Consider the following 57,671-nt stretch of genomic DNA (forward strand, 5'->3'; position numbering starts at 1 on the left):
TCAATAAGTAATGAATCAATAATCAATGTAAATGTTTTCTTTACTCTTATGTTATTACAATAATTTACATAATACCAAACACTATTACTTATCTGTTTTGTAAAAAAACATTCACAATAACTTATCACCCAAGTTAATCTTTCACTTTATAAAGTAATTTTACAGAAAAATGGAGTGGATATATTTGGTATGCCTATACTAATAGCTATAATTGTTGCATTTAAATATAGGTATAATAGTTAGAATGTTTTGATAAAATTTAGTTTGAATTATGTATATTGAAATAATAAGCGCTTTCATAGATATTATACAACAATATAACGGAATATAGTATAAAAAATAAAAAATTATGAATTTATCGTAAACTTTATTTCGATAGTGTTAAATATCGAAAGGAAAATGAAGGATTTCTACAAAAAAAGTTGCTAAACATAAAAAATGGTTCATAACCCGTTAGTTTCTATAAATATGCCAAAAAACACCGTAAAACCAATAACACATTTCATCTAATAAAGAAGAGAATGAAATATTTTAAAAGGATAAAACAAATATGAAGATATTAAATTTTAAAAAAGGTGAGGAGGAAATATAGTAACGATTACATACAGTGTTCCATGTTTTATTACAAAATAGACGTGCTCAAATCGAACAAGTTTCTTCTATATAAATAGAGTGAAAAATGATTGAAATAAATGTAAAGGAACCTTGACGTAAAGTTTACTTTACATATATACTCGATATATGGAAGGAGGGAGAAATTTCCTTGGAAAATAAAATGGTCGAATACCGAAAAAAATTTGGACTATCTCAAGAAAAGTTGGCTGAGAAACTTGGAGTTTCCAGACAAACCATCATTTCAATTGAAAAGGGGAAATACGATCCATCACTTCCGCTAGCATTTGAAATAGCGAAAACATTTCAGACAACGATAGAACATGTATTTATTTATGAAGGAAAAGAAGAGGGGGAATAGGGATGAATTATTCACAAAAGTACTTTGTAATTATGGGGATTATTTTTCTATTTATGAGTGGATTTATGATATTAACAGGTATAATGACGCATTCTGCACCGCCAGCTATAACGTATCCATTGCTTGGGATGATGATTATGAGTTTCTGTCTAAGCTACTTGCACCCGCAATTTAAAGAAAAAGACGAGCGAATGAAACTTATTCGTTATAAAGGAATGTTTGTAACCTTTTTTGCATTAACAGCATATTATCTTCTTTTCTCTATCGGCTTAAACTTAAAAATACTTACACTATCTGCTACTGAATTATTGAATATACTTATGGCACTTACGATGAGTACCGTTTTTATCTCATTTGTTGTTTTGGCAAAAAGATATTAAGATGGAAGAGAGAGAGGAAGATTAACATATGCAAATGATGTATGCTTTTGGCATTGGGCTTGTATTATTTTTAGCAGTATTCTTATTTATTCGTAAAGACGTTCAAGGCGGGACGTTAACGAAAAGAGGCTTTTATAAAATGATCGGCTGTTTAGTTGTTATGTTTATTGCGATTATTGTAATGATTGTTTTAATAAGTCGGTCACTATAGAATGTAAAAACGGAACCTTACTGCGGTAAGGTTTTTTTATTGTTAAACCTAAAAATTACCACTAAATCCATTTACTATAAATAACTTATATTATATAATCCAATGAAATGATAGATAAGGAGTGTAGTATATGAATAAAAAAACTATCTTCTATTTATTAACTTGTCTACTACTTGTAGCTAGTACTGCTTATTATAATATGTAACAAACGAGAACAAGTGCCACCTATATTAGTATGGGACGAACAAGAATACTATGTTACGAATGAACCTGCCAAAGTAGAAGAAGTTGGGCAAAAACTTGGCGAAGTAACAAAGAAAATTAAAACAAGTAAAAAACCTACTAAAAATAAAGAATCTAATACATTACAAGAGAAAACAGAAGTATTCACAATGATTGAGGAAGAAAAAAGTGATTACCCGCCTTTAATCATAAAGGAAGCTTATAGTGATAAATATAGGGTAGTGAGGCCGATGTTGAAGCAAGTATTATGATGAAAAGGAGATTCATATGCAGACAGTAATTTCGTATCCGTGGGTGTTAAGAAAAATATTTGTCTTTTTCCTCCTATCGGTGCTGTTTACATTTTGATGAATAGAGGAGCGATACAAAAGAGAGATTTTATATTTATTATTTGCTGCTATGAATATATCACTTTGGTTATTGCTTATGATTTTTGATTGGAGTATGTGGATGGTAGTAGGGCATTATTTGTTTGGAGCAGTTGTTATTGTTTTTTCGAATATGAATAAGAGCTAAGCCAGCAACCTTAAAGTTGCTGGTTTTTATTTTGCTATTTATAATGAAGAAACAAATTTTTAATAGAGAGTAGTGGGCGTTATGAGATGGAAAGAGGGAACGTTTGAAAAAATAGACACGATTGACTCATCTGTTGAGCAACTTATAAACACGTTTAAGGAACAAAACTTAATTGGTGGAGCAATAATAAGCTGTTTTAAAGTGCATAACGAAAATTTTTTTAAAGAAATACCACATTCGAAAGATGGACATGAGCACTTCTTTAGAAGAATCTTCAACTCTTTAGATATAATTAATAACTTAGAAGAGTTAAAAATACATACATCAGACAAATATAAGTTTCGTTTTAAAGAGCAGCTGGCAGTTATGCTTGATGGTAGCATTGCTGCGCAAATTTTGTGGGGCGGAGCATATGAAGGGTTTAAGGAACGACCAGTTATCGCAAAACAATTAGCAGTCAATGTATGTCAATATATGTTCCAAGATCGATACGAAGATATTAAAGTGTTCGAAAGCTATCGCCCTTGGACAGATTGGTTTTACGATGTTGCGTGGGATGTTACTTGGATGGTGTTAGATAGTAGGGAACAGAAAATGTGGTTCATTTGTGCTACGGATACAGATTGATAGAAGAGGGACCTTGTAGGAATGCTGCAAGGTCCTTTATCTTTTGGGAATTAATAGAAAACGAATCATATAAATGCTATACTAAAAATGTTTGTAATGTCAGTTTCATAATATTGTATGATGCTGACTTACTAGAAAAGATAAGAGGAGAATGAACGTGCAAAAGATAAAGAAATTATTGCTATTAATGATGGTAGTAGGATTAACAGCAGGTGTTTTAGCAGGGTGTGCAAATCCGAAAGATACTACAGAAGAATTTTTAACAGCGATACAAAAAGGTGATGTAGAAAAGGCTCGTACATTTGTTGAGAGTGACAAGGAATTTAATAAACTAAATGAAAAAACAGATGATGCTGAGGCAAAAGCAATGCTAAGTGCAATTACAAAGAACTTTAAATTTGAAAAGATAGAAGAAGTATCGAAAAAGGAGGACAAAGCAGAAGTGAAAGTGAAAATTACATCTGCTGATCTATCCGTTGCTGTAACAAAAGCAGTGGGAGAAGTTATGCCAATGGCTTTCGCTAGCGCATTTAGCGAAGACAAAGAACAATCTGAAAAAGCGATCGAAAAAACAATGACCTCAACTATCATCAAAAACTTAACGGATAAAGATGCAGCAATGGCAACTCGCGAAGTTACCTTGAACTTAAAGAAAAACAAAGATGGCGATTATAAAATCGTTGCAGATGATAACTTGAAAGAAGTATTGTTTGCTAATGCGAAGTCGTTGGAGAAGATGTTTGGTGGAAAGTGATTGAATTAGATAAAAAGAGACACCATATCACGTAGAAGGTTGATATGGTGTCTCTTTTTTATGAACCTGGAGAGGTTTGAACGCACGAAGTTAATTATATAAATTAGATATTATGTTTTTTGAATTCAAGACATAAAGCTAGTTGTAACAGAGGAGGTACTGTATTCTATGTTTTCTTATGCGGATCCTGTAACGTAGAAAGGTAAAATTTCTGGACCAGATTTTAATTAGTGTTCCTTCAGCTTTAATGAGGAGGTGTACGAAGATGTTGTGACTATGCCTGCTGGATACTATTAATTGTGAAGTTAAATAAGACAACAATTTATTAGAGGAAGATTAGTTAGTTTAAGTATCAGATTTAGGTGTTTAACAGGGGTACTAATTAATTTCAGTTCTTCCATGAAAAATTATAGAAAAAGTATGGATAAACAAATTCTTGTTTTAAGTGAATTTTGTAAATGTGGGGGCTGCTTTAAATAAAGATGGTCAAACACTATGTAAATAATTGAGAGTATTAAAATATGCAGAATTGCATATTAAATATTTAAAATCTTATGCTAACCTTATAATGCGAAATATAACATTTGTTGGTAATGATTCATTTTTGAAAGATAAAAAATGAATCATTACAGTGGTATACAATTCACTGTCCTATAGCATAAACGATAATAACGAAAGCTATTTGAAGTCCATTGAAGGAAATAAGTTATTAAAAAAGATTCCTATAGGGAATTTGTTGAAAATTCAGATTCTACAAATGTCATCTTATTTTTAATGTCTTATAAGAGTGACGCCATTAAAGGGCAAAATATTGTAGTTGACTATGGATATACAATTGTATAAATAAATCATCTTGAGAATTAAGGGTGTGGATAATGAGTTTACTAATTAAAGATTTAACAAAGAAATTTGACGAGCATGTTGCAGTGAATAATTTGAATATCGAGATACCAAAAGGTGAAATATTTGGATTCTTGGGCGGGAATGGAGCAGGTAAAACGACTACATTTCGAATGATACTTGGCCTTTTATCGAAATCAAGCGGAACCATTTCATGGAATGGTAAGCCTATAAATTATGATGTAACGGATAAGATTGGGTATTTACCCGAAGAACGTGGGCTTTATGCGAAAATGACTGTCAAAGAACAAGTTAATTTTTTTGCAAAATTAAAGAACATGAAAAGTAAAGATGCAGAAAAAGAACTTCACTATTGGCTGGAGCGTTTTAATATTACTGAGCATCTGAACAAAAAGGTAGGAGAACTTTCTAAAGGGAATCAGCAAAAAATTCAGCTGATAACAGCGATTATACATAAGCCTGAACTTTTAATTTTAGATGAACCATTTAGTGGTTTAGACCCAGTAAATGTTGAAATGTTAAAAGACGCTGTTCTTGATATGCAAAAACAAGGGTCGTCAATTCTTTTTAGTTCACATCGTATGGAACATGTGGAAGAGTTATGCCAACACATTTGTATTATGCACAAAGGTGTACCTGTTGTTCAGGGTGACATTGCCAAAATTAAAAGTGATTTTGGTAAAAAGAACGTTGTAATCATTGGCGATCATGACTTTGACCATTTGAAAGAAATAAAAGGTGTAGAAAGTATGAAGAAACGTAAAAATGCAGTTACTCTTAAAATTTCATATGAAGAAGTTTCACATGTTTTATTTAAAGAGATAACAAAATTAGGATATGTTAAAAAGTTTGCAGTAGAAGAGCCTACATTAAATGATATCTTTATTGCGAAAGTAGGTGCACAAAATGAGTAGTTTCTGGACAATTTTTTTACAAAACTATAAATCTAAAGTGAAATCAAAATCATATTTTGCTATTACAATAATAGTTTCTCTGTTAATTATAGGATTGATGAATTTTGACAAGATTTATAACTTGTTTGCAGGTAACGAGGACGATCAAGTTGTTGTTGTTACAGAAAAAGAAGAATTATATTCAACCATTCATCAAGTGTTTAAAAATGTCGATAGTAAGATACAAGTTAAACGTAGCACGGATAAACAAAAAGCAGAATCAGGTGTTAAAAATGGTGATTATACATATGCAATCGTTGTAGAGGAATTGAATAATAAACAATTAAAGGCTACGTATATAACTGAGACGGATGTAAATCAGCAAGATGTTAGCAAGGTTCAAACGATTTTATCTCAAATACAATCTTCTAACTTCGCCCAGCAATTGAATCTATCGCAAGATGAATTAAAGGTGTTAACAACGCCAGTAGAAATTCATACCAAAACGGTTTCAGATAAGGTTAAAGATGGAGAACATACTGAGGGTGTAGGGATTTTAATTAATGTCTTTATCATGCTAAATTATTTAATGATATTATTGTATGCTGCACAATTAGCTACAGATGTTGCAACAGAGAAATCTTCTCGTGTCATGGAGTTAGTTGTTTCAAGTATTTCGCCTACCAAACATTTATATGCGAAGCTATTTTCAACATTATCAGCAGGTATTACGCAAATCATAATTTGGTGTTCGGTCGCAACTGTTGGGTATAAAACATCAGTTAATGATTCGGAAAATGATATTTTAAACAGTATTGATTTTAATTCTATTGCTCCTACTTTAGTGGTGTATGGGATTCTATTCTTCACATTAGGATTCTTATTATATGGCTCATTATCTTGTCTACTCGGCTCTATTATTAGTCGTATAGAGGAATCTTCTCAAGCTGTTATGCCGTTAACATTTATGTTAATTGCTGCTTTATATATCGCACTTTATGGAATGTCAAATCCAAGTAGCACGGTTGTTACCATTACTAGTTATATACCTTTCTTTACTCCTATTGTTATGCTCGTTCGAATTGGATTCCTCAATATCCCAGTATGGGAGATTGCGCTTGCATTAGCGATTCTAATCGCAACAATATGTATGATGATTGGTTTAACGAGTCGTGTTTACCGCGGTGGCGTATTATTATATGGTAAAGGCGCATTTAGTAATATCAAAAGGGCAATCAAGTTAGGGGAAAAATAAGATTGGTTTATTCATATTTAAAAAGACTACATAGTTAATCTATGTAGTTTTTTGTTGTTACGATAATTTTTATATATAAATTATCGTATTAAGCTATTTTTCAAAGAGAACTTTAAAAAGATCCCAAAAGAGAGTAAAGAATCGAGTTCTGGCGAACAACGCAGAGCGATGATTGATATAATTTATGTTTTTCTCCAAAATGAAGACAAGAAGTAGGGGGAATTTAGTTATTAATAATAATCATTTATTTGCTACATAAAGAAAACCCCTTGAATATCAAGGGGTTTTTCCTATGATCCCGACTGGCCTCGAACCAGCGACCTCCACCCTGTCAAGGTGGGGAAGTGAATGTGGGATATTACTATATGTATAATTGTTGATAATTCAACTTTTCCGATAACTCTATTAACACAATTATACATATTTGATTGAAACCCTACAAGGGATTTTAACAACAATATTTAAATTGATAACCAGTAGGATGTCGCTTATGGGTTTTTAAATAACATTGGATCGTATTCCGTGGAATGCTCAAGTGTCGACTTGCCTCGGAGATGGATTGGAACATGATTTCTTTATGTTCATTCATTGCAACAATCCGTTTTTGTTGTTTTCGATATGCCATTTTCCAATTTTCATCTTTGGAAATAACAACACAATTTTCGAGCGAATATATTTTTCCGCCGTTTAAATCTTTGTCCAATTGATAATCATGGTTATATAATAAATGTCCATTTGGCATGTGATTGTTGATGTCATACACGAAATTATCAAAATTATACCATCTTTCAGCGACTGTAACGCCTTTGGCACCGTAATATTTGTAGTTACCATTTGTTTTACAATAACATCTATCTTTCATATTTTTCCATGTTTGATATAGTGGGTGTTTCTTTTTGTTTGTCATGTCCATTCCTCCAATACTAATGTAATAGTATTGTATTGAAAGGAATTAATTTGTAAGGCTCGCTGAAACATCAACTTTGTTATCTACTTATGAATCCCTAACTTGTTCTATACGGAATACAAACAAACCACCAAGCTCAGTGAACTGGTGACGTTCAGGAAACAACTTGATAGTAAATATCATAAAAATACATAACTTGTGAAGCCGATGTTTGCATTGAAATATAGTTAATAACTATATTAATTGTTATAATAAGTTAATTGATAATAGTGAGAGAAAGGGAGAAGATACTTGGCTAACAAAGATAACGACAAAAAAGAAAATACAGAGCGATGGGCGAAAATTTTTACGTGGATTGGTTTTGCTTTAGTACCTATTGCGGTAGCGATGCCATTTATAGTTTATTACTTTGATTTTAGTTATTTAAAAGAACTTGGAGCAGTAGGGGATTTTATCGGAGGAACAACTGTCACTTTTTTAACAGGAGCTAGCGTGTTTTTACTAATCGCTACAAATATCATGCAACGAAAAGAATTGCAAATTAGTAGAGAAAGTATTGACCAATTAGTAGAGCAGACAGCTGCTTCAATACAGCAAGCTGAAGAAGCGAAAGTGGAAACTCAAATTACCAATGAAACAATGAAAAAACAACAGTTTGAAACAACATTTTTTAATATGGTTTCTTTGCATCAAAATAAGGTGGATAGGATGAACTTTGAAGGAGAAGTTGGAATCCAAATTATTGAATCATGCTTGAAATATATGAAACAAGAATATTCTAACGCCGTAAGTGATAGATTTAAGAAAAGATATATTGATGATGATTATAATGAAATTGTGGGATTGTTTAAATTCTTACGTACAAAAGGGATTACGAAATATAGACATTTTAAGTTGGAGGATAAGGAAGAGGTATTAAAAGCATATGATAAGTTGGAATTTGAATCCATATTAAAATATAAAAAGGAAAACGTCATGATTAGAGAATATTCTAAAGAATTGATGGAATCCGAGGATGAATATAAAATAGGCATGGCATATTACAATATGAAGATGCGCTATAGTAGTATTTTAAAAAGCTATATTAATAGCTTATCTGTAATAATACAATTTCTTCGTGATAGTGAATATGAAAAGGAAGATATAAGAAATAATACCCAAAAGTATAAAATATATCGGGAAATCTTATTTTCACAGTTTGCTCCTAGTGAAATGTTGTTATTATATTATCATGTTCAATATGCTTTGGTGAGTCCTTGGCAAACAGATTCTTCAGAGTCAGAGTCGACGGAAAGTATATGGTTAAAAGAAGAATTAAAGGTCTATGATTTATTTTATACTGATTTACCTATGGATAGATTCTTGTTTAGAGCTACAGATGTGAAGAATATGGTGGAATTGTTAAAATAATGGGGAGATTCGCATAATCATATGTACGTTAGTAAAAAATTTTATTAAATTCAATAGATATATATCCGAATAAAATAAAAACCACCAGTTTCTTACTGGTGGTTCGTAATCATTTAATTTCAATAAAACTAGCTGGTGCGCAAATCCCATTTCGAATTTCGTTAAATTTATAACTTGTGAAATCATTGTTTCTCTCGGCTTTCAGGATTTTCATGATCTCATAAAACGGTTTGTGAGCTATTGAGGCAACATCAAGAGCATAATATATATTGTAATCACTCGTGGTATCTTCGCATTTGTACCATTCAACAATAATACCTGTTTCTGTGTTTAATTTTTCCATAACAAAATCATATGGTTTTTCTGTTGTATATCCCAAAACTTCATCTACATTTGAACCTCTGTGTGGGTCAAATACCATTAAATTATTCATTTCTTTGTTGTGAAAAATTTTTTTCACTTTCCCTGAGCCAAGTTTTACATACGGTTTTTCCAATTTTGTAAATGTGAATGTTTTCATAATAAAAATTCCTCCATTGTATTTATATAGTTATATTTCCGTATATTAGGAGCTCATTCAAGAGCCCCATTGATAATTTATTACTTAGTTGTTGTTATTTGCTTCTAAATATGCTTTACCAATTTCATCATTATATTTTGTTGCAAGATGGCTTGCTAACATCAGGATAATCAAATTAGAGTTGTGAATGATGATTTTTTGAGCTTCAATTGATTCGTCTTGATTTTTGATAATTTTATCTTGTCGCTCAAGGTTGAACTTGCTACTAAGAATATCGTCTTCAAGACAAGTAGCAACTTCTTCAATGAAATATTCATCAAATTCCCCATCGAAATCTCGTTGGATATCAACATTAGCATATGTTCCCATTTCAATTATCCATTCTGATAAATTTTTAAGTTCCGCTTTCAGCTCATCATTTTCCGCTTTCAGTGATACTGCCATTTCTTTTGTTGTTTTTGTTTTTTTAATTTCTGTTGTCATAATAATTAATTCTCCATTTCATTTTTCGTTTTATTTTTTTGTAATTTCGTCTATCACACAACTATTATATTGATGTAGTAAAAAATGTAAGGCAGCCAAATAGACTTTTCTCATTTTTATTTTTTCTTCATATAATGTATCGTTTAGATGTTCATTTTTCATTACACCGCTATTGTAGTGTGAATTTTTCAATTGTAAACTTTTTTTCAAAACTTTTTCTGAGACGAGTTTCTTCATATACATAAGAAAAGTAAGTAATATTTTTTATCTAATATGGTAATAATTAGCTATAACTTATTAGGAGTGATATGTATGTTATCTGAGGTAAATTATGAATGTATGACTACCTCCGAAAGATTGGAACATTTCAGCCGTTTAATGAAAGCTTTTAAGAATAAAAATGATATAAGGACGAAAAACTTTGTCGGTGATATTGGGGAAACGGTGGCAATTGATTTTTATAACAAATCATCATCTTTGCCCAATTTACGTTTGGTCGAAATAGGGGCGAAAGATATTGATGCCATCAGTGATACCAACGAGCGATATAGTATAAAAGCGTCAAGTGGAAGTGCTACAGGAATATTTAAAGGATTGAATCCACCAAATTCCAATTTGCCTGAAGAGAAGAAATTTGATTATGCAATTGTTGTGCTTTTCAATGATGATATGAAGCTAAGAGGCATGTACGAATTTGATTGGCAATCGTTTTTAGAAGTTAAATTGTGGAGTAATACTCATACGGCGTGGTATATAAATATAAGCGAAAAATCGAAACGCAAATCCAAAATAATATACGAGCGATAACATACATAAGAAATAACAAAAGGTAGCTCTAAGCGGAGCTACCTTCATTTCATATCCTTAATCATTTCCATGCGTTCTAACCGTCGAGCTTCCCGTTCTTGTTCTTGCCTTATAGTTTCACTATCTTTATGAAATAAATCGCCCCACACGGTAATAGTAAACATTATCATCATTACTATTACCGGCACGAATAATAGGATCGTTTTTATTCGTTCAAAATCTACTGGTTTTTTCGCCATGAATATATCTTTCATTCGGATATTTGTCTAAAGCTTGGTCTAACCTTTCATCGTGTAGGAACATGTAACATTGCCATTCTGGTTTACTTCGATTGCGTGTGGAATATAGGAACTGGCAATCATTTTTCACAAGATATTGAAACAACGAGTATTTGTATACAACCTTTACAGATTCTTTTCTCTTCATTTGTATTTCCCCTCTCATTGGTAAAACCAACTCCGACAATTTGTCCGAGTTGGAATTTTGTATTTGCGAAATTTTGTCGCAGTTGAAATCTAACATCGCCAGTAACGATGTTGAAGGTCATCTGGAATGACCTTGGGATTCGAGGTAATTTCAAATTACCTCAGGATTTAACACCTTTCAAAACATCTTCGATTTGTTCTGCAACCATCATGTCGAATAGCTTTATGACATGAAGTAAGTCGCAACATCTTGTTTCTTCGAATATTTCCGCTAGTAATCTAGCATCATTTAACAATCCCTTTTCTACATAAAACTCCATTGTTGTCATTCCAAGGAATGTGTCCTTGTGTACATAAAATAAAGTCGTCAGTGCTCCTATTGCTGAATGGACATTTTGTCTTTTCATTTTTAACTAACCTCCTAATTTATTACATTTTATATATTATAATACATTTAGAGTGATTCTTAAATAAGAATTGAAAAAATTTCGTGGCTAAGTTTACATCGCAAAACTTCTCAATATAATAGCGGTGTTATGTAAAAACGACACGAAAAAATTTTAAACCACACGGACAATAAACGCCCAAGAGTTTGAGAAACTATTAATAGAAATCTCGACTTTGTCCGTTTACTGTCCCATAGACGGAGGATATATATAATGAAAAAGAATTACATTACAGATGTTATCACCAAAAAAAATGTGGAAGATATTTTGAAACCAGGATTCAGCCTAATCGCCTCCCCCACAGGGACGGGCACATCAACATTCATCATCGAAGATTTAATCAAACCGATGTTTAGAAATAAAACGTACGGATTCGGTAGTGGAAAGTATCATGATTTCGCTAGTGCAAATTCATTATTACTTTCTAACAGAACAGCGGTACGGATTAAGACCGAAGAAGATGTAACGAATTTATATGAAAAAATGGGCATTTTCTCATCGTCTAGTGTCGATGTAAACAGTTATCAAAAGGTATCAACAACAAAGAAAACAATTAACGATATTGACGAAGCAGACGTTATTATATGCGATGAATCGCATTACTTCATTGCAGACGCTTGGAATTTAACAACTGTTCGTATCATGTTAAAACTTATTGAAGTAGCCAAAACAAAACCTGTTATCCTGTTTACCGCAACACCACAATTGATCCTCGAATATTTGAAGTTCAGAAGTATCCAATTGAACACATTCTTGGATTACCGCAAAGAACTTGGTTGGGAAAACAGAATGGACTTCATTTGCTCCAACAAACCATTAAAGGAAATCCTGAAGGACATTCCTAAAGGTGAAAAATGGCTGGTATTTGTGGAAGATGGCAAATCACGAAAAATGATAAAAAGATTGTGCGAGAAATTAAACGAAGAAGGATATGATGTAGAATATTACCATTCTATGTGGATCCAAACACGAGACGGCAAATTTACTGGTTTGAAAGATGAAGCCATGCAAGCAAAAATCGGATTGTTAGTACAAGACAAAAAATTTACAACTCAAGGAGCCCTTGCAAATAAAGCGATTGATAATGGCATTGACCTAAAGGACAAGAACTTGAAGCATATCATCCTTCTAAATCAATTCGACCATGTGCAAATACAACAGATGATTGGGCGCAAGCGCTTTGACGTAGACGATGAGAGCGACAGATTAACAGTTTGGTTCACAACTGAAAAGAAGCCAGTTTTAAGCAACACTTACAAAAGGCTGACTGATGCAATCGAAGTCTGTTTCAAATACAACAATTATCACGACGATATGATTGATAAATTCCGCTATTCAACTAAGGTGGAATTTGAAATGAATGAAGTAGAGTTCACCGACGAGAAATTGGAAAAAGCAACTTTAGAAAAAGTGTACAAGATGTTTTTGGAGAAATATGAAGACGAAGAAATAGAAGAAAGAATCGTAGCATTAAAATTGAATCGTCACCACTTACAAAATGAACATTACGTGGGATTACTAACATTCCAGAAAAAATATATTATTCCACTATTAATGGAAGACCAAGTGGAAGAAACAGATGCAACGGGATCTTCAAAATCTGTTATGAAAAAGTCCATTGTACGCAATTATCAAAATCTAGTAAAAGAATTGTTCGGGCGCTTATCTAAGTTGTTATGGTCAAGCACGTATGATGCAAAGCAACAAGAATTTAACAATCGTGTAGCAAATGAATTAGCACCGTACTTGGAATCCCTCGAAAGCATCCAACTGATGAATAAAACCAAGCGAGATTTTGAAGCACAAATCAGTTATTACTATGGAGCTTCAAAGAAAAATGACAGATTAGCAAGCTTTACAAATATCAACAAATTTATACGTGAGCATGATTTCGTGGTTAACAAAACACGTAAAACGATTGCAGGAGAAAAAACAACAATCTGGACGATTGAAAAAATATAAATCACATGGGACACAAGACGGACATTTTTTGAATTTGTATTAATATTTTTTCAAAAGCACGTCCGTTTACTGTCCGTAATAAAAAGGAGAGTAAATCATGGAAGAAAACGTTAAACTAGCAATGAGTGAAGCAATGATGGCAAATAAAATTACAGAAGTGTTTGCGATACTAGATAAATATAATATCAACTCTGGAGAAGATTATATGATTATACGATTGTTTGAAGAGTCCGAGGAAGCAAGCAGAGAAGCACGTGAACGTACCAAGCGTATTGAACAAGGTAGAAAAATTGACCGATTAAAAAAGAAATATGGTTATTTACAGGATCTGTCGGATAATCAAGTAGATGTGTTCTATGCACATTTGTTATATGAAAAGAATCCGAATGATATATTCAACACTCGTTACGAGCATCTTGTATTTGAGTGTTCGCATAAACGACGTATCAAACGACAACAAGTAAAACAGGAGCAACTATTTTCTCAAGGTTTGATTAAAAAGAAATACGATGACCGAACACTGGAAGAAGTGTATTCAACATATGCAGGTAACTATGGCTTCGGTTCATATACAGATGAAACATATTATATATTAAGCATATATGAAGCAAAGCATTGTAAAGCATGCGAACATTTAATTGAGTGCAAATGCAAATAGCATAGTAAACAACTATGTATTTGTGTACTCGAGAAACGTATATATATATTATAAATCAAAAATACGGAAAATATGAAAGATACAAGAAATGCAAGAATAGCAAGAAATAATATTTCAAGCCCCCGTCCAAAAAAGAAAAAAGTAAGGAGGGTCAAAGGACAGGGAGGTGGTCCAAAACTAAAAAATTTTTCCCCAACTTTTAGAATTTCAGAAAATGACGTTTTTTAGACGTGGAAAATTGCGTAGAACCGCACCACTGATGGGTTTCCATCCCCAACTTTGATAAAAAACATGCATTTTTTATGTCATTTTTGTGCGTTTTTTACGCAAAAATCTATAGAAAATTGCGTGTTTTATAGGTATATATTAATTCTTAAAAATTATTATCCTGATAAATAAGAGCTCAAAATATAATCAAATTTATTATATATAAACTAAAAAATGGATTTATATAACAATAAAACTTTATAATTTATGGCATAATAGGAATAAATTAATCTTTTATGATGGATAGTGATTGTATAAATATATTCAATAAAATCATGGAATTATATCTTTAATTAAACTGGGATGGAGTGATTGTGATGAATGAAATAGAAATAAAAATGTTTCCTGCTTCATATGGAGATAGTTTTTTAGTGACCTGTAAAGGTGAGAAACATACTCATATTTTAATAGATATGGGTTTTAAGAGTACATATGATAAAACAATAAAAAAAGAGCTTAAAGAGATTAGTAAAGAAGGTGGGAAACTATCTTTATTGGTTTTTACGCATGTTGATGCAGATCATATCTTAGGTGGAATTAAGTTTTTGGAAGAAAACGGTGATGTGGTGAGTCCAAAGATAATTGAAGTTGATGAGATTTGGCATAATAACTATAAGCACTTGCAATTTGAGAAAAAACAGAAACTTAAAGAGAAAAAAGAGATGGAAGATAGTTCGAAAGAAATTTTGACTAGAATAGTTAATAAAGGTCATGGTAAAGAAATAGGTGTAAAAGAATTATCAAACATAAGCTTTGAACAAGCTTGGACTTTGGTAGGAGCACTTTGTAAAAATGGATACACGGATAGGTGGAATAAAACCTTCCAGCATCAAGCAGTTTCAGTATTGAAAGAGGGTAATACTTTAAGGACACTCAGTATTAATGATGAAGTTAAAATTACTATTCTTTCACCTGATGAAAAAAATTAAATGAACTAGATGAAGCTTGGGAATCAAGATTGATTGAACTGGGCTTTAAAGATAAGGTAGAGAGTAATGAATTAATGGAAGATGCTTTTGAAATTCACATGGCAAATATTATTGAAAATAAAAGGAAGTCACGTAAAGTAAGACCCGTCTCTGGAGAGGAAATAGATATTGATGCTATTGCTAATCAAGAATTTGAAACTGACCGTAAACCAGTGAATGGCAGCTCAATAGCATTTATACTGGAATTAGGTAAGAAGAAGGTACTTTTTTTAGGAGATTCTCATTCAGAAACAATTGAACAATACTTAAAAGAAATATTAGCAAATAGTAATCAAGAAAAAATATATTTTGACGCAGTTAAGATATCTCATCACGGTAGTAAACATAATACTAGTAAAGCATTACTAGATTTAATTGATACTGATACTTATATTATTTCTACTAATGGGAAAAGTTTTAACCATCCAGATATAGAAACACTGTATAGAATTATTACAAGTAATAAAGAAAAAAAGAAAAAAATTATTTTCAACTATAAACCAGTACGATTATTTAATAAAATCAATAATCAGGAATTAAAAAATAAATATAAATTTGAGATAGAATATACAAATGATTTAGCGGAAGATATTATAAATGAAATTACCAAGATTAGCATTAAGTAATTTTATTTATGCTAATAAATAGCTATTGGAGGAATAGTATAGGCATGAGTGAAATCTTTTATCAAATAACTGCAAAGTTATCGTGCAGTAATCAAGCTACTGCATTTTTAATTAATGAGAAAATTGCTTTGACTGCTAGACATGCAGTTAAAGCGCATATATCGGACAGTGTAGATATTTCTTTAGAATTCTATACGGACAGTGGAAGTAGTAATATGATATCTGCAAAAGTAATTGGTGAGAGTGAAATATATGATGTTGCCATCTTAGAGTTAGAAGAAAAAATAGTACATGCTAAAAATTGGATTACACTAAGCAGCCAACAGATATCATCAGAAGATAAATGGGAAACAGTTGGATTTCCTAGGGATTGGGATAGTTCAGCAGAAGGAAGTAAATTTTGTTATTTAAAAGGCGATGTATTTCAAGTAAGTGGCTTTGATAATACAGCTATCTATGACATACATTTGAGCAGTAAGCATCTTAATGAAGGATTCGATTATGACCTTAAAGGTTTGTCAGGCTCGCCGATACTGATTGATGGAGAAATTAAAGGGATTGTTATAGCGCAAGAATATAGCATGGTTAACGCACCTATTAAAGTTATAAGTATAAATAAAATAGTAAGGTTTCTTGAAGAATACAATGTGAAAATTAATACATCGTTTGGTTCTAAATCTAATCTTGTTAATATTAGGCTCGATTGTCAAAAAGCTAAATGTGAAGAATTGTTTGGGAAAATAGAATATAAAAGTGAAAATCCACTAGCTAACTTAAAAGTTAATTCATTTCATCTGAAATATAATGATGATGGAACACCTAAGACTGATGAATTATCTCAATACCTGTCAAATGTAATTAATCAGTACGCATGTACCTTAGCGGAAGTTGAAGAAGGACATAAAAATCTGATATATAATTTTTCGAATATAATAATGAAAACAAATGTTGCTATTGCACAGTTACAAAAGGATGATAAATTAGGCTCCTTAATACTTTGGATGCTTGTAGAAGGTGTATTAGGTGCCCCGAAAGGATGTCTTAGGGCAAGCATATATGAAAACCCCGAAGTTTCTACGAAAGTACATATAGGAATGAACTATGACAATCAACTTTTATTATATTTAGGGGATGGTAACCTAAATACAGATTTAAAATCAGCAGTCTCAAATTCAATTGAATCTTTACAATATGTAAACAATATAGAAGAAGATATTTTTATAATGGACGATTACATACATAAACAAGTGGAGGAAAGTAAATTAAAGGATTTATTATCTGAATTTCAAAATCCAATCAGCAGAAATTGGGAGAATGTCTCTTTAGAAATAACTGTATTTACGGGGCATGATTGGGAAGTATTAAAAGGTATTGAAAAGCTGAGATTATCTAAAGATCAAGTTGAAAAAGTTATAATTGAAAAATATATAAAAGAGTGTATTGGAAATGAAGAATATATTTGTAATTTATTAAAAGAAAAAACTCATTTTCACAATTTAAAAATTAATTGGTTCATCCTTCCATTTAAGAATGTTGGTGAGTTTGAGCAATTACTCTTAAATAAACTGTCAAAAATAGGGGGAGCGAGATGAGCTTTAATGATATTGTAAGTGAACTAGATAAGGAGATTTTATTAAACTTATTAAAGAAACTAAAGAAGATAGAAGTACAAAGAGATTTATTTTCTACAGTTACTGAAACTATTAGTTTAACTGAAATTAAGATATTAGCTGAATGTGCTAATATCTTGGCTATGTCTTCAACCCCCGAGAATAAGAGACAAGCTTTAGAAATTGCAATCTCTTTACCCAAATTAAATAGTAGTAAAGGGGTATATTTAAGCTCATTTTTAGCATTAAGAAAACTGGGGAATTTCCCAGCAATTCAATTGCTAGAAAGTAAGAGTGGAATAAGTGAATATAAAGATTTATTGGATGGAGTTACTGCACTCGAAGAATATATTATAGAAAGTTTTAATGAAAAAAGCTTTATTGATAAACAGTATCTTTTAACTAACTTTCAAAAAAAGGTATTCGAGATTGTAAATGGCCATCAAGGAATAAGTATATCCGCCCCAACTTCCGCTGGTAAATCATTTATTGTCTTGAACTATATTTTAGATTTAATTTATCAGGAGCGCAAAAATATTACAGTTATTTATATTGTTCCAACACGAGCACTTATTAAACAAGTGATGAATGATTTTATTGAGTATATTAATGAATTAGGTTTGAAAAATATTTATGTAGGGTGTTCATCGGAAATTGAAAATATTACAGGTAGCGTAGGTAAATCAAATATTTTAGTTTTAACTCAAGAAAGATTGTATCAACTTTGTACAAAGGCTGATGTAATTAAATTAAATATATCTATGATTGTTGTTGATGAGGCACATAATATTCAAAGTGGTGGGAGAGGTGTTTTATTAGAAGGTGCTTTGAAGTTTGTACAAGCACTGTTTCCTAATGCAAAAACATTGTTTGCTAGTCCTTTAGTTAGTAATCCCGAAAAGCTACTTACTACATTTAATATTATGGATGGAGAAAAAGAAAAGGATTACTTCCCATTAGTAATCCAAAATATAATCACGGTAAAAAACATTAAGCAGAATCTTAAGGTAAGTGTTATGTACGAAGATGAAGAAATAGAAGTTAGTAGAATACCATATGAAGACGAAGGAAAATCAAAAGCGAGAATTCTTGCAAATGTTGCAATAAAACTATGGAATAACCAAACTTCCATAGTTTATTCAAATGAACCATTGTTATCTACTGATGTTGCAAGAATCTTATTTGAAAGTGGACACTTCCCTGTGTTAAGTGATGAACGATTGGAAGATTTTGCGGAGTTTATTGAAGAGTATATTTCAACTGAATATGAGTTAGCAAAATTTATAAGATGTGGAATCGCATTTCATTTCGGTTCTTTACCAGCAATTATTAGGGCAGGCATAGAAGAATTATTTAAAGTTGGTGCATTGAAAATTGTGAGCTGCACTTCTACCTTATTAGAAGGGTTAAATATGCCGGCTAAAAATATTTTTATATATAAACCAGAAAAAGGTAGACATAATCCTATGGATAAACTTAATTTTTGGAATTTAGCTGGTAGGGCAGGGAGAATGGGGAATGATTTTTCAGGAAATATAATTTGTATAGATCCAGAAAAATGGCGGGAAAACCCTTTGTTGGGTGAAAGGTCATTTCCTATAGTTCCATCTTCTGAATATAAATTAAAAAATCAAGTTAATGAATTTAAAGATTATATTTCGGATAGAAAAAAACCATCCGGTATGGATGATTACAGTGAACAATTAGTTTCGATGGTAGTTCGAGATAGATTAGAAGGTAAAAGATTAATTGATTCCTCTTATATGGATGAAAATAACGAAGAAGATTTAATGGAAATTGATGAAGTTGCTGATATGATTATTAATGAATTTAAGCCACCTTTAAGTTTATTAAGTAATACTCCAGGGATAATGCCGGACAGAATTAATGATCTATGGGAGTATTTTAAAGAAAATGAGTGGAATTATAAAGAATTGATGCCAGTATTTCCTGTGTATTTATTTGATAAAGGATATTTTAGATTTAAAACCATTGTAGAATTAATTAATAAATTCTTTATGAATGATAAAGAGTGGGGGGAAAGATATGTAAATAAACTATCCATAACTAGTTATGAATGGATGACTGGAAAATCTCTCTCTCAGATTATTTTTTATGACAAGAAGACTAGTAAGTATACTCATAAAGAATTAACTAGACATGTTAAAGCTGAAATAGAGTTTTTAAATAAACAAATTCGTTATCAAATGGTAAAATATACACAAGTGTATTTAGAAGTTCTAAAGGTGTTTTTAGAATCCATAAATAAAAAAGATGAAGCAGAAAGATTAATTAAAATATCTTCATTTTTAGAATTTGGAGCTTGTTCAACTCCTGCACTTGAATTTATGGCAATAGGACTTCCAAGAGAGGCAGCAATAAGGTTAGATATAGAATTTGGCAAAAATCATAAGGTAGAAGATCCAAACTATTATTTAGAGTGGTTAAAAACTTTAGATGTTAATACTCTAGAAATGCCAAATTATTTAAAACAACAAATAGTTCAGGTGCAAAAGATTTTTTAATAATATAAAAATAGGTGATTTATATAAAAGACAGAGAACTGATACATTGTGCTCTGTCTTTTTATTTTAGGTTGTGATATTAATCTTCATAAGTAACCATTATGTAGGAAGGGAGGTTTTTCCTATCATATTCTTCTAAAGTGTCTTTGGTATTGTTAATTAAGGATTCAACATAGGAAGGGAGTTTAGTAAAATTATAAGTAGAGTCCTTGAAGAAAAAATCCCACCCATTGTTTCTACTTTTGAAAAACGTAGAATGATAATGATGATAAGTGTCGTATAAACTACGGGCTAAGGATTTATTGCAATCGTTTGAGCAAAAAAGGGTGTAGATTGGAATACCTTTCAATTCGTTGAAAGAAAAGGTATTTTTGGTTGTCCCACGCTTTTTAGAATGTGGCTGGTTTAATAAGGATTGGACATGGTATGCACATGTATAGGTAAAGCTTAAAGCTTTTTTGTTTAATGGAATATGTGGGAACTGATTTAAATATGTTACTTTGCTTAAAGTCTCATCATTTAAGCAATTATAAAAACAGTAGATTGGAATCGCTCTAATACTTCTTGTATCTCCTAAATTATTTTTCTCTGAATTTTCTATTAATTTATCGACTTGTCTAGTAATAGATCCACTTCCTGTGGCATTTTTATAATTGTGTTTTAGGAAATACTTTTGGTTCTCTCTGAGTTTTTTTGCTTGTATACGAAAGGCAACCCAACTTTTTTTCTTATTAGAGCCTACAAACCATAGAAAATCTGTACCTAACTCAAATTCCTCCGATTTATTGCAATGTTTTATAATAGTATTCAAACCCATCTTCTCAATGTGAAATTTTAAGTCAATAAGCATAAGTTCTGTTAGGGTTTCTTCTTGAATTTTGATACCAAGTTCTTGTGCTATTTTCATGGTAGCATATAATTTGTTTGTTTCTCTTATGGATAAATGGCATAAGTTCATTTGATTGTCACCGTCCTAATATAAATATGTATAATATACTATATGAATTTTGTGTATTTTGGTATAAAAATAGTAATGCTATTGAATATTTCAAAGAAGATAAGGAATTATAAAAAAATTAGTAAAATAGAAATTTTATCATATAAAGCTCATTGTATTTATTGATTAATGAGCTTTATTTTTTTTGATTTCTTTCCTTACACTGAAAATAAACACAATATAATAGTATTATGAAAGGTAGGTGAAAACACGATTTCATTTTTCACATTCTCTTATAATTTTTAAATTACATTGCTCATTATAACCACGTATCGTTCATTTGGTACGTGGCTTCTTGCTGTATATACATATCTTTTCACGGACAGCAAACGGCAATTATTTATAAAAGTATTAATAGAAATTCAAAATTTATACCGTTTCGTGTCCGTCATCATTCAACCAAGCATAAAACAATTGATTCATGGGATTTTTATATTTACGTGTTCCATTACGGAATGATATGTGATTGATTATGTTGTTAATTGCTCCACGGATATACGCTTTTAAATTGCTGATGTTATTTTTATTTTTGATTTCATCAATGACCTTGAAGAACATCTTTTTGCTGATTCCATTTTCACTTGCAAATACATATTCCTCGTGAATAATATCGTTTTGTATAACATCTTCTTTGTTAACAGTACTAGTATTTATAACTTTATTTTGATTAGAAATATATACTTCGGAATGATTAGAAAAACTTCTAGAAGGCGATTCAGCAATATCATGGCATACCGTATCATCATTGACTTCCTCCGTTTGACATATCCGTTTGACATTCATCATTTAACTGTAAATTTTCTTTACAGTTGGCTTGTGGAATGAACGTAAATACTAATGAAGCGAATTGTTCCGATACATTACGATTTTGTTCAATTTGAATTAAATCAGCGCATTTGTCTTTAATTTTCTTTAGGTTGCGTGAAATTGTAGAAGCGGTAACATCACATTTAATTGCTAATGTAGAATTCTTTTGTGATACTACAAACAAAGCTTTTGCGTACGCTTGTTGAGAAATTGCTTCGATAATAGTAAATAAAGTGGATCCAGTTTTAACGTTCAGTCGTTCAAGCAAACGTTTCTGAATGTAATTAATGTCGCTTTTAATACACATAAGTATTCTCCTTTTCATGGAGAAGAAACTTTGCTACAATTAAAATACATAGCAAGTCCTTCACGGATTTGTGGTGAACCGTTTATTCCCAAACTTTGGTCGGTGGGGGAGTAGACGGTTTTATTTTTATTTCCTTTTATTATTTCGCTTACGATTGATTACATTTTCACTTCCAAAGAATCCATAAGTCGCATGTTTCTCTTGAACAGTACTATCTGCCAAATGACTGTATATAAGAACCGTTCGTAAATCAGCATGTCCAAGGATTTTTCGTAAGGATTCAACATCACCAGAAGATGATAAATAATGAGTAGCAGCTGAATGACGTATTAAATGTAAATAGAATCGCTTTTTAATTTTGGCTTCAATTGCATATTTTCGCATATCACGTAACACATTGTTTTTGCTTAACATACGCCCGCTCAATGATAGGAAGATTAAATCATCAACATCGCCTTCAAATGCTTCATTTTCTTCTAGCAATTGCATAAGCAAACGATAGGTTTTATTCGATAATGGGACGGTACGAGATTTTCGTGATTTGGCGTTATTTGATTGTATAATTACCGCTCGGTTTGTATGGTCAATATTTGATGGTGATAACAACAATGCTTCGGTTATACGAAACATTCCATCAATGAGAAGGTGTAATAATACATAGTCACGAAAATGCTTGAAACTCTTATTGGAATATGATTTCGCCACTTTCAATAAGTTGTTTAATTCATCAACTGAGAGAATATCAATTCGTGTGTTATCTTTACGAAATCCCTCGAATTTATTAAATGGATTTTTACTGATGATTTCTTGGCGTAAACACCAATTGATGAATGTTTTCAAACGTTTAATCCTACTGGAGATAGTTTCATCAGCTAATCCAACAGTTTGAGCACTTTCAGGCACGTAAGCATGACCATCAAAGCGTACATATTCATTTTTTAACCAGTAGACCCAGTCGGAAATGAAGTTTGTTGTAATGTCGGTCATATAGAATGTTTGAGCATTTTGTGTTTCATGAAATGCTTTTATACTATTAAACATAAGAAGGAATTGATTCAATGATTTGGGGCGTAGGTTTTGTTTCACTTTTGCATCAATGAAACGGTTAAATACACGCTCAACAGAATCTTCTTTTGAAATTTTGCTAGTTTTTCGTTTGTGAGGTTGTCGTTTTTTTACGATTTCTTTTTCAGTGAAGTATGTTAAAGACATAAAAAACCCTCCTTCATTCTCATTTAGAGTTAAAGGAGGAGTTTCAATCAAAACTTGAGCGGTACTCACCGTTAGTTTTGGTCAAAATATGAAATTATCAACAGTTGATACAAAAGGATATGACCCCGGAGAGGCTCGAACTCACGACCTCCACCCTGTCAAGGTGGCGCTCTCCCTGCTGAGCTACGGGATCCCAACTATAAATGTTACCATCAGCAATGTGTTTTCATTTCATTCGTGTAATTGGAGGATTTGTATAATTTATTGAATATTGTAACATTTGATGTATTCCTATAATAGCAACAAACTTTAATAGTGTAAAGATGTAATTTTCTGAATGTTATCATTCCAATTTGTATATAAAAAATAAGCCCCGAAGAGCTTATTTCAATAATAATAATATCACTGCAATTATCAATGATATCATCAAAAATACAAGTATAAATAATGGAGCTCGTTCATGAGCTATCTTCCTGTAAGTGTCATTGAAGCTGTATAAATTGTATCTACAGAACCGTCAGCATTTGTAATTTTAACTTTGTAACGATATTCCCCGTTTTCTGGAAGTTGTCCACCCCAACCAGTTGTATTGTAAAATTCTTCGTTTGTTCCAGCTGGTAATTCGGAGCCGAAATTGAAGTCAGTTTCATAGTAACCCCAGCCACTTGCCCATTTCTTTTCAATAGTTACACGATAGCGCACATCTTCAGCTCTATCATTTGTGATTTTTGCAATCATATTTTGGCCGTAGCTGTACTCTGTAGCGTGTAATTGAATTGTGAAACCATTCAACGTTTCGCTAGGACCACAAATATAACGACAGAACTCGCTTGCTCCGTCAGCATTTGCCTTCGGTGTATCAATGTTCATAGCTGTTAAACCGCCTAAAGTTAAAGCTCCTGTTAATAATACTTTACCAAATGCTTTCACTTAAAATTCCCCCTAAGTATATTTTCAATTCGTTCGATAGATATCACATTAAGTAGTTTTATAACATTAATCTAATCGAACACTTTTTTCCTCGAGTGCATTCGCTATGAATCTTTCATCTTGTAGTAATCTAATCTCTACATAAAATTTCATAGTTTTGATTCCATATATGTATCATGATTTACATAGAACAAATCTGTTAATACGTTTGGTTAATTGCTTATCCCACTACTTTTTATTACCTTTTATTGGTAAAACATTGGTTTTATTATATACCATTATTATCTATTTACAAGAGAAAATAATCCTGTATGCAAAAATGCATAATAAAAACCACTACTTGTATTCTGAATTACAGAATACAAGTAGTGTTGGGTTTCAATTAATATTTAATTGGAACCTAATGCTAATTTTTTATGTTTAACAGTATACATATATCACTGTTTTTTTTAGTCATAATTGATAAAATTTGTTCAGGGGACGCTCTTCCTGTTGAGCTATGGGATCTTTAAAAGGGAAAGTATAAGCGATTATGAGAGTAATGTATGAAGGGATAATGATGAGAAGCGAATTTAGTAGAAAGTAGTCTTTGGATGTAGAGGTTATATTATTTCCGATACCAATCGAAAGGACCTTCATCACTCAAATCAACAAGAAAAGGTAACAAGAAGTGTAAAGGTAAGCTTATAAGTTCTGGCATAGCGTTCACTGTTTTCTTTGATAGATATTGCCTCCCAAAACAATACGGACAATCTTTTTCAAATGCCAAGAGTATCGACCATACGTCTTTTACTTTCCATTTCGTTTTACAATACGTACAACGCGCCATTGAGTTCCTCCTCAGTTTAAGGTGTTTTCTAATATATTCTACTTTATTGTACGAAAGTCATTTGAATTTGATGTGGTAAAATGCAAAACAAGCCTAACCTCGTTCTACATTCAGGAAGGGGCTAGGCTTGTTTTAATTCCGTTCAAAGTCTCTTTGTATCAGGCTGTTTATACATTGCCTAGATAGCTTCGTGTTAAATTCGGGAGAATAATTTTTCCGTTTTTACTGTATTTTTCGAATAGCTCTGATAGGAGAAAAATAAAATTTTTATACTGTTCGTCATTTTCTTTCGGAGCATAAGATGCTGATAAATTCCTTCCCAAAAACCCTTCATAATCAAAAAGTAAATCATTTTGATATTCTTTAAAATCATACTTTCCATCTTTAAAAAAGTTGTTAAATACTTCTGGAGTTTCATCTATTCCACCGCTAAAGCCTTTAAAGTTTGGACAGGTTTTCTGGCAAATTTCTGCATTCTCTTTAATAAGTGGACTAGTTAAACCTCTACTATTCCAAACAAGTGCAACATTTGCTTTTTGTTTTAAAATTCGTTGGCATTCGATTTTGAAAGCCTCTTTATCAAACCAATGAAATGCTTGGGCAACAGTTACTAAATCTACACTATTTTCTTTTAAAGTGGTATTTTCAGCAGTTGCTTTTATGGATTGAAAACGAGAATATAGTTTTAACGATTGCTCAGCCATCTTTCTCATATCATCATTTGGCTCAACTCCAATAACATGTAAACCACTTTCAAGCAGCTGGTGGCTAAATATCCCCGTACCTGAACCAATATCAGCCACAATCCGATTTCCTTTCAGTTGGTTAGCTGAAAGCAAGTAATCAATATATTCATTAGGATAACTAGGGCGATATTTTGCATATATATCGGCCCTGTCAGTAAAATTTTCTGTTGTTTTCACAGTACTACCTTCTTTCTTACGATATTATGTACAGAAATAGAAATTAAATATGAATTCCGGCATCAGTCTCTAAGTCTACAACTTAAGAGTCCAGCTAAATAGAAAGCCTCAGTTTCTTTATTCAAATATCCTTTATCCGTTTAGTATACTATTTTAGATAATATCTTCCAAAAGACTAGAATGGCTTACTCAATTATGTTTTAAAGTGTATATTTTTATGGATTTATTTAATAATTTATGAGCGATTGTATGTCGTATTACGTTTACGTAGGTAAGAGATTTTCATTTTTGCTATTTAAATTGGCCAATATATCCTTTTTACAATTTACTGAAAATCATGTATAACAGAGATACATGATTATTTTATCTCGCTATTTGCGGGCAGTAAGATCCCTTACCTCGAAATTTAGCAAAAGTAAAGAAGTTAGGTTGGGGTCGGGATGGCCGTAAAAGTCCGATTGGTGAGGGTTGATGAAAGTTTCACTTTATAAATATTCAGAAGTAGAGGGAGAAAAGTTGTAATGGTAAGAAAAACGTTCAAGATGCGCGTGTCTAAAAATAGAACGATTTCGATTAATGGCTCGATTCTTGATGTGGATGTTACACATGATGAATTTTTACAAGAGTTTGTTGAGTGGGTTGATTCTAAAGGTTGGTCGTTTATGGGGATAACCGATGAGATTACGCCCGAGGAAGCTAGTCAAAAGTTAATAGATTCGTTGATAGATGAGAAGGATAAGAAAGAGTAATTCCTTCTTATTTTTATTGTATATTTATGTTCTTTATCGTAAAAATATGATATAGTAAAAAATAGTGAAAATTCTTCCAGTTTAATACAAATTACATATGATTGGTAGATTTCTTATTTTGTTAGAGGAGTAAATGGAAAAGGGAGAGTCATATGGTAAATTTTAAGAAAATTTTGGTTTTTATTACAGTTATTTGTTTGTTTTTGTTGACACCTATGACATTGCGTGCTGAGACGAATATTGGAGTAAATCCAGAACAAGTTGCACCACCACCTGCAGAAGGACCGAATGTTTTTAGTCAGTTTGCAACGACAATTGATGCGAAAACAGGAGATGTTATGTATGACAAAAACGCATATCACCGAGCATATCCTGCTAGTACGACGAAGGTGTTAACAGCGATTTTACTCATGGAGCATACAAAGCCAGAGGATCAATTTACATTTTCACAATTAGCATTAGATCAAGAGAAGAGTAATTATCAAATTGAGTTTCAACCTGGAGAGACAATTAATAGAAATACTGCGCTTATGATTTTAATGGTGCTGAGTGCGAATGATGTGTCGTATGCGATTGCGGAGCGGATTGGCGGGAGTGTTGAGAATTTCGCTAATATGATGAATGAGAAAGCGAAGCAATTAGGGGCGAAAGATAGCCACTTTGTAACACCGAATGGACTGCATGATCCGAACCATTATACGACGCCGTATGATATGGCTATGATTACGAAGGGTGTGCAAAAGTATCCTGAAATTTTACAAGCGATGAATACGAAAAGAACGACAGTTACGACGTCTAGGCAGACGGTGTCTATTTTTAATAAATCTAATTTTTTTGAAAATCCATATAGCATTGGCGGTAAGACAGGGTTTACGAATGAAGCGCGTAATACGCTTGTTTTATTAAATGAGAAAGATGGAAACCGTATTATAAGCGTAGTAATGGCTTCTCAAAGACCTGAAATTTATGAAGATTTGAAGCAGATGGCGGAATATTCTTTCGGTCAATTTACGAAGCAAATGGTGCTGGATAAACATAATTGGCATCAAAAAACAACATATTTAAATAAAGATGTTAATTCTGAGTTGGAACAAAGTGCGGAGCTTATGCTTAAGAAAGATGAAGGAAAAAATGTGAAAACTATTTTCCGGGCGGCTTCATTAGATAAAGAATCTTTATATCATAAAGGAATACATCGTGGTGAGGTAGTTGGTGCAGTTGATATTACGAAAAATAATCAAACAATTGCGACGGTAAATGTTCTTTCAACAGAAGATGTCACTTTTGCGATGCCTAAAAAAGATACAACTATGCCTGAAGTAAAAGACTCAAATGTTAAAGTAATAAGTGTTGGGATAGGTGCGATTGTATTATTTGGGGCAATTTTATATGTAGTGTTGCGCCGAAATACAAAAGGAATGAAATCAGAAGGTAAATAAATTACTAATAAAAAGATTGTGTGAAATTTTGGCACAGTCTTTTTTTTATACTTTAAATAACTAATAATTGTAAATTTTCTTATTGCAATAACTTAAAGTTCGTTATATCATTTACTTGTGTTCTTGTTAAAGAACATAATGGATATTGCATACTTCAAATAATATAAAACAACGGAGAGGGAGAGAGACGATGAAATTAATTTGGAAGGTAATTAGCAACGCGATCTCATTTGTTTTATTTGCATTGATGGTTTTTTTAGCTTTTGTAGTTATTTCTTCAAAAGCGAGCGGTGGTGATCCGACAGTGATGGGATATCAATTTAAGAGCGTTCTTTCAGGATCAATGGAGCCGACGTTTTTAACAGGATCAATCATTGCAATAGAACCAAACAAAGATGGTTCTAAATATCAAAAAGGTGATGTTATTACCTTTAAAGAGAAAGATCAAAAAATTATCACTCACCGTATTATCGGTGTGAAAGATACAAATGGAAAAGTAATGTATGAAACAAAAGGGGATAACAACAACGGACCAGATTTAGAGCCAGTACTTGCAGAAAATGTAGTTGGAAAGTATGCAGATATTACAGTTCCGTACGTTGGTTATTTACTGAATTATGCGAATTCAAAAGCGGGAGCAGCATTACTTCTTATTATTCCAGGAGTCTTTTTACTTGGATATTCCGCGATTTCTATTTTTGGGGCTATTCGTAGCATTGACGGAGAAAAGAAAGATAAAAAAGTAGAACAATCCGTCTAGTTCGTTTGGTTATACTTTCCGTTTAGGAAGTTAACAAATATATATATTAAGGGGATATGGACATGACTTTAAAGAAAAAATTAGGAATGGGTATTACATCAGCAGTACTAGGAGCAGCGTTAGTTGGTGGAGGAACATTTGCATTTTTCAGTGATAAAGAAGTGTCAAACAATACATTTGCGGCTGGGACACTGGATTTAGCATTAAATCCATCAACAGTTGTTAACGTATCGAATTTAAAACCTGGGGATACAATTGAAAAAGAATTTAAACTAGAAAATAAAGGCTCTTTAGATATTAAAAAGGTTTTACTGAAAACAGATTATAATGTAGAAGATGTAAAGAAAGATAATAAAGATGATTTTGGTAAACATATTAAAGTAACATTCTTAAAAAATGTAGATAAGCATGAGACAATTGTGAAACAAACCACTTTAGATAAATTAAAAGGTGACACACTTACAGCTGTAGATAATGATTTATCGGCTTGGTTCTGGGATGAAAAAGGTATTTCAGCAGGTAAATCTGATAAATTCAAAGTGAAATTTGAGTTCGTTGATAATGGAAAAGATCAAAATCAATTCCAAGGCGATAAGTTACAATTAAATTGGACGTTTGATGCACAACAAACAGCAGGTGAAGAAAGATAATAACAAAAAGGGCTATCACATGGATAGCCCTTTTTCTATTTTTCTAGTATTTGTCTATCAATTTTAATAGTTCTTTACTATAATATAGATAATGTTCTGTATAAAGAACGTAATGTTCGATGGGAGAGATTAAGATGCTGAAAAGACCGCGTAATTTTAAAAAGATGCTTATATTGCCGTGTATGTGTTCTATTACGTTTTATTTAGGATCTCAAATTATGACGCATACAGAAGCGGCGTTCATTCATGAAACGAAAGTAGAAGCGACGTTTTCTACAGCAATTATATTTCCGAAAACAGTTAATACGTTAAAAGAGCAATCTGAGAAACATAAACAGTTTATTGAGCGTGAGTATGGAACGATGAAGGGAAAATCGAAAGCAACTTCTATTGAAGAAATAAAACAGGCGATTTCTGTATGGCAACAAGGGCGTGAGAAAATTGTTGCTGAGAAGGAAGCTCTGCAAAATGTATATACTGAAATAGAAGCTCCTTACAATCAAATACAAGAAGAATTAAAGGTAAATAAAGATGAGTCGATGCAGCAAGTGTCCGTATATGTAAATGAAGGCTTTCGCAGTATCAAAGAGAAACGTGACTATATTGAGAAAGAAATTAGCTTGAAAGCTATTGATGAGCAAATTCAGGCTCTTCAGCAACAATTAAACGTTGCAATTGAAGCGGAAGGACAAAAGAAAGTAGAAGAACAGAAGAAAGTAGAAGAACAGAAGAAAGCAGAAGAACAGAAGAAAGCCGAAGAACAGAAGAAAGTAGAAGAACAAAAGAAAGTAGAAGAACAGAAGAAAGCCGAAGAACAAAAGAAAGTAGAAGAACAAAAGAAAGCCGAAGAACAGAAGAAAGTAGAAGAACAGAAAAAAGTAGAAGAGCAAAAGAAAGCGGAGTAACTGCTTTAGTGAAACAGTCAGAAAACAAGAATGTGGTGTAAGAGAGAGTGAACGAATAAGTAAGACTAGTAATATTTATACGAGTGTGAGGGAACGTTAGCCCTCACTTCTTTATTTTTCTTTTTTCTTATAGTATTAAATGATTTGAGTGTGAAAAAAGATATAAATCATCATTCGTTTTTCTGAAAAGTCTAAATAATATTGAGAAATAAAAATAACTGAAAATATTAATAAATATGTGTTGTGTTTATATAGGTTTGTTCGTTATAATGAACATAAGGTTTTTAAAAAAGAACACATATTAGCTAAGCTAATATAGTTTTCTTTACATCTCTTATTGAAAAATAAGTGATAAAAATATAAAAAAAAGCTAGGGGGAATTGATTGTGAGTCTGAAAAAGAAATTAGGTATGGGAGTTGCATCAGCAGCATTGGGGTTAGCTTTAATTGGTGGAGGAACATTTGCATTCTTTAGCGATAAAGAAGTATCAAACAATACATTTGCAGCTGGGACGTTAGACCTTACATTAAACCCTAAGACGCTTGTAGATATTAAAGATTTAAAACCAGGGGATTCTGTTAAGAAAGAGTTCTTATTACAAAACAGCGGTTCGTTAACTATTAAAGACGTTAAATTAGCAACAAAGTATACTGTTAAAGATGCAAAAGGTGATAATGCTGGTGAAGACTTTGGTAAGCACGTTAAAGTAAAATTCCTTTGGAACTGGGATAAACAAAGTGAGCCTGTATACGAAACAACTTTAGCAGACTTACAAAATGTGGATCCAGATCTTTTAGCTAAAGACATCTTTGCTCCTGAGTGGGGAGAAAAGGGTGGATTAGCAGCTGGTACAGAGGATTATCTATGGGTGCAATTTGAATTTGTAGATGACGGAAAAGACCAAAATATCTTCCAAGGTGATACATTGAATTTAGAATGGACATTCAATGCTAACCAAGAAGCTGGGGAAGAAAAATAATAAAAAAGCGGGTATTCCCGCTTTTTTTTATAAAGAAAAAGAAGTGCTGGTTGTAAGCACTTCTTTCTATTATTATTTTTGATTTTGCTTCCACTTTGTAAATTCAAGAAATTCACGAAATTGTTCTTTGGAGACACCAGAGTTCATTGCATCTTTAACGAGTTGTGTCCATTCGGAGTCTAGGTTAGTTTCCTTTGTTGTTTCATCATGAAGTAAAGTATCAACTGGAATTTGTAGAACTGCTGCGATTTTTTCAAGAAACTGAATGGAAGGGTTTTTTTGTAAATTTCGTTCTATAGAACTAATGTAAGATTTAGCAACGCCAGCTTTTTCGGCAAGTTCAGTTAATGAAATACCTTTTTGTAAACGAAGGCGTTTTATACGTTCTCCAATCATATTTGCGCACCTTTCTATCAATATGTAGTTGTCTTATGATGTCATTATTATAACATAAACTTCGTTAAAAAGAACAAACCTATTGAGCCTGACTGGATGGCTTCATACGTTGGAAAAATTGCTCAATGTCTTGCATGGCGATACCGGCATCTAGAGCTTCAAGTATTAAATCAATCCATTCTTGATCCAGTGCGTCTGTCTTATCTTTGTACAAATGTAATTCCTCCCTAATTATCGGTCATAATTGCTGCTACAGAATACATGATAATGCAATCGGATTTTGTGTTTTATATAGTGAATTATCAAATATTTTGTAGATGAAACAAAGATAAAATCCCCATTAAACTCCCTCTATGGAAATTATAAATTGTTCGATAAAAACTTTCAATATTTTCAGAAAACATTGTTGAATTGTGATATATTCGTATGCTAACTATGAAATTTTTACAAATATATTAAAAACATTACATAATATGACTAAATATTGAAAAAATATTGAATTTTTAATAAAATTCAATTTGTAATACATATTATTTATTAGGGGAGGAAATATGGGATGAACAAGAAACCGTTCAAAGTTTTGTCATCAATCGCTTTAACAGCTGTATTAGGCCTTTCATTCGGAGCTGGCACTCAATCTGCATATGCTGAAACACCTGTGAATAAGACAGCTACGAGCCCAGTCGATGATCATTTAATTCCAGAAGAACGTTTAGCAGATGCACTGAAAAAACGTGGGGTAATTGATTCTTCAGCTTCAGAGAAAGAAACAAAGAAAGCTGTTGAAAAGTATGTAGAGAACAAAAAGGGTGAAAATCCTGGGAAAGAAGCAAAAAATGGGGATCAACTTACGAAAGAAGCATCTGACTTTTTAAAGAAAGTGAAAGATGCGAAAGCAGACACGAAAGAAAAACTAAATCAGCCAGCAACAGGGATACCTGCAGCGACAGGCCCAGTTAAGGGTGGTCTAAATGGTAAAGTACCAACTTCTCCAGCAAAGGGAAAAGAATATAACGGTGAAGTTCGTAAAGATAAAGTACTCGTTTTACTTGTAGAGTACGCTGACTTTAAACATAACAATATTGATAAAGAACCTGGTTATATGTATACTGACGATTTTAACAAAGAACATTATGAAAAAATGTTATTTGGTAATGAGCCATTCGCATTAGAGGATGGTAGCAAAATCGAAACGTTTAAACAATATTACGAAGAGCAATCTGGCGGTAGTTATACAGTAGACGGAACAGTTACAAAATGGTTAACAGTTCCTGGTAAAGCTGCTGATTACGGTGCAGATGCTGCTACAGGTCATGATAATAAAGGACCAAAAGGACCACGTGATCTAGTAAAAGATGCATTAAAGGCAGCTGTAGATAGCGGTCTTGATTTATCACAGTTTGATCAGTTCGATCAATACGATGTAAATGGTGATGGAAATCAAAATCAACCTGACGGTTTAATCGATCATTTAATGATTCTTCATGCGGGTGTTGGACAAGAAGCTGGCGGTGGTAAATTAGGTGATGATGCAATTTGGTCACATCGCTGGACAGTTGGACCAAAACCATTCGCAATTGAAGGTACACAAGCGAAAGTTCCATATTGGGGCGGAAAGATGGCAGCATTCGACTACACAATTGAACCAGAAGATGGCGCAGTTGGTGTATTCGCGCATGAATATGGTCATGATTTAGGTCTTCCAGATGAGTATGATACAGACTATACGGGTCATGGTGAGCCAATTCAAGCTTGGTCTGTTATGAGTGGCGGCAGCTGGGCGGGTAAAATCGCTGGAACAACACCGACGAGTTTCTCACCACAAAATAAAGAGTTTTTCCAAAAAACAATCGGTGGTAACTGGGCAAATATCGTAGAAGTAGATTACGAGAAATTAAATAAAGGTATCGGTCTAGCAACATATTTAGATCAAAGTGTTACGAAATCTAACCGTCCAGGTATGATTCGTGTTAACTTACCAGATAAAGATGTAAAAACAATTGCACCAGCATTTGGTAAACAGTATTACTACAGTACAAAAGGTGACAATCTTCATACAACGTTAGAAACACCACTGTTCGATTTAACGAATGCAACGAATGCGAAATTTGATTTCAAATCGTTATATGAAATCGAAGCAGAGTATGATTTCCTTGAAGTACATGCTGTAACAGAAGATGGTCAAAAAACGTTAATTGAAAGACTTGGCGAGAAAGCAAATAATGGAAATGCAGATTCGACAAATGGAAAATGGATTGACAAATCATATGATTTAAGTCAATTCAAAGGTAAAAAAGTAAAATTAACGTTTGAGTACATTACGGATGGTGGTTTAGCATTAAATGGTTTCCTACTTGATAATGCTTCATTAACAGTGGATGGTAAAGTAGTATTCTCTGATGATGCAGAAGGTACACCACAATTAAAATTAGATGGTTTCGTTGTATCTAGCGGAACAGAGAAGAAAAAACATAATTACTACGTAGAGTGGAGAAACCATACTGGATCAGATAGCGCATTGAAATTTGCTCGCGGTCCAGAATATAACTCAGGTATGGTTGTATGGTATGCAGACTCAGCTTACGCAGATAACTGGGTTGGTTTACATCCAGGACATGGTTTCCTTGGTGTAGTTGATTCTCATCCAGAAGCAATTGTAGGGACTTTAAATGGTAAACCGACAATTGAAAGTAGTACACGATTCCAAATCGCTGATGCTGCATTCTCATTCGATAAAACGCCAGCTTGGAAAGTTGTATCTCCAACGCGTGGAACGTATACGTATGATGGCTTAGCGGGTGTACCGAAATTTGATGATTCGAAAACGTATATTAATCAACAGATTCCAGATGCAGGACGTATTTTACCGAAGCTTGGTCTGAAGTTTGAAGTAGTAGGACAAGCTGATGATAATTCTGCAGGTGCTGTTCGTTTATATCGTTAATACTGTGAAACTACCGAGAGATTTTCTTTCGGTAGTTTTTTTGTGAGCAATGAATTTTATATAGCTGAAAAAGTCATATATAATGTAACTTTAAGAATAGAAATTTGTTATATATGAAGTCTATATAAATAATGAAAGAATTGGATAAAAATAGTGGGAGAAGGTGAGTGAATGAGTATTACCTCTATTGTAAGTAGGCAAAAGGAATATTTTTTAAAAGGGCATACGAGAAGCATCGAAATGAGAAAGAATAATTTGAAGAAGCTTTATGAAGGCATTCAGCGTTTTGAAGAAGAAATATTTCAGGCATTGAAATTAGATTTAAATAAGTCAGTTCACGAGTCGTTTACAACGGAAGTTGGATATGTATTAAAAGAAATTTCCTTTCAATTGAAACATATGTCATCGTGGAGTAAACCGAAGCGAGTTCGAACAGCACTCACTCATTTTGGATCAAAAGGAAAAGTAGTGCCAGAGCCGTATGGTGTGACGCTTATTATTGCACCGTGGAACTATCCTTTTCAATTAGCAATTGCACCACTTGTAGGAGCACTTGCAGCTGGAAATACAATCGTTTTAAAGCCGTCAGAGTTAACGCCAAGCGTTTCAAAAGTGCTTAAGAGAATGTTAGGTGGATTATTCCCAGAAGAGCTTGTAGCGGTAGTAGAAGGTGGCGTTGAAGAGAGTACATCTTTGCTGAGGGAACCAATTGATTATATTTTCTTTACTGGTAGTGTTGGCGTTGGAAAAGTTGTAATGGAAGCAGCAGCGAAACAGTTGACGCCGCTTACGTTAGAACTTGGCGGGAAAAGTCCTTGTATTGTACATAAAGATGCAAAGATAGAGATGACAGCAAGAAGAATTGTTTGGGGTAAGTTTTTAAATGCAGGGCAGACATGTGTAGCGCCTGATTATATGTACGTGCATTCTTCCGTGAAAGAACAGCTAGTTGAGGCACTGCGACATGAAATCACAGAGCAGTATAGTAAAGAACCTTTGCAAAATGAAAATTACGTGCGTATTGTAAGTGAGCGGCATTTTGAACGATTATGTGGATTTTTACAAGATGGTCAAGTCGTAATTGGTGGAAACTATAAGAAAGATACATTACATATTGAACCGACAGTGCTAGCGGATGTTACATGGCAAGATGCTGTTATGGAAGATGAAATTTTTGGTCCGATTTTACCAATCATAGAGTACGACAATATAGAAGATGTAATTGGCACAATCCAGCAACATCCGAAGCCATTAGCGTTATATGTATTTTCGGAAGATAAAGAAGTACAAAAGAAAGTGACGAGTAATATTTCATATGGTGGAGGCTGTATTAATGATGTTGTCTACCATCTTGCCACGCCATATTTACCTTTTGGGGGTGTTGGAAGTAGTGGATTAGGGGGTTATCATGGGAAAGAAAGTTTTCGGACTTTTTCACATTATAAAAGCATTTTAGCCCAATCTACAGCATTCGACATGAAAATTCGTTACTCTTCTACAAAAAGTGCTTTAAAATTCATACGAAAGTTGTTAAAATGATGATGGTGTTTATCAGTAGGCGTAGCCGTATGATAATAGCCCCTTCGCGATGGAAGGGGTTTTTCTGTTCGACGTTATGTATCATGCGAAAATGAATCAAACATACTACATAAAGAATAGAAACGAACGCTTGCTAAATAACCATTTTTGTTTGGATCGAAACAAAAAATAGTCTATAGAACATAAATATTTATTCATGAATATAAAAATTTAAAATTTAAGGTAGATAGGACGGGAAAATGAAAAAGATTATTAAAGTTGAAGCAGTTGAAAAACATTTTGGAAATCAAGTGATTATCCCACCTCTTTCTTTAGATATTAAAGAGGGAGAGTTTTTAACAATTTTAGGGCCGAGTGGCTGCGGGAAAACGACTTTACTTCGTATGATCGCAGGATTTGAAACTCCAACTAAAGGGAATCTTTTATTAGATGATGAAAGAATTAACGATTTGCCGCCATATAAGCGTCATATGAACCTAGTGTTCCAACATTACGCACTATTCCCGCATATGACAGTAGAGAAGAATATTTGTTTTGGTATGAAAATGCAGAAAGTATCAGCAGCAGAGCAGAAAGAGCGTGCTGAAGAGGCAATGCGTTTAACGCAGTTACTTGAGTTCCGTAATCGTAAACCTGCTAAGCTTTCTGGTGGACAACAGCAGCGTGTTGCAATTGCAAGAGCGATTGTAAATAATCCGCGTGTATTACTATTAGATGAGCCACTTGGAGCGCTTGACTTTAAGTTACGAAAAGACTTGCAACGTGAATTGAAAAACTTACAACGTAATTTAGGAATTACGTTTATATACGTAACGCACGATCAAGAAGAAGCAATGAGCATGAGCGATCGTATCGTCGTTATGAATAAAGGCCATATCGAACAAATTGGAACGCCGAAAGAAATTTATAATAAGCCGAAAACATTGTTCGTTGCGACATTCATCGGTGAAAATAATATTGTGAAAAATGGGGAAGGCTATGTAGCAATTCGCCCTGAAAATGTGAAAGTACGTTCGGTTGAAGAACCAATTTTAAAAGAATACCATCTTGGACATATTGAAGATATTGAGTTTGTCGGAAATATGGAGAAGCTTTATGTACGTGATGAGAAAACATCAGAATTACTAATGGCATATCAAACTGCTGAAGAGGCAGCGCAGTGGAGCATTGGAGATAATGTATATGTAGGCTGGGAGCAAGAGGACGAGGTGACCTTAAATTGAAAAAAGGGAAATTACTCGCACTACCTACAGTCGCGTGGCTGTTAATTTTCTTCCTAATCCCGCTCGTATTCGTATTAGGATTCGCCTTCATGCAGCGCGGAGCTTACGGGACAGTAGAAATGCAATTTACGCTGGAGAATATATCCCGTGTGTTTGATCCATTGTACTTAGGAACGTTATGGGAAACTGTTAAGATTGCAGTTATTACTACAGTAATATGTTTATTAATTGGTTATCCATTTGCGTATACAATTACAATTGTTGACCGCAAATATCGTTCTATTCTTTTATTATTGGCAACGATCCCGTTTTGGATTAACTTTCTTGTTCGTTCATACGCATGGATTGTTATTTTACGTTCACAAGGTCTTGTGAATACGTTGTTATTAAAACTCGGCATTATTAGTGAACCGTTAAATTTATTATATAATACGCCTTCTGTAATACTCGGAATGGTCTATTCTTTATTACCATTTATGATTTTACCAGTGTATGCAGCAATTGAGCAGCTGGATAAGCGTAAGCTAGAAGCGGCTTATGATTTAGGAGCAACACCAATAAAGGCATTTTGGAATATAACAGTGCCGATGACAATGTCAGGAATTGCGACTGGTTCTATTTTAGTATTCGTTTCTTCTATCGGAATGTTTGTTGTATCAGACGTGATGGGCGGATCGAAAGTAGCATTAATCGGAAACGTTATTCAAAACCAATTCTTAGGTGCACGTGACTGGCCGTTTGGATCTGCGTTATCGATTATCGTTGTTCTATTCTCTGTTCTGTTAATTTACTTATATTATCGTGCAACGAAAGTATATAAATATAATGAGAACGGAGGGGAATAGGCAAAGATGAAGAAGTTTTTAGTTTCTTATTCTTGGTTAATTTTGTTATTCTTGTATTTTCCAATGATGGTTTTAATGGTCTATTCTTTCAACGACTCTCGCATTAATGCGGAGTGGGAAGGTTTTACATTCCATTGGTATACAGATTTATTTCAAAAACAAGATGTTATTGATGCATTTGTAAATAGTATTACGATTGCAGTTATAACAACGATTGTGACAACGGTACTTGGTGTATTCTTTGCGATTGCTTTACATCGTTATAAATATCGTTTCGAAGGGGCTATTAATGGCCTTGTATATTTACCAATTTTAATTCCTGATATTTTAATGGGATTATCTTTACTAATTCTTTTCAGTCAGCTAGGAATGGAACTTGGACAAACAACGATTATTATTGCACATATTACATTTAGTATTTCGTTTGTTGTTGTTATTTTAGCTGCGCGTCTTTCAAGTATGGGACGTGACTTAGAAGAAGCTGCAAATGATTTAGGAGCAACGCCTTGGCAAACGTTTCGTTTTGTAACGTTCCCAGCAATTGCACCGGGAGTTATTTCAGCAGCATTATTAACATTCACATTATCAATTGATGATTTTGTAATTAGTTTCTTCGTATCAGGACCAGGATCAACAACATTGCCATTATACATTTACAGTATGGTTAAGCGCGGAGTATCACCAGAAATTAATGCTCTTTCTACAATTTTAATTGTTGCTATCGTAGGATTAATGGTTCTATCTGAAATCTTCCGTAACAAAGGTGCAGATGGTGAAGAAAACTCTGGAGGACACCTTCCTTTATAATACGAACGATATAGAAAGTACGAGGGGGTAATAAACCGATGAAATTAATGAAAAGAATAGCTGGCGCAGCAATTAGCTTTAGCCTTGTTGCTGGTGTGCTTGCTGGTTGTGGTGAAAAGAAAGAAGAATTAAATATTTATAGCTGGGCTGACAATTTTGATGAGCAAGTGCTAAGAGATTTTGAAAAGAAGTATAATGTGAAAATTAACTATGATAAGTACGCAAGTAACGAAGAAATGCTTGCGAAATTACAAGCTGGTGGCGCAAAGTATGATTTAATTCAACCATCTGATTACATGGTTAAAACAATGGCAAAAATGGATTTATTAGCGCCGTTAGATAAAAAGAATATCCCAAATATCGAAAACATGGTTTCTAATTTCAAAACACCTGCGTTTGATCCAGAGAATAAATATTCTTTAGTGTACACTTGGGGTGTAACAGGGATTGCATACAATAAAAAGTATGTGAAAGAAGCACCTACAAGCTGGGCTGACTTATGGAATGAGAAATATAAAGGACATGTAACGTTATTAAACGATTCTCGTGAAGTATTAGGAGTGGGTCTTAAGAAGCACGGGTTCTCAAACAGTACGAAAGAAGATGCAGAGTTAAAGACAGCAGCAGATGATTTAAAGAAGCTGCTTCCAAACTTATTAGCATTTGATACAGATAACATTAAACAAAAATTCATTACAGAAGATGCTTGGATCGGAACAGTTTGGTCTGGAGATGCAGCATTTATCGCAAAAGATAATAAAGATGTAGAATACGTTGTACCAAAAGAAGGCGGCACAATTTGGGCTGATACGTTAGCAATTCCAAAAGGTGCAAAACATAAAGAGCTTGCTGAGAAGTTTATGAACTACTTACTTGATGAAAAAGTAAGTGTGAAAAACTACGAGTCAATTGGTTACAGTAATCCAAATGAAAAAGCTCATCCTCTTCATAGTAAAGAATACCGTGATAATCACATGATTTTCTTAACGAAAGAAGAGTTAGATCGTACAGAATGGCTTGTTGATGTAGACGATAAGTTAAAAGACTATGATCGTTACTGGACAGAGCTAAAAACAAAAGGTAAATAAGTAAGAAAATGCGGTTTCTAAAGTAGAAATCGCATTTTTTCATAGTAGGAGGAAATCGTTTGAAGAAGAAGTTACATCAGTATGAGGTAATATGTATCGGTTTATTATTTGCTGTATTTAGTATTGTTGCTTGGCGCGTACATGCAGGTGGCGTTACAGTAATGGATACATATGTCCGCGGATTAGTAAAAGGGCTACAAACGGAAAGTTCCCTTACATTTTTCTCGTACTTTACAAAATTGGGGTCAGCAATTGGGATAGCTGCTACGCTCGTTATAAGTTTGCTTGTTTTTTGGAAGAAGCGTTATTATGCTGCGATGATTGTGTATCCAATGGGAATTTTAATAACACATCTTGTGAATAAAGGGATAAAAGAGATTGTAAAGAGAGAACGTCCGTCATTAAATGAAGCGTTAGATGCACTTGGATATAGTTTTCCTAGTGGACATGCAATGCTATCGATTATGACATTTGGATTTCTTGCTTATATCATTGCTGCTAATTTGAAAAGCATAGCTGGGAAATGTGTCATAACGATTTTGATGGGTATAGTAATCCTATCGATTGGATTAAGTAGAGTCATTTTAAATGTACATTACCCAACTGATATTTTAGCTGGTTACTGCGTAGGTGGTATTTTGTTAGTTATCGCTATTTACTATCATCGTTTACTTACTGAGAGATTGGGGCTTAATAAAGAGAGATAGAAAAAACGCCTGGAAAAACTATCATTATAGTGTTCCTAGGCGTTTTTTGTTTGTATAAAGATATGATACAGTATAAGTGACAATTGAATTATTTAAAGTAGGTGAAAATGTGTGAAGACAAATGTTCATAAAGTTGATAAGTGGGGGAAGTTAGGAGCTTTTTTGTATCAATTTCGTTATACAGTAATTGTAGCGTTACTGTTGCTTGCAATCGCACTTGGGATTTTTGCTCCAAAGCTACCGGGAGTATTAGGTGGTGACGGTTTCCAAACGGAAGGAGACTATCAAAAAACAAAAGAAATTTTAGATAAAGATTTTAAGAAGTCTCAAGATACGCTTCTGCTCGTTTTTGAGAAAAATCAAGATGCTTCGCATGAGGAATTTAAAAAGCGAATAGATGAAATTGTAAAGAATGTTCAAGAGAAAGAGAACTATGAATCTTTCCATCACCCAATCCAAAATAAAGAAATGCTACAAGATGACATCGGTTATGCGACAATTTTATTTTCCGGGAAAACAAATAAAGAAAGAATGGAAAAGACATTACAATTTGCTAATGAGATTGAGAAAGAAAGTAATGTAGCATTAAAAGTAACACCTACAGGATTTCCGAAAATTAATCAAGAGATTAATGAAAGAACGCAAAATGATTTAAAAGTAGCAGAAATGATTGGATTACCAATTGCGTTTCTTGTATTACTATTTTCGTTTGGTAGCCTTTTGGCATCAATTTTACCGATTTTGAATGGAGCGCTTAGTGTTATTAGCACGATGGGTATATTGTATTTCATCGGTGTGGATAAAGAACTATCTATTTTCGTGTTAAACGTTGCACCGATGATTGGACTTGCACTATCTATTGATTTTGCGCTATTATTTGTGAACCGTTTTCGAGAGGAAGTTGCTAAACGAACGGTAAAAGAAGCGATAGCAATTACATATCAGACGGCAGGACGTGCAATTGTATTTTCAGGATTATGCGTATTTGTTGGGTTATCCGGTTTGTTTTTCTTTAAGATAGATTATATTCAATCTGTCGCAATTAGCGGAATGATTGTTGTGATTATGAGTATTTTATTCTCACTCACACTTCTTCCAGCGTTATTATCGTTAATCGGTAAAAAAATATTAAAAAAGAATCAAGTAGCACATACGCCGGCAAAAGCATGGCGTAAATTTGCACAATTTGTGATGAAACATCCAATTGCAATGATTGTTGTTGTTACAACATTTATTGTTATTTGCTTATTACCGTTACGTACAGCTAATTTGCAGTTCCCTAGTGTTGAAGCTTTACCTGAAAAGAGTGATACAAGGATTGCATATGAAAAGTATGAAGAAGCATTTAATAAAACTGTCAAAACACACGCTGATGTTACGTTAGTTGTAGAGACGAAAAAAGATATGAAAGAAAAAGAAAGTCTACAAAAGATAGAAGAAGTCGTTCAAAAGTTAAAAGATGATAAAAAAGTACATGAAGTAAGAAGTTTATACGACGGGTTAACTGGAATGAAAGCAGATCAAGTTGCTGGAATATTGCAGTCGCCAGAAGCAGCAAAACTAACTCCTGTATTTGAAGCATACACAAAAGGGAATAAGACGACGATAGAAGTTTTTTTGAAAACAAAACCACGTACAGAGACTGCAAAACAGTGGGTGCGTGACTTTAAAAAGAACTATAAAGAAACGAATGTTACGTATTATCTAGGCGGAATGACGACGTTTCAACAAGAATTAGAAGATGAAATTAAAGATAAAGTTGTAATTGGTATGTCTGTTATATTTGGATCGACCTTTGTTATATTATTATTTGCATTCCGATCTATACTCATTCCAATTAAGGCAATTATTATGAATATACTTAGTTTGAGTGCAACCATTGGAATTGTTGTTTGGTTATTTGAAGGTGGTCATTTCGGTTTAGAAGCGAGTCCGGTTCTGTTTGTCTTACCAATCTTCATTTTTGGCCTCGTATTTGGGCTTAGTATGGATTATGAAGTATTTCTTATTTCACGTATTCACGAGCTCTATGAAGAAACAGGAGATAACGATCAAGCAACGTTAGAAGGGCTCGTTTCAACAAGTAGAATCATTACATCAGCTGCATTAATTATGATTGTTGTAACGGGTGCATTCGCATTTACTGATATTTTACCAGTAAAGCAGATGGGGCTTGGCGTGGCATTAGCAATATTTCTTGATGCAACAATTATTCGTCTTATGCTCGTTCCAAGCTTAATGAAGTTATTTGGAGACTGGAATTGGTGGTTACCATTTCGAAAAAAACGAGAAAAATCATCGTAAAAAAATGCTCATCATATTGATGAGCATTTTTTTATGAATAGCAAGACCTACATTTTGCAAATAGTATGTGATAAGAACATTACATACAAGTAGGTGAAGGCAATGTTTCGTTATTTTAAGTTTAAGTTAAATGATACAGTACAGTTTGCAGAAAACGATGGGCATATGTATCGCATTGTCGGTTATCGGTTAGAAAAGGGATTTTATCCAAAAGATGAATGGACTCATATCATTTATGAACTACTTAGAGAATTTGACGGGTATACGATGGATGCAGAGGAGGAAGAACTTGTAAAGGTCGTTCAAGTAGAGGATGAGTATTACAAAATAAAAGAAGTATCAGGTTATCGTTATCCAGTAAAAATGAAACAAAAACAACAAGTGATGAAAATAGAAAGGATGGACGATTTATTAGATGCTTACAATGACTATAAAAGGTTGGCGGATTTCTTTAAAGATTTATCGTATGAACAAAAAGCTGAAGAAGTATTGTTAGAAATGAAAAGACTTAGAGCTTGAGGGGCAGTCTATTATAAGACTGTCCTCTATTTTTGACGGTGCACCAAAGTGTGTTTTCCGTTACAATGAGAGAATCAATAGAAATAAGGTGATAAACAGTATGGAAACAAAGAAAAAGGGCGAATGGTGTGAAATTACCGTTCCAGCTAAATGGAATGGTATAAGTATTGAATCGGTATTAAAAGTAGAATGGGAAATACCGAAAAAGCTATTACATCAGCTTCGTATGGAAAAAGGTGTTACGGTTAACGGAGAACAAAGAAGATGGAATGAGCTTTTAAAAGAGAACGATAAGTTACAAGTTCATATGTTTGCGGAGGAAGAGTACGGTGTGGATCCAGAATATGGTGAATTGCATGTAGTATACGAAGATGATCACGTACTCATCGTAAATAAACCAGAGAAAATGGACACACATCCTGCTGAAAAAGGTGGAACCGGGACGCTTGCAAATCTTGTTGCTTTTCATTTTCAAATGCAAGGTTTAGAGGCGAAGGTGCGTCATATTCATCGTTTAGATAAAGATACGACAGGTGGTGTCGTATTTGCTAAGCATAGAATTGCTGGTGCAATTATGGATCGTTTATTAATGGAACGAAAAATTAAAAGGACGTACGCAGCGCTCGTTGAAGGGAAAGTAAAGAAGAAACAAGGAACGATTGATGCTGCTATTGGAAGGGATCGCCATCATGCTACAAGGCGTCGTATTTCTCCAAAAGGTGACCAAGCTATCACATATTATAAAGTAGAAAAGTATTTTAAGAAGCAAAACACGACTTTCGTAACGTTACAATTAGAAACGGGTAGAACGCATCAAATTCGTGTTCATATGAGCCATAATGGTAATCCACTAGTTGGGGATGTATTATATGGTGGACAAACAAAATATATGTCCAGTCAAGCATTGCATGCGATGAAGATAAATTTCTTGCATCCAATTACGAAAGAAGCGATTGAAGTTGATGTGCCGTTTCCTACAAAGTTAGATAATAAAATAAGAGAATTTCAAAAAGAAAATGCGTAAAGTATAAGGTTTAATTTGAAAAAAGTAGATTTTTGCAGGGATTTCTCTAAAAGGAGCGAAGCCGTTAAGAGAAAAGAGAGGTGAGAATCACTTGATCAAATATAAGTATGTACTTGGAATATTTTTCGCTTGTCTTTTAGTTACTCTATGTCTCTATCCCTATTTACCAACTCGTATGGCAGTACATTGGAATGTAAATGGTGAGCCAAACGAGTTTATGAGTAAACAAGTTGTTGTAGCATTTATTCCTTGTTTTATTATTTTTTCATATGGATTTTTGTATATTATTTCACATAATATATTTAAGTTTAATGAAAGAGAGCATGGTATTATAGACGGATTTATAAAGAAAATTACGTTATTTATGTTGTTTATTCATATGCTTATCCTCTTTATTAATTTTGAGGATTTGATATCCTTTCAAACAGGATTAACGATTGGGATTAGTATGTTTCTTTTTATGCTGAGTAAAGAATTTAAGAAAATAAAAGGCAAAGAAAAAGACCCAATTAAATTACAAAAAATTCGTTTAGTAAGTAGACAGATTTTTCAAGTGATGGCATGTGGCATATTGTTTTCATTGTTTTTGAACTTAGAGTGGGGATTTTATGTATTGCTTAGTGTAATAAGCTGTGGATCTATGCTATTTATGTTATATATTTTCTATTCATACATAATAGAAAGTTATGAAACTTAAAAAAGAGTCTTCTCATTATGAGAAGACTCTTTTAATCTATTTACTTTGTAATAAATTGTTGTGTCCAGTAGTTGCCGCTTTCTACATAACCAACACCGATGTGAGTGAAGCCGTTATTTAAGATGTTTGCACGGTGTCCAGCGCTGTTCATCCAAGCTTGTACCACTTCTTCAGGTGTACGTTGGCCTTGAGCGATGTTTTCACCTGCAGATGTATAAGAAATACCAAATTTCTTCATCATGTCAAACGGAGACCCGTATGTAGGGCTGTTATGATCAAAGTAGTTGTTTTTTTGCATGTCTTCAGACTTAATACGTGCTACTTTGCTTAATTCAGTATCGATTTTTAGTGCTGGTAAGCCTTGTTTTGCACGCTCAGCGTTTGTTAATTCAACAACACGTTGTTCGAACTCGCTTAAAGATTTTGCTTCTTCAGCAGGCTTTTGCTCGGCAGGTTTTTGCTCAGCAGGCTTTTGAGTTTCTGGCTTAGCTGTTGGTTGCTCAGTTACAACATTTTCAGTAGGTTGTTGACCAGGAATGAAGCAGTTTGGTTGGAAGTTTCCTTGTTGCCATTGTGCTAATGATTCAACTCCCATAGATTGTAAGAATGCTTGTAGTTCTTGTTGGCTCATTTGCTTCATCATCATTTTTGAATGCTGAATATTTTGAACCTTTATGTTAGATGGTTGTACTGTTGCAGCTTGTGCATCTAGAGAAGATACTCCTAAAGTAAGAGCTGTTGCAGCAGCTACAGATAATAAAACACGCTTTTTCATGATGTGTGTCCCCCTATATAAAGTTTTAATTTGTTTTCACACGATTTGTTTTTGACAGCCTGTCTGACTGACAAATTCATCGTAGCATACAATTTGCGAGAAAAAAGATGGAAAAAAATTCATAGACTTTAAAATTACCTAATTTATCCTAAGAGAAGAAGGGAGCAAAAATAAGAGAAATATAGAGTATAAAAGGAATTTATAGTGTTTTTATACTTGGCTTTAAGAGGGGGTTTTTGGATAAAGTTACCTAAATAGAAAATGAAGAATCCTATTGTATCAATGGTTTGAGCAATTTTTTGAGGAATATAATGGATTGATTTTTACAAAACTGTAATGTTTCTGTTGTTCTTTTTTATAATAAAGTAACATATTTTTAATGTTGTAGCAGACAAAAAAGCGGCTATCTCTTTACATAGACGAAGGAGATAGCCGTTTTCCTATTATTACGTATGTTACGAGTTATTACGAGTTAGTTTCAATTGCTTCTAATAATAAATCCACAATGTGAATTCCTCTCATTTTATGAGAAAGCCCTTCTCGCTCAATGCCCAATTTCATTTGTAATAAACAACCTGGATTTGCAGTAACAATGGTTGCTGCGTCTGTTTCATGCACACGGTCCATTTTGTAATCTAGAAATTCCATTGATAACTCTGAATGAACAATATTGTAAATACCAGCAGAGCCACAGCAGCGGTCGGCATCTTTCATTTCTCGATATGTTGCACCTTGGATAGCCTCTAGTAACATACGAGGTTCAGAAGATGTGCGCATAACATTGCGTAAATGACAAGAGTCTTGATACGTAATAACTTGCGGTGTGAGTCGTAAGTCAGTTCGCTTATGGAAGTCTAGTTCTACTAGTATAGCAGTAATATCTTTAATTTTAGAAACAAACTGCTTAGCACGTTCAGCCCAATCCGGATCATCCTTTAAAAGATAATCATAGTCTACGAGATAAGCCCCGCAACCACCTGCATTCGTAATAATATAGTCGATGTTTAAATCTTCGAATGCTTTTATATTTCGCTTTGCTAATTCTTTTGCGCCACTCTTTTCACCAGCATGTCCATGCAATGCACCGCAGCAACTTTGTGTTTTCGGAATAACGATATCACAACCAGCTAATTGAAGAAGTTTCATCGTTGCGTTATTTGTTTCTAAAAACATCGTATCCATTAAGCAGCCTGTGAAGAATGCAACTTGTTTTTTCTTTGTACTTTCTGCAGGTAAAAATGAAGGACGATCTTTCATGGCTTTCATTTTAGGGACTTTTGGTAAAACGAGATCCATCGTTGCAAGTGTTTCAGGGAATAACTTCATAATACCTGTTTTATGTGTTAGCGTTTGTAAACCAGAACGTTGATAAAATCCGATTAGTCCGGTTAATGTTCGCATTCGATTTTGATGGGGGAATAATCCTTCAAAAACGACTTTTCGAACAGCTTTCACTGGCATTGAGAATTTTTTATTTTGATTAATAATATCTCGAGCCTCTTCTAATAAATGTCCATAATTTACACCAGATGGACAAACAGGCTCACAAGCACGGCAACCAAGACAAACGTTTAATGTATTTTCAACATCTTCATCTGGTTCGATTAAACCATCAACGACTGCTTTCATTAATGCGATACGTCCGCGTGGTGAATGTGACTCTTTATATCCGGATTGAATGTAGGTAGGACAAGTAGGTAAACAAAAACCGCATCGCATACAGTTAAGTAGCTCATCTTCACTTAATCGTTCTTTAAATTCTTTTTGAATATTTTCTTTATTTAATGTGGTCATCGCTCAACCACCACTCTTTTTCGAGTGTCTTTCGCGAACATTTTTCCAGGGTTCATAATGTTGTTTGGATCGAAAGCTTGCTTTATTCCTTGCATAGCTGCAATACCTTCTTTACCTAATTTCATTTCTAAATATGGAGCTTTCATTGCACCAACACCATGTTCACCAGTAATTGTGCCACCAAGTTCAATTGCTTTCGCAAATATTTCAGCAAAAGCTTGTTCAGCTCGGTGCATTTCTTCTGCATTACGAGCATCTGTCATACAAGTTGGATGTAAGTTACCATCACCAGCGTGTCCAAACGTACAAATAGGAATATTATATTTTTTTGCAATGGCATTAATAGCTTCAACCATTGGAGCGATTTGTGAACGTGGTACAGTCGCATCTTCTAATATTGTAGTAGGTTTTAATCGTGCGAGCGCTGATAGAGCACTACGGCGAGCAGTACGAAGCGCATCTGCTTCTGTTTCATCTTTTGCAATGCGAACATCAACTGCATTCATAGAGCGGCAAACGTTAGCCATGTTTTCAATATCTCGATTGACTACTTCGGGCGGGCCGTCTTGTTCGATTAATAAAATTGCTTTTACGTCAGTTGGTAAACCGATTTGCGCAAACTCTTCTACTACTTCAATTGTCGGTTGGTCTAAGAACTCCAGTGTTGCTGGAATGATTTTATTTGCAATAATAGAAGAAACAGCACGTGCAGCTTCATTAATATCTTCATATAGTGCAAGCATTGTTTTCTTTGTTTCAGGCATAGGAACAAGTTTTAATATAGCTTCTGTTACCACGCCAAGTGTTCCTTCAGAACCGATAAATAACCGAGTTAAATCGTAACCAGCTACATCTTTTGCTAATTTACCACCAGTGCGAATAATATCGCCATTTGGTAAGACAAGTTCAAGCCCCATTACATAATCACGTGTTACGCCGTATTTCAAACCGCGTAATCCACCTGAGTTTTCATTAATATTACCGCCGATTGTAGAAATTTTCATCGAGCTTGGATCTGGTGGATAAAATAAACCTTTTTCTTCTACCGCTTTAATAATATCAAGTGTAATGACACCAGCTTGTACAGTAATTGTTAAGTTTTCTTCATCAATTTCTAAAATATTGTTCATATAGCGGAAAATAAGGACGATACCGCCTTCAAGTGGACATGTTCCTGCGCAAAGATTTGTTCCAGACCCGCGCACATACACAGGAATTTTGTGAGTGTTACATACTTTTAACACTTCAGCTACTTCATTTGTATTACGAGGAGCAATGACTGCATCAGGCATTGCTTGGAAGTTTGGAGTGGCATCATAACTATAAGTTAAACGCCCCATATTGGATGTATCTACATTATCTTCGCCAACAATAGATACGAATGAATGAATAATTTGCTTTTCTAACATTGGAAATCCCCCTCAAACTGTTAACGTGTTTAGTTATAATAAACAACGTGGTAACAGTGCTTTCATTATAATGATAAAAAAGTCGAGGGATTCTTTCTATGTATAATCATCTAAAGATTAATCTGTTTTATCGTTCTTTTTTGTATGATCATCTAATAGGAGGAGTGCGAAGTATAAAACGTTTAAGTCTTTGAATTGTTTTGGATCAAGTCCTGTATGTTCTTCAATCTTTTTTAGCCTGTAATGTAATGTGTTAATGTGTATATGTAATTGTTTAGCCGTCTGTTTATAAGATTGGTTATAATCGATAAATAAGCGCAAAGTATGCATAAGCTCAGGAAATGATAATAAGTTTTCGATGGTACGCTCTAGAAATTGTTCACGCGTTTCGGCAGAAATATCTTGTAAACACATTTCTAAACGTAAATCTTCATTAAATACAATTTTTTTCGTTTCCAATGATACAGAAAGAGCGCGTAATGCATGTTCGTAACATATGTTCATATTGTTTGAGGTAACTGTTTGTCCAATCCCGATATATAAAGGAATAGAAAATAAAGTTTCGCAGTCTTGTTTTAAACGTTTTAAAAATTGATAAGTTTGCTCTTTGGAGCTCGTTGCTGTAAATAAAATAAAACGATCATTTCCCCAACGAACAAATAGATGCTCTTTTGTTAAAATATTACGTATGTGTTGCCATATTTTACGCTGGAGCATCGTGTCATTTTTGTCAATAGAAAACAAAATAAGTTGTTTTTTCTTATATAAATCAATGCCAAGTGTTTTGGCGCGATCAAGAAAACTCGGGGACCACTCTGTATTTTGAAGCCAATCAAAGACGAAAGCTTCATAAGAACGGTGCTCAAGTTCTAGTTGCTCTAAAAAGTAGTTTTCATGAATTAATAATTCGGTCATCTTACGCAATATTTCGCCGTAGCGTGAAATATTTTCAGGTTCTCCTGTAATTCCAATGACACCAATTACTTCATCATGAAATAATAAAGGAAGATTCATCCCAGCCTTTACACCTTGCAATCGCCTTTCATCTTCTTTTGTAATGATGACGGTTTTCTTTTGTTTGGCGCAGCGGAGTGCACCTTCATGAAATTGACCAATTCTTTCTGTATCTGTACTTGCGATAATAACGCCTTCTATATTAATGATAATAATATTTTCTGTAATTAGTCTGCGTACTTCTCGTACAATTTTACTCGCTAAATCAGGAAATAGCATAATTGACACACCTCAAATTCTATTTGTTGTACATTATATATGTAAATTGAGTAAGAAAGGAAAATTTCACACTTTCCACACATTTATTTGTTATTTTACAATTATAACGAAATCATCCGAAGATGGAGGGAATCTTTTGAGGAAGTATGTTTTTCTTCTCTGTTTTTTATTTCTATTAGTAGGGTGTCAAGGAAGTTCGTATACACCAATTGCTAAAGATAAAAATGTTATTATAACAACGAATATAAAAGAAGGCAGTATTAGTTTTATTGATAAAAAAGATAAAAAGTTAATCACGACATGGGAACTAAATGAGCCAATGGCCGGAATCACACTGCTTCCAAATGGTGAGGAAATACTTGTATACGGTAAGCAATTAGAATATATGTATGTATATTCACTAACGGAAGGAAGGCAAGTGGAAAAATATAAAACTGGAAAAGGCATTGTAAATGTGGTCGTATCAGCAGATAAAAAACAATTATTTGCTGCTGATCAAAATGCTCAAAAGGTAAGGTTCTTTACGATAAATGGGAAAGAGACAGGAAATGTTTCAACAGGAAAAGGGCCTATAACGATGGTAGAGTATCAGAATCGGTTATCTGTACTAAACTTTTATGATACGAAACTAACGACAATTGATACGAAGAAAAAAGAAGTTATTCAATCCTTTATGATTCCGCCAGCATCAACAGGAGCGACGATTAGTCCTGATGGGAAAGAAATATGGATTGGCGGACATGGTGATGGAAATCAAGTAAATGAGAAAGTGTTAGTGTATTCTTTACAGAGTGGAGAAATGGTGCGTTCTTTACACGCTCCATTTATGCCTGTGAATATAAAGAAGGATAGTAAGTACGTATATGCACTCAGTCATGGATCGAATACACTTAGAAAGTTTGATATTAGCACATATAAAGAAATAGCTTCTGTAGAAGTAGGGTCGAATCCATTTGCATTTTTGGAGAGCGGAGCAGAAGGATATGTAGCCAGTTATGATAGTGATGAAGTGTGCGTTATGGATATGAAGAATTTGAAAATAAAACAAACAATTAAAGTCGGAAAAGGACCGTTTCAACTCATAGAGAGGGAAGGGAAGGACAATGAATAAATATAGAGTACTAGTTGTAGATGATGAAAGTGATATGAGGCAGCTTGTTGGAATGTATTTGGATAACTTTGGATATGAGTGGGGAGAAGCTGAGAATGGAAAAGAGGCTCTTAAAAAACTAGAAACGGATCATTATGATTTCGTTGTATTAGATATTATGATGCCAGAAATGGATGGACTTTCAGTTTGTAAAGAAATTAGAAAAACGTCAGATGTACCGATTATATTTTTAACCGCAAAAGGTGAAGAGTGGAATAGGGTGAACGGTTTACGTATGGGAGCAGATGATTATATTGTAAAACCGTTTAGTCCTGGTGAATTGGTTGCCCGTATGGAAGCTGTGTTAAGAAGATATACAAAACAAGAACAGCAAGAAGAGATTCAATTTGGACCAATTCTTATCAATGAAAAAAGTAGAAGAATCGAGGCGGATGGTGAGTCGATTTCTCTTACTGTAAAAGAGTTTGATTTACTATATTTTCTTTGCCAGCATACAGGACAAGTATTTAGCCGGGAGCAATTACTTGAAAAGGTATGGGGATATGATTATGCCGGAAGTACAAGAACAGTAGATACGCACGTGAAAACGATGCGCTTGAAGCTTGGAGAAAGTGGAAACTACATTCAAACTGTTTGGGGTGTAGGCTATAAATTCGAGGTGTAACGTATGTTTACAATGGTACAAAAACTTTGGCTTACAGTAGTATGTGCAGTATGTGTAACAGTGTCCTTTCTTTATTTCGTATCTTTATACTCATATGAAAAACTATACGTTGATAATTTAAAAGGTTCATTAGTAATGGAAGGAAAAAATCTTGCTGCTCAATATGATAAGCACGAAGGAATATCAACTTTTGAAGAGAAAGTAAGATCGTTTGATCAAATATCTAGTTCAGACGTTATTTTCGTGTCTAATCCGCGTGATTTAAGTGCATGTTTACCTTTTGATGTGCATCATCATTCCCTTATAAGTGAAGGAGATAGGCAAACGCTATTAGATGGGAAAACTGTGACAAAAATAGGATATGAAGAACATTTTGACCGTAATATTATGGGGGTTGTCATCCCTGTATTGGAAAATAAAAAATTAGTCGGAATTGTCTATTCGCATATTCCTTTAAAAAGTATAAAAGATTTAATCTATGATATGGGTCTTATTTTAGCACCGTTAGCAATTGCTATGATTTTAATTACTATATGGGTTGGAAGAAAAATTATAATTGCAATTACGAAGCCACTTTCGCAAATGGAACGGGTTGCAAATCATTTGGCTACGGGAGATTTCTCGGAGCGGATTACAGTTTCTTCAGAGGATGAGATTGGACGACTAGGAAAAGCATTTAATAAAATGGCCAATTCATTAGAAACAGAAGATGTAAAGCGTAAGGAATTTTTAGCAAATGTTTCGCATGAACTTAGAACACCACTTAGTTATATAAAAGGGTATAGCGAGGCTATTTTAGATGGCGTTGCCAAGGGACCGCAGCAGGAAAAAGTAACGCAGCTAATTCATAAAGAAGCAGGTCGTATGCAGCGTCTCGTTCATGACTTGTTAGACTTAGCACAATTAGAAGGTGAGCACTTTCCGTTAAAGAAGCAACCTATCGTTTTTTCACAGCTGATTGAAGACGTATTAGATACGTATGAGATTAAGTTTATAGAAAAGGAACTTCATATTTCAACCAATTTAAATCCAGAGATCATTGTCATGATTGATGAGGATCGTATGCAACAAGTGCTTCATAATGTGTTAGATAATGCGATACGGTATACAAATCAAAACGGAAATATCGTTATAACTTTAGAGCAAATCGATGATTACTGTGAATTGAAAATAAAAGATACAGGAATTGGCATTGATATAGAGCATTTGGAGAATCTTGGGGAACGCTTTTACCGAGTTGATAAAGCGAGAAGTCGTCAACACGGTGGAACAGGTTTAGGCCTTGCTATTGTGAAACAAATTGTTCATATACATGGTGGACAGTGGAAAATTGAAAGTGAAAAAGATAAGGGAACAACGGTTATTATTAAACTGAATGTACAGGATGAGGGGGGCATGTTCTAATTTTTAGGACATGTTCTTTATATTGAAGAAAATATTTATCCCGCTATTTGCCGGACAGTAAGACCCTCACCTCAAAATTCAACGGAAGCAAAGAAGTTAGGTGGAGGCCCTGCTGTCCGTAAAAGCCCGATTGGTGAGGGCTAATAATCAGTGGGGGATGAACAAAACCCCTACTGATTAAAGTTTCACTTTATACGTAAAAATATAAATTAATATGTAATAAATATCGAAAATTTGACTATTTTATGAACAAAACATTTGTACTTCTTATCAATTCGGTCTAAAATAGTTATGATGCAAAGTTCTTATAAATCGTTTCAATTGTTGTTTGGAAGATACTGAGGTGATTTAACTGGAGTACAAATCTATTAAACCGAAAAAAATTTACGAAGAAGTATCTGAAGCTATTTTAACAATGATTAAAAATGGTACGTTAAAACCTGGTGACAAACTACTCCCTGTGCATCAATTAGCTGAGCAGTTTCAAGTTGGTAGATCTGCTGTTCGTGAAGCGCTAAGTGCGCTAAGAGCGATGGGCTTAATTGAGATGAAACAAGGAGAAGGTACATATGTGAAGAACTTCGATTCTTCTTCATTAACGAAATCATTAAACAATAGATTATTAATGAAGAAAGAAGATATTTTGAATTTATTAGAAGTACGAAAGGTGCTTGAAGTGGGGGCAGTTCGAGTAGCGGCGGCAAAACGTACGGAAGATAATTTACAAAATATGAAACATTGGTTAGATGAAATGGCAAAGAGCATTGGAGATGAAAAGGCTGGCGAAAAAGCCGATTTTCAATTCCATATGGGAATTGCAGAGTCTTCGCATAATAACATTTTGCTTGAACTCATGAATCATGTTTCAGAGATGATTGCTGAAACGATTGGTGAATCAAGACGCATTATTTTATATGGTGAACAAACGACATCAGAACGACTTATAGAAGAGCATCAAGTTATATATGATGCGGTGTTAAAACAAGATGTAGAATTAGCGCAGCAAGCAATGCTAGATCATTTAACAAATGTAGAACATATTGTCACAGGTAAAAACGATATAAATTCGTAATTTAATCTTTTAAAAATTTAATTTTCTGATAAAATAGAGAAAGATTAAGTAAGCGTTTTCTTTAGAAGAGGGAGAGGATAGGCCATGGTTGAGCCTATTTCTTCTCTACTCAGTCATCTGATGACCATATGTTTGTTGGCGAAGTTGTAAAAAGGGGGAGTAATAGTTATGAAAGTTACTTTATTTGTTACTTGTTTAGTCGATATGTTCGAAACAAATGTCGGCAAAGCAACAGTTGAAGTGTTGGAGCGTTTAGGTTGTGAAATTGAATTTCCAGAAGCACAAGTTTGTTGTGGCCAGCCTGCTTATAATAGTGGCCATGTAGAAGCAGCAAAAGAAGCGATGAAACATATGATTGAAACTTTCGAAGATGCAGAATATATCGTTACGCCATCTGGTTCGTGTGCGACAATGTTTCATGAGTATCCGCATGTTTTCAAAGATGATCCAAAGTGGGCTAAACGTGCACAAAAAGTTGCTGATAAAACCTATGAATTTACACAGTTTATTGTAGATGTTTTAAAAGTTACAGATGTTGGTGCAAGTTTACCAGGGATAGCTACTATTCATAAATCATGTCATATGACACGTATGCTCGGAATAAAAGAAGCACCAGGAATTTTATTATCAAATGTAAAAGGATTAACTGTGAGAGATTTACCAAACGTGCAAAATTGTTGCGGGTTTGGGGGAACGTTTTCAGTTAAGATGACTCCAATTTCTGAGCAAATGGTAGACGAAAAAGTAGATAGTGTAATGGAAACAGGTGCAGATTATTTAATCGGTGCAGATTGTGGGTGTTTGTTAAACATTGGCGGACGTATTGAGCGTTTAGGAAAAGAAGTAAAAGTAATGCATATTGCTGAGGTACTGAATAGTCGCTCATGAAGGGGGAACATAAGCTATGTCTATGAAAATCAGTGAGAAAAAATTTAATGATCGCGTTGGTGATGGAATTCAAGATTCGTTTATGCGCGGAGCAGTTTCTTCTGCACAAACGCGTTTATATACGAATCGCTTAAAAGCCGCAGATGAATTAGGAAACTGGGAAGAGTGGCGAGAACTAGGTGAACAAATTCGTCAACATACGTTAGAAAATCTTGATTATTATTTAATGCAGTTAAGTGAAAATGTATCAAAAAGAGGCGGACACGTGTACTTTGCGAAGACGAAAGAGGAAGCAGCAAAGTATATTCAAGACGTTGCCAAAAAGAAACAAGCGAAAAAAGTAGTAAAATCAAAGTCGATGGTAACAGAAGAAATCAGTATGAATCATGCGCTTGAAGAGATTGGCTGTGAAGTGTTAGAGAGTGACTTAGGAGAGTATATCTTGCAAGTAGATAACGATCCACCTTCACATATTATTGCACCTGCACTTCATAAAAATAGAACGCAAATTCGCGATGTATTTAAAGAAAAGCTAGGCTATGAAAATTCTGATGACCCGTATGAAATGACAAAGTTTGTTCGTAAACAACTTCGTGAGAAATTTATGGATGCAGAAATTGGTGTAACTGGTTGTAATTTTGCTGTTGCAAATACTGGCTCTCTTTGTCTAGTAACGAATGAAGGTAATGCAGATCTTGTTATGTCAATTCCGAAAACACAAATTGCGGTAATGGGTATGGAACGTATGGTTCCGACAATGGAAGAATTAGATGTTTTAGTTGGTTTACTATGTCGTAGTGCAGTAGGTCAAAAATTAACAAGTTATGTAACGGTAGCAGGACCAATTCAAGAAGAGGAAGTTGATGGACCTGAAGAATTCCATTTAGTTGTTGTTGATAATGGTCGCTCTCAAATTCTGGGATCTGAATTCCGTTCAGTATTACAATGTATTCGTTGCGCTGCTTGTGTTAATGTATGTCCTGTATATCGTCACGTTGGTGGACATTCATATGGATCGATTTACTCAGGACCAATCGGTGCGGTATTAACACCGCTTCTAGGTGGATATGATGATTACAAAGAGCTTCCTTATGCATCTAGTTTATGCGGAGCATGTACAGAAGCTTGTCCAGTAAAAATTCCATTGCATGATTTATTATTAAAACATCGTCAAGTTATTGTTGAGCAAGAAGGTCGTGCACCACTTGCAGAAAAACTAGCGATGAAAATGTTTAGTATGGGTGCTTCTTCAGCTGCTTTATATAAAATGGGGTCAAAAATGGCACCAGCGGCAATGAGTCCATTTACATCTGGTAATCGTGTATCAAAAGGTGTTGGACCACTTAAAAACTGGACGGATATTCGGGAATTCCCAGCTCCAAGTAAAGAGCGATTCCGTGATTGGTATAAAGA

General features: G+C 33.7%; 56 protein-coding genes, 1 tRNA gene and 2 pseudogenes (1 of these 59 only partly in view). 41 read left to right on the top strand and 18 right to left on the bottom strand.

Translation table 11 applies throughout. From position 1 onward, the window contains the following. Window positions 1–763 precede the first annotated feature (763 nt). From ATL10_RS00305 to ATL10_RS00350, 9 genes and pseudogenes are all read left to right on the top strand, one after another. Window positions 764–973 carry a helix-turn-helix transcriptional regulator gene (locus ATL10_RS00305; RefSeq protein WP_000428506.1) on the top strand — a complete coding sequence of 70 codons (210 nt, stop codon included), beginning with the start codon at window positions 764–766 and terminating at the stop codon, window positions 971–973. A gap of 2 nt (window positions 974–975) precedes the next feature. Next, window positions 976–1,353, top strand: coding sequence for a hypothetical protein (locus ATL10_RS00310; protein WP_001109901.1), 378 nt, complete (start codon window positions 976–978; stop codon window positions 1,351–1,353). A gap of 28 nt (window positions 1,354–1,381) precedes the next feature. Beyond that, on the top strand, window positions 1,382–1,564 hold the full coding sequence (locus tag ATL10_RS00315) for a DUF3976 domain-containing protein (RefSeq protein WP_001178303.1): 183 nt from the start codon (window positions 1,382–1,384) through the stop codon (window positions 1,562–1,564). A 130-nt stretch (window positions 1,565–1,694) separates the two neighbouring features. Beyond that, window positions 1,695–2,058: pseudogene (locus ATL10_RS00320) on the top strand (hypothetical protein). Between the two features lie 16 nt (window positions 2,059–2,074). Further along, window positions 2,075–2,323, top strand: a pseudogene (locus ATL10_RS31680) (hypothetical protein). 81 nt (window positions 2,324–2,404) lie between these two features. Then, window positions 2,405–2,950: a hypothetical protein gene (locus ATL10_RS00330; RefSeq protein ID WP_139213193.1), complete on the top strand. Its 546-nt coding sequence runs from the start codon at window positions 2,405–2,407 to the stop codon at window positions 2,948–2,950. 157 nt (window positions 2,951–3,107) lie between these two features. Beyond that, window positions 3,108–3,704: a DUF4878 domain-containing protein gene (locus tag ATL10_RS00335; protein ID WP_139213194.1), complete on the top strand. Its 597-nt coding sequence runs from the start codon at window positions 3,108–3,110 to the stop codon at window positions 3,702–3,704. 875 nt (window positions 3,705–4,579) lie between these two features. Then, window positions 4,580–5,479: an ABC transporter ATP-binding protein gene (locus ATL10_RS00345; protein WP_100910004.1), complete on the top strand. Its 900-nt coding sequence runs from the start codon at window positions 4,580–4,582 to the stop codon at window positions 5,477–5,479. Beyond that, entirely contained in the window at window positions 5,472–6,713 is a 1,242-nt protein-coding gene (locus ATL10_RS00350) for an ABC transporter permease (protein WP_110496202.1), read from the top strand. Before ATL10_RS00345 ends, ATL10_RS00350 begins: the two co-directional genes overlap by 8 nt. Before the next feature lie 448 nt (window positions 6,714–7,161). On the opposite strand, the gene ATL10_RS00355 is transcribed toward ATL10_RS00350, so the two are convergent. Next, complete coding sequence (locus tag ATL10_RS00355; RefSeq protein WP_110496204.1) at window positions 7,162–7,626, bottom strand: hypothetical protein; 465 nt, start codon at window positions 7,624–7,626, stop codon at window positions 7,162–7,164. 285 nt (window positions 7,627–7,911) lie between these two features. Here ATL10_RS00355 and ATL10_RS00360 point away from each other — a divergent pair, with 285 nt between their 5' ends. Beyond that, a complete protein-coding gene (locus ATL10_RS00360; RefSeq protein WP_110496206.1) occupies window positions 7,912–9,030 on the top strand; it encodes a hypothetical protein in 1,119 nt (372 codons plus the stop codon). Window positions 9,031–9,139: 109 nt separating this feature from the next. Here the strand turns inward: ATL10_RS00360 and ATL10_RS00365 are convergent, their stop codons facing one another. Continuing rightward, entirely contained in the window at window positions 9,140–9,550 is a 411-nt protein-coding gene (locus tag ATL10_RS00365; RefSeq protein ID WP_110496208.1) for a hypothetical protein, read from the bottom strand. An 84-nt stretch (window positions 9,551–9,634) separates the two neighbouring features. Continuing rightward, the gene (locus ATL10_RS00370) at window positions 9,635–10,033 is read right to left on the bottom strand and encodes a hypothetical protein (RefSeq protein WP_258375755.1); all 399 of its coding nucleotides are present in this window, start codon (window positions 10,031–10,033) and stop codon (window positions 9,635–9,637) included. Window positions 10,034–10,345: 312 nt separating this feature from the next. On the opposite strand from ATL10_RS00370, the gene ATL10_RS00375 reads away from it, so the two are divergent. Then, on the top strand, window positions 10,346–10,840 hold the full coding sequence (locus ATL10_RS00375; RefSeq protein ID WP_258375756.1) for a DUF6998 domain-containing protein: 495 nt from the start codon (window positions 10,346–10,348) through the stop codon (window positions 10,838–10,840). A 586-nt stretch (window positions 10,841–11,426) separates the two neighbouring features. Here ATL10_RS00375 and ATL10_RS00390 read toward each other — a convergent pair. Further along, a complete protein-coding gene (locus tag ATL10_RS00390; protein ID WP_110496216.1) occupies window positions 11,427–11,672 on the bottom strand; it encodes a hypothetical protein in 246 nt (81 codons plus the stop codon). Window positions 11,673–11,924: 252 nt separating this feature from the next. Here ATL10_RS00390 and ATL10_RS00395 point away from each other — a divergent pair, with 252 nt between their 5' ends. The 7 genes from ATL10_RS00395 (at window position 11,925) to ATL10_RS00415 (ending at window position 20,327) form a co-directional block, all read left to right on the top strand. Further along, window positions 11,925–13,673, top strand: a complete 1,749-nt coding sequence (locus ATL10_RS00395; RefSeq protein WP_110496218.1) for a DEAD/DEAH box helicase family protein — start codon at window positions 11,925–11,927, stop codon at window positions 13,671–13,673. Between the two features lie 97 nt (window positions 13,674–13,770). Continuing rightward, the gene (locus ATL10_RS00400) at window positions 13,771–14,331 is read left to right on the top strand and encodes a hypothetical protein (protein ID WP_074532167.1); all 561 of its coding nucleotides are present in this window, start codon (window positions 13,771–13,773) and stop codon (window positions 14,329–14,331) included. Between the two features lie 72 nt (window positions 14,332–14,403). Next, the gene (locus ATL10_RS31015; RefSeq protein ID WP_181419312.1) at window positions 14,404–14,559 is read left to right on the top strand and encodes a hypothetical protein; all 156 of its coding nucleotides are present in this window, start codon (window positions 14,404–14,406) and stop codon (window positions 14,557–14,559) included. A gap of 356 nt (window positions 14,560–14,915) precedes the next feature. Beyond that, window positions 14,916–15,527, top strand: coding sequence for an MBL fold metallo-hydrolase (locus ATL10_RS31690; RefSeq protein ID WP_258375757.1), 612 nt, complete (start codon window positions 14,916–14,918; stop codon window positions 15,525–15,527). 29 nt (window positions 15,528–15,556) lie between these two features. After that, window positions 15,557–16,192: a ComEC/Rec2 family competence protein gene (locus ATL10_RS31695; protein WP_258375758.1), complete on the top strand. Its 636-nt coding sequence runs from the start codon at window positions 15,557–15,559 to the stop codon at window positions 16,190–16,192. A 44-nt stretch (window positions 16,193–16,236) separates the two neighbouring features. Then, window positions 16,237–17,784, top strand: a complete 1,548-nt coding sequence (locus tag ATL10_RS00410; RefSeq protein ID WP_181419313.1) for a HamA C-terminal domain-containing protein — start codon at window positions 16,237–16,239, stop codon at window positions 17,782–17,784. Beyond that, complete coding sequence (locus ATL10_RS00415) at window positions 17,781–20,327, top strand: DEAD/DEAH box helicase (protein ID WP_110496222.1); 2,547 nt, start codon at window positions 17,781–17,783, stop codon at window positions 20,325–20,327. Before ATL10_RS00410 ends, ATL10_RS00415 begins: the two co-directional genes overlap by 4 nt. A 79-nt stretch (window positions 20,328–20,406) precedes the next feature. On the opposite strand, the gene ATL10_RS00420 is transcribed toward ATL10_RS00415, so the two are convergent. The 8 genes from ATL10_RS00420 to ATL10_RS00450 form a co-directional block, all read right to left on the bottom strand. After that, on the bottom strand, window positions 20,407–21,285 hold the full coding sequence (locus ATL10_RS00420) for a DUF6615 family protein (protein ID WP_074532153.1): 879 nt from the start codon (window positions 21,283–21,285) through the stop codon (window positions 20,407–20,409). A 408-nt stretch (window positions 21,286–21,693) separates the two neighbouring features. Further along, window positions 21,694–22,107, bottom strand: a complete 414-nt coding sequence (locus tag ATL10_RS32150) for a hypothetical protein (RefSeq protein WP_346763350.1) — start codon at window positions 22,105–22,107, stop codon at window positions 21,694–21,696. Continuing rightward, a complete protein-coding gene (locus ATL10_RS32155; RefSeq protein ID WP_346763351.1) occupies window positions 22,067–22,438 on the bottom strand; it encodes a hypothetical protein in 372 nt (123 codons plus the stop codon). Before ATL10_RS32155 ends, ATL10_RS32150 begins: the two co-directional genes overlap by 41 nt. A gap of 126 nt (window positions 22,439–22,564) precedes the next feature. Beyond that, window positions 22,565–23,650, bottom strand: a complete 1,086-nt coding sequence (locus ATL10_RS00430) for a tyrosine-type recombinase/integrase (protein ID WP_258375759.1) — start codon at window positions 23,648–23,650, stop codon at window positions 22,565–22,567. 120 nt (window positions 23,651–23,770) lie between these two features. Continuing rightward, window positions 23,771–23,843 (bottom strand) — tRNA-Val (locus ATL10_RS00435). Between the two features lie 272 nt (window positions 23,844–24,115). Then, the gene (locus ATL10_RS00440) at window positions 24,116–24,580 is read right to left on the bottom strand and encodes a hypothetical protein (RefSeq protein ID WP_090975860.1); all 465 of its coding nucleotides are present in this window, start codon (window positions 24,578–24,580) and stop codon (window positions 24,116–24,118) included. Window positions 24,581–25,187: 607 nt separating this feature from the next. Continuing rightward, entirely contained in the window at window positions 25,188–25,409 is a 222-nt protein-coding gene (locus ATL10_RS00445) for a hypothetical protein (RefSeq protein ID WP_098836228.1), read from the bottom strand. A 167-nt stretch (window positions 25,410–25,576) separates the two neighbouring features. Further along, window positions 25,577–26,332 (bottom strand): class I SAM-dependent methyltransferase, encoded by a 756-nt coding sequence (locus ATL10_RS00450; RefSeq protein WP_098851124.1) that lies wholly within the window; start codon window positions 26,330–26,332, stop codon window positions 25,577–25,579. Between the two features lie 521 nt (window positions 26,333–26,853). On the opposite strand from ATL10_RS00450, the gene ATL10_RS00455 reads away from it, so the two are divergent. The 6 genes from ATL10_RS00455 to calY all read left to right on the top strand — a co-directional run bounded on the left by ATL10_RS00455 (window position 26,854) and on the right by calY (window position 31,815). Beyond that, entirely contained in the window at window positions 26,854–27,081 is a 228-nt protein-coding gene (locus tag ATL10_RS00455; RefSeq protein WP_000251856.1) for a hypothetical protein, read from the top strand. A gap of 152 nt (window positions 27,082–27,233) precedes the next feature. Further along, a complete protein-coding gene (locus ATL10_RS00460) occupies window positions 27,234–28,520 on the top strand; it encodes a D-alanyl-D-alanine carboxypeptidase family protein (protein WP_016513126.1) in 1,287 nt (428 codons plus the stop codon). A gap of 190 nt (window positions 28,521–28,710) precedes the next feature. Continuing rightward, complete coding sequence (gene sipW, locus ATL10_RS00465; RefSeq protein ID WP_000767802.1) at window positions 28,711–29,280, top strand: signal peptidase I SipW; 570 nt, start codon at window positions 28,711–28,713, stop codon at window positions 29,278–29,280. Window positions 29,281–29,342: 62 nt separating this feature from the next. Beyond that, the gene (locus ATL10_RS00470; protein WP_000172852.1) at window positions 29,343–29,930 is read left to right on the top strand and encodes a CalY family protein; all 588 of its coding nucleotides are present in this window, start codon (window positions 29,343–29,345) and stop codon (window positions 29,928–29,930) included. Window positions 29,931–30,049: 119 nt separating this feature from the next. Then, entirely contained in the window at window positions 30,050–30,835 is a 786-nt protein-coding gene (locus ATL10_RS00475; RefSeq protein ID WP_110496226.1) for a DUF4047 domain-containing protein, read from the top strand. 386 nt (window positions 30,836–31,221) lie between these two features. Then, complete coding sequence (gene calY / locus ATL10_RS00480) at window positions 31,222–31,815, top strand: biofilm matrix protein CalY (protein ID WP_000053715.1); 594 nt, start codon at window positions 31,222–31,224, stop codon at window positions 31,813–31,815. Window positions 31,816–31,887: 72 nt separating this feature from the next. Here calY and ATL10_RS00485 read toward each other — a convergent pair whose 3' ends face one another. Continuing rightward, window positions 31,888–32,211: a helix-turn-helix domain-containing protein gene (locus tag ATL10_RS00485; protein ID WP_000578885.1), complete on the bottom strand. Its 324-nt coding sequence runs from the start codon at window positions 32,209–32,211 to the stop codon at window positions 31,888–31,890. 79 nt (window positions 32,212–32,290) lie between these two features. Then, window positions 32,291–32,425, bottom strand: coding sequence for an anti-repressor SinI family protein (locus tag ATL10_RS00490; RefSeq protein WP_000276219.1), 135 nt, complete (start codon window positions 32,423–32,425; stop codon window positions 32,291–32,293). 342 nt (window positions 32,426–32,767) lie between these two features. Between ATL10_RS00490 and inhA1 the strand changes: the two genes are divergently transcribed. The 11 genes from inhA1 (at window position 32,768) to ATL10_RS00545 (ending at window position 45,908) form a co-directional block, all read left to right on the top strand. Further along, window positions 32,768–35,155 carry a M6 family metalloprotease immune inhibitor InhA1 gene (gene inhA1, locus ATL10_RS00495; RefSeq protein ID WP_110496228.1) on the top strand — a complete coding sequence of 796 codons (2,388 nt, stop codon included), beginning with the start codon at window positions 32,768–32,770 and terminating at the stop codon, window positions 35,153–35,155. Window positions 35,156–35,326: 171 nt separating this feature from the next. Beyond that, the gene (locus ATL10_RS00500) at window positions 35,327–36,694 is read left to right on the top strand and encodes an aldehyde dehydrogenase (RefSeq protein WP_110496230.1); all 1,368 of its coding nucleotides are present in this window, start codon (window positions 35,327–35,329) and stop codon (window positions 36,692–36,694) included. Between the two features lie 239 nt (window positions 36,695–36,933). Continuing rightward, window positions 36,934–37,917, top strand: a complete 984-nt coding sequence (gene potA, locus ATL10_RS00505) for a spermidine/putrescine ABC transporter ATP-binding protein PotA (RefSeq protein ID WP_000720333.1) — start codon at window positions 36,934–36,936, stop codon at window positions 37,915–37,917. Further along, complete coding sequence (potB, locus tag ATL10_RS00510) at window positions 37,914–38,762, top strand: spermidine/putrescine ABC transporter permease PotB (protein WP_000715500.1); 849 nt, start codon at window positions 37,914–37,916, stop codon at window positions 38,760–38,762. Before potA ends, potB begins: the two co-directional genes overlap by 4 nt. Window positions 38,763–38,768: 6 nt before the next feature. After that, window positions 38,769–39,569 carry a spermidine/putrescine ABC transporter permease PotC gene (gene potC, locus ATL10_RS00515; RefSeq protein ID WP_000714190.1) on the top strand — a complete coding sequence of 267 codons (801 nt, stop codon included), beginning with the start codon at window positions 38,769–38,771 and terminating at the stop codon, window positions 39,567–39,569. A gap of 38 nt (window positions 39,570–39,607) precedes the next feature. Continuing rightward, complete coding sequence (gene potD / locus ATL10_RS00520) at window positions 39,608–40,657, top strand: spermidine/putrescine ABC transporter substrate-binding protein PotD (RefSeq protein ID WP_000772490.1); 1,050 nt, start codon at window positions 39,608–39,610, stop codon at window positions 40,655–40,657. 59 nt (window positions 40,658–40,716) lie between these two features. Further along, on the top strand, window positions 40,717–41,364 hold the full coding sequence (locus tag ATL10_RS00525; protein ID WP_053564950.1) for a phosphatase PAP2 family protein: 648 nt from the start codon (window positions 40,717–40,719) through the stop codon (window positions 41,362–41,364). A gap of 111 nt (window positions 41,365–41,475) precedes the next feature. After that, window positions 41,476–43,668 (top strand): MMPL family transporter, encoded by a 2,193-nt coding sequence (locus ATL10_RS00530; RefSeq protein WP_097925277.1) that lies wholly within the window; start codon window positions 41,476–41,478, stop codon window positions 43,666–43,668. Between the two features lie 102 nt (window positions 43,669–43,770). Then, window positions 43,771–44,187: a histidinol dehydrogenase gene (locus ATL10_RS00535; RefSeq protein ID WP_098235223.1), complete on the top strand. Its 417-nt coding sequence runs from the start codon at window positions 43,771–43,773 to the stop codon at window positions 44,185–44,187. Between the two features lie 100 nt (window positions 44,188–44,287). After that, window positions 44,288–45,211, top strand: a complete 924-nt coding sequence (locus ATL10_RS00540; RefSeq protein ID WP_000448347.1) for an RluA family pseudouridine synthase — start codon at window positions 44,288–44,290, stop codon at window positions 45,209–45,211. Between the two features lie 91 nt (window positions 45,212–45,302). Then, window positions 45,303–45,908 (top strand): DUF1648 domain-containing protein, encoded by a 606-nt coding sequence (locus tag ATL10_RS00545; protein ID WP_097822211.1) that lies wholly within the window; start codon window positions 45,303–45,305, stop codon window positions 45,906–45,908. A 40-nt stretch (window positions 45,909–45,948) separates the two neighbouring features. Here ATL10_RS00545 and ATL10_RS00550 read toward each other — a convergent pair whose 3' ends face one another. The 4 genes from ATL10_RS00550 to ATL10_RS00565 form a co-directional block, all read right to left on the bottom strand. Continuing rightward, on the bottom strand, window positions 45,949–46,683 hold the full coding sequence (locus ATL10_RS00550) for a CAP domain-containing protein (protein WP_110496232.1): 735 nt from the start codon (window positions 46,681–46,683) through the stop codon (window positions 45,949–45,951). 465 nt (window positions 46,684–47,148) lie between these two features. Then, entirely contained in the window at window positions 47,149–48,477 is a 1,329-nt protein-coding gene (locus ATL10_RS00555) for a (Fe-S)-binding protein (protein ID WP_043936070.1), read from the bottom strand. Continuing rightward, complete coding sequence (gene glcD / locus ATL10_RS00560) at window positions 48,474–49,886, bottom strand: glycolate oxidase subunit GlcD (RefSeq protein ID WP_090975871.1); 1,413 nt, start codon at window positions 49,884–49,886, stop codon at window positions 48,474–48,476. The genes ATL10_RS00555 and glcD overlap by 4 nt, the downstream gene beginning before the upstream one ends. 117 nt (window positions 49,887–50,003) lie before the next feature. Continuing rightward, window positions 50,004–51,128 (bottom strand): PucR family transcriptional regulator, encoded by a 1,125-nt coding sequence (locus ATL10_RS00565; RefSeq protein WP_142669920.1) that lies wholly within the window; start codon window positions 51,126–51,128, stop codon window positions 50,004–50,006. A 127-nt stretch (window positions 51,129–51,255) separates the two neighbouring features. On the opposite strand from ATL10_RS00565, the gene ATL10_RS00570 reads away from it, so the two are divergent. The 6 genes from ATL10_RS00570 to ATL10_RS00595 form a co-directional block, all read left to right on the top strand. Then, window positions 51,256–52,230 carry a YncE family protein gene (locus tag ATL10_RS00570; protein ID WP_110496236.1) on the top strand — a complete coding sequence of 325 codons (975 nt, stop codon included), beginning with the start codon at window positions 51,256–51,258 and terminating at the stop codon, window positions 52,228–52,230. Next, window positions 52,223–52,894, top strand: a complete 672-nt coding sequence (locus ATL10_RS00575; RefSeq protein WP_001046397.1) for a response regulator transcription factor — start codon at window positions 52,223–52,225, stop codon at window positions 52,892–52,894. Before ATL10_RS00570 ends, ATL10_RS00575 begins: the two co-directional genes overlap by 8 nt. Window positions 52,895–52,897: 3 nt before the next feature. Continuing rightward, window positions 52,898–54,298 carry a sensor histidine kinase gene (locus tag ATL10_RS00580; protein ID WP_110496238.1) on the top strand — a complete coding sequence of 467 codons (1,401 nt, stop codon included), beginning with the start codon at window positions 52,898–52,900 and terminating at the stop codon, window positions 54,296–54,298. A gap of 382 nt (window positions 54,299–54,680) precedes the next feature. Further along, window positions 54,681–55,370, top strand: coding sequence for a FadR/GntR family transcriptional regulator (locus ATL10_RS00585; RefSeq protein ID WP_254904515.1), 690 nt, complete (start codon window positions 54,681–54,683; stop codon window positions 55,368–55,370). Between the two features lie 168 nt (window positions 55,371–55,538). Further along, window positions 55,539–56,258: a (Fe-S)-binding protein gene (locus ATL10_RS00590; RefSeq protein WP_000869147.1), complete on the top strand. Its 720-nt coding sequence runs from the start codon at window positions 55,539–55,541 to the stop codon at window positions 56,256–56,258. Between the two features lie 16 nt (window positions 56,259–56,274). After that, a protein-coding gene (locus tag ATL10_RS00595) for a LutB/LldF family L-lactate oxidation iron-sulfur protein (protein WP_000061930.1) crosses the window boundary here: on the top strand, window positions 56,275–57,671 show its 5' portion. Its footprint extends 25 nt past the window's final position; 1,397 of the gene's 1,422 nt are visible here — the first part of the coding sequence; it begins with the start codon at window positions 56,275–56,277; its stop codon lies off the right edge, out of view.

The sequence above is a fragment of the Bacillus sp. 196mf genome (genome assembly GCF_003217275.1).
Lineage (GTDB): Bacteria > Bacillota > Bacilli > Bacillales > Bacillaceae_G > Bacillus_A > Bacillus_A thuringiensis_S.

Excerpts from the sequence above, each read along its gene's own strand:
- sipW (WP_000767802.1), top strand. The coding sequence starts at position 28,711 with ATGAAATTAATTTGGAAGGTAATTAGCAACGCGATCTCATTTGTTTTA.
- potC (WP_000714190.1), top strand. The coding sequence starts at position 38,769 with ATGAAGAAGTTTTTAGTTTCTTATTCTTGGTTAATTTTGTTATTCTTG.
- ATL10_RS00575 (WP_001046397.1), top strand. The coding sequence starts at position 52,223 with ATGAATAAATATAGAGTACTAGTTGTAGATGATGAAAGTGATATGAGG.
- ATL10_RS00475 (WP_110496226.1), top strand. The coding sequence starts at position 30,050 with ATGGGAGAGATTAAGATGCTGAAAAGACCGCGTAATTTTAAAAAGATG.
- ATL10_RS00330 (WP_139213193.1), top strand. The coding sequence starts at position 2,405 with ATGAGATGGAAAGAGGGAACGTTTGAAAAAATAGACACGATTGACTCA.
- ATL10_RS00375 (WP_258375756.1), top strand. The coding sequence starts at position 10,346 with ATGTTATCTGAGGTAAATTATGAATGTATGACTACCTCCGAAAGATTG.
- ATL10_RS00535 (WP_098235223.1), top strand. The coding sequence starts at position 43,771 with ATGTTTCGTTATTTTAAGTTTAAGTTAAATGATACAGTACAGTTTGCA.
- ATL10_RS00455 (WP_000251856.1), top strand. The coding sequence starts at position 26,854 with ATGGTAAGAAAAACGTTCAAGATGCGCGTGTCTAAAAATAGAACGATT.
- ATL10_RS32155 (WP_346763351.1), bottom strand. The coding sequence starts at position 22,438 with ATGTGTATTAAAAGCGACATTAATTACATTCAGAAACGTTTGCTTGAA.
- ATL10_RS00445 (WP_098836228.1), bottom strand. The coding sequence starts at position 25,409 with ATGGCGCGTTGTACGTATTGTAAAACGAAATGGAAAGTAAAAGACGTA.
- ATL10_RS32150 (WP_346763350.1), bottom strand. The coding sequence starts at position 22,107 with ATGAATGTCAAACGGATATGTCAAACGGAGGAAGTCAATGATGATACG.
- ATL10_RS00350 (WP_110496202.1), top strand. The coding sequence starts at position 5,472 with ATGAGTAGTTTCTGGACAATTTTTTTACAAAACTATAAATCTAAAGTG.
- ATL10_RS00580 (WP_110496238.1), top strand. The coding sequence starts at position 52,898 with ATGTTTACAATGGTACAAAAACTTTGGCTTACAGTAGTATGTGCAGTA.
- inhA1 (WP_110496228.1), top strand. The coding sequence starts at position 32,768 with ATGAACAAGAAACCGTTCAAAGTTTTGTCATCAATCGCTTTAACAGCT.
- ATL10_RS00430 (WP_258375759.1), bottom strand. The coding sequence starts at position 23,650 with ATGTCTTTAACATACTTCACTGAAAAAGAAATCGTAAAAAAACGACAA.
- ATL10_RS00410 (WP_181419313.1), top strand. The coding sequence starts at position 16,237 with ATGAGTGAAATCTTTTATCAAATAACTGCAAAGTTATCGTGCAGTAAT.
- potA (WP_000720333.1), top strand. The coding sequence starts at position 36,934 with ATGAAAAAGATTATTAAAGTTGAAGCAGTTGAAAAACATTTTGGAAAT.
- ATL10_RS00355 (WP_110496204.1), bottom strand. The coding sequence starts at position 7,626 with ATGGACATGACAAACAAAAAGAAACACCCACTATATCAAACATGGAAA.
- ATL10_RS00345 (WP_100910004.1), top strand. The coding sequence starts at position 4,580 with ATGAGTTTACTAATTAAAGATTTAACAAAGAAATTTGACGAGCATGTT.
- ATL10_RS00540 (WP_000448347.1), top strand. The coding sequence starts at position 44,288 with ATGGAAACAAAGAAAAAGGGCGAATGGTGTGAAATTACCGTTCCAGCT.
- glcD (WP_090975871.1), bottom strand. The coding sequence starts at position 49,886 with ATGTTAGAAAAGCAAATTATTCATTCATTCGTATCTATTGTTGGCGAA.
- ATL10_RS00590 (WP_000869147.1), top strand. The coding sequence starts at position 55,539 with ATGAAAGTTACTTTATTTGTTACTTGTTTAGTCGATATGTTCGAAACA.
- ATL10_RS00550 (WP_110496232.1), bottom strand. The coding sequence starts at position 46,683 with ATGAAAAAGCGTGTTTTATTATCTGTAGCTGCTGCAACAGCTCTTACT.
- ATL10_RS00460 (WP_016513126.1), top strand. The coding sequence starts at position 27,234 with ATGGTAAATTTTAAGAAAATTTTGGTTTTTATTACAGTTATTTGTTTG.
- ATL10_RS00395 (WP_110496218.1), top strand. The coding sequence starts at position 11,925 with ATGAAAAAGAATTACATTACAGATGTTATCACCAAAAAAAATGTGGAA.
- ATL10_RS00400 (WP_074532167.1), top strand. The coding sequence starts at position 13,771 with ATGGAAGAAAACGTTAAACTAGCAATGAGTGAAGCAATGATGGCAAAT.
- ATL10_RS00390 (WP_110496216.1), bottom strand. The coding sequence starts at position 11,672 with ATGAAAAGACAAAATGTCCATTCAGCAATAGGAGCACTGACGACTTTA.
- ATL10_RS31015 (WP_181419312.1), top strand. The coding sequence starts at position 14,404 with ATGAAAGATACAAGAAATGCAAGAATAGCAAGAAATAATATTTCAAGC.
- ATL10_RS00485 (WP_000578885.1), bottom strand. The coding sequence starts at position 32,211 with ATGATTGGAGAACGTATAAAACGCCTTCGTTTACAAAAAGGTATTTCA.
- ATL10_RS31690 (WP_258375757.1), top strand. The coding sequence starts at position 14,916 with ATGAATGAAATAGAAATAAAAATGTTTCCTGCTTCATATGGAGATAGT.
- potD (WP_000772490.1), top strand. The coding sequence starts at position 39,608 with ATGAAATTAATGAAAAGAATAGCTGGCGCAGCAATTAGCTTTAGCCTT.
- ATL10_RS00310 (WP_001109901.1), top strand. The coding sequence starts at position 976 with ATGAATTATTCACAAAAGTACTTTGTAATTATGGGGATTATTTTTCTA.
- ATL10_RS00470 (WP_000172852.1), top strand. The coding sequence starts at position 29,343 with ATGACTTTAAAGAAAAAATTAGGAATGGGTATTACATCAGCAGTACTA.
- ATL10_RS00500 (WP_110496230.1), top strand. The coding sequence starts at position 35,327 with ATGAGTATTACCTCTATTGTAAGTAGGCAAAAGGAATATTTTTTAAAA.
- ATL10_RS00420 (WP_074532153.1), bottom strand. The coding sequence starts at position 21,285 with ATGAACTTATGCCATTTATCCATAAGAGAAACAAACAAATTATATGCT.
- ATL10_RS00315 (WP_001178303.1), top strand. The coding sequence starts at position 1,382 with ATGCAAATGATGTATGCTTTTGGCATTGGGCTTGTATTATTTTTAGCA.
- ATL10_RS00370 (WP_258375755.1), bottom strand. The coding sequence starts at position 10,033 with ATGACAACAGAAATTAAAAAAACAAAAACAACAAAAGAAATGGCAGTA.
- ATL10_RS00555 (WP_043936070.1), bottom strand. The coding sequence starts at position 48,477 with ATGACCACATTAAATAAAGAAAATATTCAAAAAGAATTTAAAGAACGA.
- ATL10_RS00415 (WP_110496222.1), top strand. The coding sequence starts at position 17,781 with ATGAGCTTTAATGATATTGTAAGTGAACTAGATAAGGAGATTTTATTA.
- ATL10_RS00365 (WP_110496208.1), bottom strand. The coding sequence starts at position 9,550 with ATGAAAACATTCACATTTACAAAATTGGAAAAACCGTATGTAAAACTT.